Source organism: Pseudanabaena sp. SR411 (genome assembly GCF_002251945.1).
Classification (GTDB): Bacteria; Cyanobacteriota; Cyanobacteriia; order Pseudanabaenales; family Pseudanabaenaceae; genus Pseudanabaena.
On record NZ_NDHW01000108.1, the window covers coordinates 1 to 49,819 of the forward strand.

General features: G+C 43.5%; 46 protein-coding genes and 1 rRNA gene. 23 read left to right on the forward strand and 24 right to left on the reverse strand.

What is annotated here, in order from left to right:
- Positions 1 to 245: 245 nt before the first annotated feature.
- Positions 246 to 1,307, reverse strand: a complete 1,062-nt coding sequence (locus tag B9G53_RS10870; RefSeq protein ID WP_094532059.1) for a FecR domain-containing protein — start codon at positions 1,305 to 1,307, stop codon at positions 246 to 248.
- A gap of 97 nt (positions 1,308 to 1,404) precedes the next feature.
- On the opposite strand from B9G53_RS10870, the gene B9G53_RS10875 reads away from it, so the two are divergent.
- Positions 1,405 to 2,181, forward strand: coding sequence for an ATP-binding cassette domain-containing protein (locus B9G53_RS10875; protein WP_094532061.1), 777 nt, complete (start codon positions 1,405 to 1,407; stop codon positions 2,179 to 2,181).
- 107 nt (positions 2,182 to 2,288) lie between these two features.
- Here B9G53_RS10875 and B9G53_RS10880 read toward each other — a convergent pair whose 3' ends face one another.
- Positions 2,289 to 3,296: a PleD family two-component system response regulator gene (locus B9G53_RS10880; protein ID WP_094532063.1), complete on the reverse strand. Its 1,008-nt coding sequence runs from the start codon at positions 3,294 to 3,296 to the stop codon at positions 2,289 to 2,291.
- A gap of 696 nt (positions 3,297 to 3,992) precedes the next feature.
- On the opposite strand from B9G53_RS10880, the gene B9G53_RS10885 reads away from it, so the two are divergent.
- The 8 genes from B9G53_RS10885 to B9G53_RS10915 all read left to right on the forward strand — a co-directional run bounded on the left by B9G53_RS10885 (position 3,993) and on the right by B9G53_RS10915 (position 12,463).
- On the forward strand, positions 3,993 to 4,739 hold the full coding sequence (locus B9G53_RS10885; protein ID WP_094532065.1) for a carbon dioxide-concentrating mechanism protein: 747 nt from the start codon (positions 3,993 to 3,995) through the stop codon (positions 4,737 to 4,739).
- Positions 4,740 to 5,362: 623 nt separating this feature from the next.
- On the forward strand, positions 5,363 to 5,671 hold the full coding sequence (locus tag B9G53_RS10890; RefSeq protein WP_094532067.1) for a carbon dioxide-concentrating mechanism protein CcmK: 309 nt from the start codon (positions 5,363 to 5,365) through the stop codon (positions 5,669 to 5,671).
- 104 nt (positions 5,672 to 5,775) lie between these two features.
- Entirely contained in the window at positions 5,776 to 6,117 is a 342-nt protein-coding gene (locus tag B9G53_RS10895) for a carbon dioxide-concentrating mechanism protein CcmK (RefSeq protein WP_094532069.1), read from the forward strand.
- Positions 6,118 to 6,231: 114 nt separating this feature from the next.
- Positions 6,232 to 6,540 carry a EutN/CcmL family microcompartment protein gene (locus tag B9G53_RS10900; protein ID WP_094532071.1) on the forward strand — a complete coding sequence of 103 codons (309 nt, stop codon included), beginning with the start codon at positions 6,232 to 6,234 and terminating at the stop codon, positions 6,538 to 6,540.
- A 168-nt stretch (positions 6,541 to 6,708) separates the two neighbouring features.
- Positions 6,709 to 8,754: a ribulose bisphosphate carboxylase small subunit gene (locus B9G53_RS10905; RefSeq protein ID WP_094532073.1), complete on the forward strand. Its 2,046-nt coding sequence runs from the start codon at positions 6,709 to 6,711 to the stop codon at positions 8,752 to 8,754.
- Positions 8,755 to 8,865: 111 nt separating this feature from the next.
- The gene (locus B9G53_RS10910; protein WP_176453176.1) at positions 8,866 to 9,729 is read left to right on the forward strand and encodes a hypothetical protein; all 864 of its coding nucleotides are present in this window, start codon (positions 8,866 to 8,868) and stop codon (positions 9,727 to 9,729) included.
- 326 nt (positions 9,730 to 10,055) lie between these two features.
- Positions 10,056 to 10,232, forward strand: a complete 177-nt coding sequence (locus tag B9G53_RS27330; protein ID WP_176453177.1) for a hypothetical protein — start codon at positions 10,056 to 10,058, stop codon at positions 10,230 to 10,232.
- 149 nt (positions 10,233 to 10,381) lie between these two features.
- Positions 10,382 to 12,463: a ribonuclease catalytic domain-containing protein gene (locus tag B9G53_RS10915; protein ID WP_094532077.1), complete on the forward strand. Its 2,082-nt coding sequence runs from the start codon at positions 10,382 to 10,384 to the stop codon at positions 12,461 to 12,463.
- A gap of 27 nt (positions 12,464 to 12,490) precedes the next feature.
- On the opposite strand, the gene B9G53_RS10920 is transcribed toward B9G53_RS10915, so the two are convergent.
- The 7 genes from B9G53_RS10920 to B9G53_RS28470 all read right to left on the reverse strand — a co-directional run bounded on the left by B9G53_RS10920 (position 12,491) and on the right by B9G53_RS28470 (position 16,100).
- The gene (locus tag B9G53_RS10920; RefSeq protein WP_094532079.1) at positions 12,491 to 12,832 is read right to left on the reverse strand and encodes a DUF5615 family PIN-like protein; all 342 of its coding nucleotides are present in this window, start codon (positions 12,830 to 12,832) and stop codon (positions 12,491 to 12,493) included.
- Positions 12,832 to 13,158 (reverse strand): DUF433 domain-containing protein, encoded by a 327-nt coding sequence (locus B9G53_RS10925; RefSeq protein WP_094532081.1) that lies wholly within the window; start codon positions 13,156 to 13,158, stop codon positions 12,832 to 12,834. The genes B9G53_RS10920 and B9G53_RS10925 overlap by 1 nt, the downstream gene beginning before the upstream one ends.
- 235 nt (positions 13,159 to 13,393) lie before the next feature.
- Positions 13,394 to 13,537, reverse strand: coding sequence for a hypothetical protein (locus tag B9G53_RS27335; RefSeq protein WP_176453178.1), 144 nt, complete (start codon positions 13,535 to 13,537; stop codon positions 13,394 to 13,396).
- 33 nt (positions 13,538 to 13,570) lie between these two features.
- Positions 13,571 to 14,830, reverse strand: coding sequence for a competence/damage-inducible protein A (locus B9G53_RS10930; protein ID WP_094532083.1), 1,260 nt, complete (start codon positions 14,828 to 14,830; stop codon positions 13,571 to 13,573).
- Positions 14,831 to 14,888: 58 nt separating this feature from the next.
- Entirely contained in the window at positions 14,889 to 15,260 is a 372-nt protein-coding gene (locus tag B9G53_RS10935) for a KH domain-containing protein (protein WP_094532085.1), read from the reverse strand.
- A 39-nt stretch (positions 15,261 to 15,299) separates the two neighbouring features.
- Positions 15,300 to 15,548 carry a 30S ribosomal protein S16 gene (rpsP, locus tag B9G53_RS10940; RefSeq protein ID WP_094532087.1) on the reverse strand — a complete coding sequence of 83 codons (249 nt, stop codon included), beginning with the start codon at positions 15,546 to 15,548 and terminating at the stop codon, positions 15,300 to 15,302.
- Positions 15,549 to 15,977: 429 nt separating this feature from the next.
- Positions 15,978 to 16,100, reverse strand: a complete 123-nt coding sequence (locus B9G53_RS28470; protein WP_254923627.1) for a hypothetical protein — start codon at positions 16,098 to 16,100, stop codon at positions 15,978 to 15,980.
- A gap of 28 nt (positions 16,101 to 16,128) precedes the next feature.
- Between B9G53_RS28470 and B9G53_RS10945 the strand changes: the two genes are divergently transcribed.
- From B9G53_RS10945 to B9G53_RS10965, 5 genes are all read left to right on the forward strand, one after another.
- On the forward strand, positions 16,129 to 17,097 hold the full coding sequence (locus B9G53_RS10945) for an aspartate carbamoyltransferase catalytic subunit (RefSeq protein WP_094532089.1): 969 nt from the start codon (positions 16,129 to 16,131) through the stop codon (positions 17,095 to 17,097).
- Between the two features lie 86 nt (positions 17,098 to 17,183).
- On the forward strand, positions 17,184 to 18,194 hold the full coding sequence (locus B9G53_RS10950; protein WP_094532091.1) for a DNA cytosine methyltransferase: 1,011 nt from the start codon (positions 17,184 to 17,186) through the stop codon (positions 18,192 to 18,194).
- 64 nt (positions 18,195 to 18,258) lie between these two features.
- Complete coding sequence (locus B9G53_RS10955) at positions 18,259 to 18,795, forward strand: HNH endonuclease (protein ID WP_094532140.1); 537 nt, start codon at positions 18,259 to 18,261, stop codon at positions 18,793 to 18,795.
- Positions 18,796 to 18,829: 34 nt separating this feature from the next.
- On the forward strand, positions 18,830 to 19,594 hold the full coding sequence (locus tag B9G53_RS10960) for an RNA methyltransferase (RefSeq protein ID WP_094532093.1): 765 nt from the start codon (positions 18,830 to 18,832) through the stop codon (positions 19,592 to 19,594).
- A gap of 69 nt (positions 19,595 to 19,663) precedes the next feature.
- On the forward strand, positions 19,664 to 21,253 hold the full coding sequence (locus B9G53_RS10965) for a serine hydrolase (protein ID WP_094532095.1): 1,590 nt from the start codon (positions 19,664 to 19,666) through the stop codon (positions 21,251 to 21,253).
- 76 nt (positions 21,254 to 21,329) lie between these two features.
- Here B9G53_RS10965 and B9G53_RS10970 read toward each other — a convergent pair whose 3' ends face one another.
- Positions 21,330 to 21,890: a thioredoxin domain-containing protein gene (locus B9G53_RS10970; RefSeq protein ID WP_094532097.1), complete on the reverse strand. Its 561-nt coding sequence runs from the start codon at positions 21,888 to 21,890 to the stop codon at positions 21,330 to 21,332.
- A 139-nt stretch (positions 21,891 to 22,029) separates the two neighbouring features.
- On the opposite strand from B9G53_RS10970, the gene B9G53_RS10975 reads away from it, so the two are divergent.
- Positions 22,030 to 23,505, forward strand: a complete 1,476-nt coding sequence (locus tag B9G53_RS10975) for an MFS transporter (protein ID WP_094532099.1) — start codon at positions 22,030 to 22,032, stop codon at positions 23,503 to 23,505.
- 69 nt (positions 23,506 to 23,574) lie between these two features.
- Here B9G53_RS10975 and infB read toward each other — a convergent pair whose 3' ends face one another.
- On the reverse strand, positions 23,575 to 27,003 hold the full coding sequence (gene infB, locus B9G53_RS10980; protein ID WP_094532101.1) for a translation initiation factor IF-2: 3,429 nt from the start codon (positions 27,001 to 27,003) through the stop codon (positions 23,575 to 23,577).
- Positions 27,004 to 27,535: 532 nt separating this feature from the next.
- Here infB and lepA point away from each other — a divergent pair.
- A complete protein-coding gene (gene lepA / locus B9G53_RS10985; RefSeq protein WP_094532103.1) occupies positions 27,536 to 29,347 on the forward strand; it encodes a translation elongation factor 4 in 1,812 nt (603 codons plus the stop codon).
- A 35-nt stretch (positions 29,348 to 29,382) separates the two neighbouring features.
- Here lepA and purM read toward each other — a convergent pair whose 3' ends face one another.
- The 4 genes from purM to B9G53_RS11005 all read right to left on the reverse strand — a co-directional run bounded on the left by purM (position 29,383) and on the right by B9G53_RS11005 (position 33,379).
- Positions 29,383 to 30,414 carry a phosphoribosylformylglycinamidine cyclo-ligase gene (purM, locus tag B9G53_RS10990; protein WP_094532105.1) on the reverse strand — a complete coding sequence of 344 codons (1,032 nt, stop codon included), beginning with the start codon at positions 30,412 to 30,414 and terminating at the stop codon, positions 29,383 to 29,385.
- Positions 30,415 to 30,480: 66 nt separating this feature from the next.
- Positions 30,481 to 31,278 carry a pyrroline-5-carboxylate reductase gene (gene proC, locus B9G53_RS10995; RefSeq protein ID WP_094532107.1) on the reverse strand — a complete coding sequence of 266 codons (798 nt, stop codon included), beginning with the start codon at positions 31,276 to 31,278 and terminating at the stop codon, positions 30,481 to 30,483.
- 22 nt (positions 31,279 to 31,300) lie between these two features.
- Complete coding sequence (locus tag B9G53_RS11000) at positions 31,301 to 31,885, reverse strand: cell division protein SepF (RefSeq protein ID WP_094532109.1); 585 nt, start codon at positions 31,883 to 31,885, stop codon at positions 31,301 to 31,303.
- Positions 31,886 to 32,698: 813 nt separating this feature from the next.
- Positions 32,699 to 33,379, reverse strand: a complete 681-nt coding sequence (locus B9G53_RS11005) for a YggS family pyridoxal phosphate-dependent enzyme (RefSeq protein WP_094532111.1) — start codon at positions 33,377 to 33,379, stop codon at positions 32,699 to 32,701.
- Between the two features lie 197 nt (positions 33,380 to 33,576).
- On the opposite strand from B9G53_RS11005, the gene B9G53_RS11010 reads away from it, so the two are divergent.
- Positions 33,577 to 36,753, forward strand: a complete 3,177-nt coding sequence (locus B9G53_RS11010) for an adenylate/guanylate cyclase domain-containing protein (protein ID WP_217901558.1) — start codon at positions 33,577 to 33,579, stop codon at positions 36,751 to 36,753.
- Positions 36,754 to 36,784: 31 nt separating this feature from the next.
- Here B9G53_RS11010 and dnaK read toward each other — a convergent pair whose 3' ends face one another.
- The 6 genes from dnaK to psbN all read right to left on the reverse strand — a co-directional run bounded on the left by dnaK (position 36,785) and on the right by psbN (position 41,593).
- The gene (dnaK, locus tag B9G53_RS11015) at positions 36,785 to 38,755 is read right to left on the reverse strand and encodes a molecular chaperone DnaK (protein ID WP_094532115.1); all 1,971 of its coding nucleotides are present in this window, start codon (positions 38,753 to 38,755) and stop codon (positions 36,785 to 36,787) included.
- A gap of 150 nt (positions 38,756 to 38,905) precedes the next feature.
- A complete protein-coding gene (locus tag B9G53_RS11020; RefSeq protein ID WP_254923628.1) occupies positions 38,906 to 39,367 on the reverse strand; it encodes a CAAD domain-containing protein in 462 nt (153 codons plus the stop codon).
- 239 nt (positions 39,368 to 39,606) lie between these two features.
- Positions 39,607 to 39,924 (reverse strand): STAS domain-containing protein, encoded by a 318-nt coding sequence (locus tag B9G53_RS11025; protein WP_094532117.1) that lies wholly within the window; start codon positions 39,922 to 39,924, stop codon positions 39,607 to 39,609.
- 461 nt (positions 39,925 to 40,385) lie between these two features.
- Positions 40,386 to 40,958 carry a DNA-3-methyladenine glycosylase gene (locus B9G53_RS11030; protein WP_094532119.1) on the reverse strand — a complete coding sequence of 191 codons (573 nt, stop codon included), beginning with the start codon at positions 40,956 to 40,958 and terminating at the stop codon, positions 40,386 to 40,388.
- Between the two features lie 39 nt (positions 40,959 to 40,997).
- Positions 40,998 to 41,423, reverse strand: coding sequence for a molybdenum cofactor biosynthesis protein MoaE (locus tag B9G53_RS11035; protein ID WP_094532121.1), 426 nt, complete (start codon positions 41,421 to 41,423; stop codon positions 40,998 to 41,000).
- 38 nt (positions 41,424 to 41,461) lie between these two features.
- The gene (psbN, locus tag B9G53_RS11040) at positions 41,462 to 41,593 is read right to left on the reverse strand and encodes a photosystem II reaction center protein PsbN (protein WP_094532123.1); all 132 of its coding nucleotides are present in this window, start codon (positions 41,591 to 41,593) and stop codon (positions 41,462 to 41,464) included.
- A 77-nt stretch (positions 41,594 to 41,670) separates the two neighbouring features.
- Here psbN and psbH point away from each other — a divergent pair, with 77 nt between their 5' ends.
- From psbH to B9G53_RS11060, 4 genes are all read left to right on the forward strand, one after another.
- The gene (gene psbH, locus B9G53_RS11045; RefSeq protein WP_094532125.1) at positions 41,671 to 41,865 is read left to right on the forward strand and encodes a photosystem II reaction center phosphoprotein PsbH; all 195 of its coding nucleotides are present in this window, start codon (positions 41,671 to 41,673) and stop codon (positions 41,863 to 41,865) included.
- A gap of 94 nt (positions 41,866 to 41,959) precedes the next feature.
- Entirely contained in the window at positions 41,960 to 42,253 is a 294-nt protein-coding gene (locus B9G53_RS11050) for a TatA/E family twin arginine-targeting protein translocase (protein WP_094532127.1), read from the forward strand.
- Positions 42,246 to 42,890 (forward strand): aminoacyl-tRNA hydrolase, encoded by a 645-nt coding sequence (gene pth, locus B9G53_RS11055; protein WP_094532129.1) that lies wholly within the window; start codon positions 42,246 to 42,248, stop codon positions 42,888 to 42,890. Before B9G53_RS11050 ends, pth begins: the two co-directional genes overlap by 8 nt.
- Positions 42,891 to 43,081: 191 nt before the next feature.
- Positions 43,082 to 44,224, forward strand: coding sequence for a sugar phosphate nucleotidyltransferase (locus B9G53_RS11060; protein ID WP_094532131.1), 1,143 nt, complete (start codon positions 43,082 to 43,084; stop codon positions 44,222 to 44,224).
- A 43-nt stretch (positions 44,225 to 44,267) separates the two neighbouring features.
- Here the strand turns inward: B9G53_RS11060 and B9G53_RS11065 are convergent, their stop codons facing one another.
- The 3 genes from B9G53_RS11065 to murI are packed head-to-tail and all read right to left on the reverse strand — an operon-like array spanning position 44,268 to position 48,173.
- Positions 44,268 to 45,833 carry an N-acetylmuramoyl-L-alanine amidase gene (locus B9G53_RS11065; RefSeq protein ID WP_094532133.1) on the reverse strand — a complete coding sequence of 522 codons (1,566 nt, stop codon included), beginning with the start codon at positions 45,831 to 45,833 and terminating at the stop codon, positions 44,268 to 44,270.
- 5 nt (positions 45,834 to 45,838) lie between these two features.
- Positions 45,839 to 47,302, reverse strand: coding sequence for an N-acetylmuramoyl-L-alanine amidase (locus tag B9G53_RS11070; protein WP_141211763.1), 1,464 nt, complete (start codon positions 47,300 to 47,302; stop codon positions 45,839 to 45,841).
- A gap of 40 nt (positions 47,303 to 47,342) precedes the next feature.
- The gene (gene murI, locus B9G53_RS11075; protein ID WP_094532137.1) at positions 47,343 to 48,173 is read right to left on the reverse strand and encodes a glutamate racemase; all 831 of its coding nucleotides are present in this window, start codon (positions 48,171 to 48,173) and stop codon (positions 47,343 to 47,345) included.
- A gap of 401 nt (positions 48,174 to 48,574) precedes the next feature.
- Between murI and B9G53_RS11080 the strand changes: the two genes are divergently transcribed.
- Both B9G53_RS11080 and B9G53_RS11085 read left to right on the forward strand, forming a co-directional pair.
- Entirely contained in the window at positions 48,575 to 49,093 is a 519-nt protein-coding gene (locus B9G53_RS11080; RefSeq protein WP_009627583.1) for an inorganic diphosphatase, read from the forward strand.
- 366 nt (positions 49,094 to 49,459) lie between these two features.
- Positions 49,460 to 49,819 (forward strand): 16S ribosomal RNA (locus tag B9G53_RS11085); the annotation flags it as partial.

Below are 49,819 nucleotides of genomic sequence, written 5' to 3' on the forward strand. Positions count from 1 at the left end.
GATTCGATACTTTCATCTCTGTATTAATATTTACCTCCTCTTTTTTGATTTTCGATGATTTTGATTTTCGGTAATTATTTTACCCTTCCATTACGAGCGGAATGTAGGTTATAGCGGTAGCCAGTTATATTAGGATAAACCCAAAAAGAGAGTTGCGGCGCGAAGCGCCGCAACTCTCTTTTTGGGTTTGGGGCTTAACTTACTAAAACACAAAATGGCTATGCCATTTTGTGTTTTAGTACGAATTAGAACGGAAAGCTAGGGAAGCTAGGAATTGGAATATTTGGTGTTGGTATCCCTGGAATTGAAATTGGGAAGTTTACACCTGGAAATAGACCGTTAAAAACTGATCGAACCTTATCAATCCCAGGAATTTGATTGGTAAATCCCTGAAATAGATTGCCTTGGAGTAGTCCCACAAACTCATTTTCCGTAAGTTGCTGAATTATTCCCAAAGCACCTCCCTGATTAACTTCGACCTTTTCACCAGCTTTTAAGACAACTTCATCTGATTGATTGACAGGCTGTGAGTCATCTTCAATTTTGAGGATTGGTTTGTCATTGGCTGGCTGCCCATTGAGAGGATCTACAGGTCGTCCTTCTTGTTGAGGGTTCGTTCGGGGTAATACTGGTTTTATGGGTGCAGTTGGTGTCGTAAATTGCTTCACCTTGGGTGAAGTAGTTGGAGAACTGAGGTTAGGTTTCTGCGTTGATGGCTTGATTGGTGTTTCTGTATTAGTTGTTGGTTTAGTTGTTGGCTTGTCAGTGGGTTTAACTGTTGATTGCTCATCATCTTCATCAACGATGGGAGTTGCGTTGCGCTTGACCACAACTTCACCCTCTAATACAGTGACCTGTTGATTGCCTGACTCATCCACTTCTAGTAGATAGGTTGTACCGCGTACACCTGTCGTAATCGACGATGAGCAAGCATTAACTGCACCATTAATTAAAATCGTTCCTTTTTTCAGTCGGGCGCATTGCCCAATATTTAGCACTGAATTAGCGGATAACCGAGCGACTGCACCAGTATTAAACAAAAGCGCAGTTCTAGAATTACCAGTGCGGACTTGTTGTTTCTGTCTTGCCACATCATTCAGAGATGCTTGCTTATTTTGAATAAAAACCTGATTACCATCAAGGATTTCCTGCACAGTCGCTTGAGTTGATTGTGCAGATACGGGGGCAATCTGTGGAGCCGCTAGCGCAAAAATGCATAAACCTGTCAAGAAAAAGGCAAGTCGCTTTTGGTGAGGTAGTCTAACAACTCCCTGTATAGAATTTTGCAAAAGGTTCCATAAATACATATGTGATTGTTCTCCCTAATTGAGCTTGAGACAGGGTTTAATGAATTGAAGGCTGCGTCCCAATTTCTCGATCGCTAATCTCAAAGACAGTTACATTATGCAAAAGGTTTCATTCACGCCCCATGTAGCCGCCAATACTGAGGCGATCGCTACAGATCGAATTAGTTACCAAACTAAATTTCGCACACTTTTGATGGATATTTCGGTAGCGATCGCCAAAGGGAGTAAAACTGCGCTAATTGGCGCAACAGGTTCGGGGAAAACGACATTTTTACGGTTGCTCAATCGTTTAACCGATCCATCTGCGGGGACAATTTTCTTAAATGGTAAAAATATTCAGGAAATTCCGATTCAAACTTTGCGGCGAAGGGTAATGCTGGTTCCGCAGGAGCCGAGCTTATTAGGGATGACTGTTACCGAGGCGATCTCCTATCCTCTGAAATTACAAAATTTGACTGAGAGCGAAATTAATGCGCGATCGCAAAAATGGATTGATAAATTGCAGATTGATCGCAAATTATTTAATCGTTCAGAACTAGAGCTATCCCTCGGTCAAAGACAATGGATCGCGATCGCTAGAGCTTTAGTGATGGAGCCAGAAATATTATTACTAGATGAACCGACTTCGGCTTTAGATCGCGGTTTATCACATTTACTGTTAGATACCTTAACTGAGCTAACTCACTTACCTCAGGCTGTCACTGTAGTGATGATTAACCATCAACTTGATTTAGTACAGCCATGGTGCGATCGGCTCATTTGTTTACATAAAGGGCAATTAGTACAGGATTCTGAGGCGAGTCTGGTTAATTGGCAAGAGATTGATGATTTGTTGAGACGCGATTCTAATCCCCAGCAAAGCGATGAATTTTAATACCAAGTTAAGAAATGGCGTAGCCATTTCTTAACTCTGGGTTTATTTAGGACATAAAATCCAAAATACAAGTAGCGGCGCGAAGCACCGCTACTTGTATTTTGGGTTTAGCCAATTTGATAGGTTTGATTTCTACCTAACTCTTTAGCTCGATACAGCGCATAGTCAGCCGCCGTAAGCAACACAGAAGGGTGGGAATCGGTCATAGGAACCAAAGAAGTTACCCCCATACTTAAAGTCACAAGTTCACTAACTGTAGAATCTTCATGGGGTATGGCTAACTCTAGTAGTCCCTGACGAATAACCTCTGCGATCGCCATCGAGCCTTCGATGTCAGTGTTCGGCAGCACCAGCACAAACTCTTCGCCACCATAACGTGCAGCCAAATCCGCAGGACGACGTACCGATTGCTTAATTAACAGAGAAACCTTGCGGAGGCAATCATCACCAGCCACATGCCCATAGGTATCGTTATAGTTTTTAAAGAAATCAATGTCACACATGATCAAAGACAATGGCAAATGCTCTCTGGCGAGTCTCTGCCACTCTTGATCTAAATACTCATCAAAGCATCGGCGATTGGCAAGCTGAGTTAAACCATCTAAATTAACCAATCTCCCTAATTTTTCATTAGCTTCTTGCAGTAAAGTTTCCGCAATAATCCGACTATTAATTTCTTGTTTGAGTCGTTCATTTTGTTCTTGTAGCTGTCTTTGTAATCTCCGTAATGTGAGCTGATTCTCTACTCTTGCTAGTACTTCCGCAATTTGAAATGGCTTAGTGATGTAATCAACACCACCCACAGCAAATGCTTGTACTTTGTCTAAAACTTCGTCACGCGCACTAATAAAAATGACAGGAATATCACGAGTGCAATCAAGTGACTTTAATTGTTCACAGACCTGAAACCCATTTATATTTGGCATATTAATATCTAACAATACCAAGTCAGGCATCTCAGTCTGTACAGTTGATAATGCTGTTAAGCCATCACTTACGCCACTTACCTCATAACCCTTACGTGTCAACATACTTATTAGCAAATGTAAGTTGGGTGGCGTATCGTCTATAACTAGCACGTAATCTTTTTTAGGCAAGGCTTCAGGCAGTTGCATTTTCCTATCTTTAGACCATTTTGAACGCAGTATTAAAATTTATCGCTCTATAATATGGTTTTTGAGATACTAATTACTCCATATCTTAAAAATACATGAAAAACTTATTGCCTATATAGCGAATTGTGAGAATTTGTAGGAAGCCCATCTTTCAGGTGTGTTTCCCCAAACTTTTGAAAATCGCCATAAACCATTTGTTTACTCATGATTGTTATCACAATTAAACTTTAGACTATTTGTAGCTTAAAAATTGTATTGGAAGATCTAGATCTTTTGCTGAAAATTGATCACAAATCGAAAACGCAGGTTATTCAATTTGTGATGACGAGGCGACTAACATCAAAGTGCTATAGCTGTCCTAAGTGATTTGGGAGAGTGGTGAACTTTCCCAAATCATTTTAATCTCTCAGATGAATATTACGGCGCTTTGCGCTCAAACCCAAAATCAGTATACTTTTTGAAAGTGTTACGAAGCAGCAATTTCAAAAAAATATACTGTGCATTTCTCAAATCTGCATTTCTCAAAATTAAAATGCTGTACATAGCTATAACCTAAAGCCCCAATAGAGAGTGTGCCGCTAATCTCTATTGGGGTTTAGGTTTGTATTGATGGCTATAGCTATATCAGTTAAGATACAGGGTAGTGTTGAGTGTTATCCCCTCCACATAAATCCTTTTAATCATTGTGTTTAGCTAATGTCTAGTAGTGCATCTCAAAGAATCGATCTCTCAGGAAGTGCTTTGGGAATGGTCTCAACTATTAGTTTCCCTGCGATCGTTGGAACTGCTGACATGATGCTCAAATCAGCAACGGTGAGACTGGTCGGATATGAAAAAGTGGGTAATGGTTTTTGTACGGCGATCATCCGTGGTTCAATTACCGATGTTCGTATGGCTGTTGAAGCAGGAGCCGAAACTGCTAGAGAATTTGGGCAACTAGTCTCCACAATTGTAATTCCCCGTCCCTATCCCAATTTAGAAGCGATTCTGCCAATTAGTAGTCGCCTTAGTCAGTTAACGGATGGTCAATATAGCCGTCTGAGTAATCAAGCAATTGGACTACTGGAAACTAGAGGTTTTCCCGCGATGGTGGGGGCTGCCGATATGATGCTGAAATCGGCAGATGTAAATCTAGCGGGCTATGAAACTATAGGGGCGGGGTTATGCACCGCAATTATTCGTGGCAATGTCGCTGATGTGGCGATCGCGATCGAAGCAGGAATGTATGAAGCTGAACGCATTGGCGAGTTTCATACCCTGATGATTATTCCTCGTCCTCTTGACGATCTGGAAGAAACTTTGCCAACTTCAGAATATTGGATCGAATCACCAATACCTGTAAGCATCCCCATGATTGCCTTACAAGAACAAGAACGAGAATTAGTACAATTACCTAACTTAGAGATTGCCGAAGTAGAAACTATTTCGATCGGCGATCGCTAGACGATTTACAAAATCAAATTTACAAAATCAAGTCTATAGCACACGAGCATTGTGAGCCATAGACTTGATTTTGTAAATTTGATTACGCTTACCTACTTAGGCAAATAGCACTGCAACAATTCTTGGGTTTATTGCCTACTTTTAAAACTGGGGAGGGCATATATTGTGATGCAAATAAGCCAAGATTATATGCACTATTTAGATTTATCATGGCGGCTTATATTGTCAAATGTACCGCCACTCGTTATCGTAGATATAAAGATAGAGTTGAATATATTAATATTATTCACTCTCCCTGATTATTCAGATTTAGAAAGGCTAAGTCTGTAGTAATAAATACTTATTTACTATTTTTTAATAACTAGGTTAAGTAAATTAATTGCAACAGTAAGTCAAAAATATTTCTGTAAATTAGCTGCGAAAAGCTGTCTACAAAAATGTAGCTGCCGAAGCGTCGAGCGTCATCTCATTTTTATTTTGTATTAAAAATTTGAAATTTGATGTTTAAAGCGAACCGATCGTAGCTAAGATCAGTAGTTGCGCTTGTGCATCTACATCTTTTGATAGATACAACCTCAAGAACTTTAGTTTTTTAGAGAGTCGTAAGGACACTGACTTAAATTATGGCGATCGGTATTGGAATGATCGAGACCAGAGGCTTCCCCGCAGTTGTAGAAGCTGCTGATGCTATGGTCAAGGCTGCTCGCGTTACCCTTGTGGGTTACGAGAAAATCGGTAGTGGACGGGTAACTGTCATCATCAGAGGTGATATCTCTGAGGTGAAAGCTGCCATGGCTGCTGGTGTTGAAGGTGCAAATCGGGTCAATGGGGGCGAAGTTGTTTCGACTCATACCATTGCTCGACCACACGAAAACCTAGAGTATGTTCTACCTATTCGCTATACGCGAGAAGTAGAGCAATTTGCTTTTTAAATCTACTTATTAAAGATTGTCTCAAAAAGACTCTCTCAAAAAAGTATCAAAAGACTAAATTTTCATTAATTTCATTATTTGTTTTTTATAGGAGAACATTAATTATGGCGATCGCAGTTGGAATGATTGAAACCCTTGGTTTCCCTGCCGTTGTAGAAGCAGCAGATGCTATGGTCAAGGCCGCTCGCGTAACCTTAGTTGGCTACGAAAAGATCGGTAGTGGTCGTGTGACCGTTATCGTCCGTGGCGATGTATCCGAAGTACAAGCTTCAGTAGCAGCAGGTACTGAGTCCGTAAAGCGTGTAAACGGCGGACAAGTACTTTCCACACACATCATTGCGCGTCCTCACGAAAACCTTGAATACGTTCTACCTATTCGCTACACCGAAGAAGTCGATCAGTTCCGTGACAATGTGAACTCTATCCGTCCTATGAACCGTCCATAGTAAGGACTTAGCTAGCGCAATCAACCTTTACCCAAAGGTTGTTTTTGTTATTACTCAGACTCTGCCTAGCATCTATCCGTATTTTATCCATTCTGCAAACGTACTTATAACAATATGCAAATCGCTAAAGTTTGCGGTACGGTCGTCAGTACCTACAAAGAGTCCAATTTGTCTGGAACTAAGTTTCTGCTTTTGCAAGTTATTGATTTGCAAGGGCAGTTGCTTCCAGAGTATGAAGTTGCCGCTGATACAGTTGGTGCTGGTGTAGACGAATGGGTGTTATTTACCCGTGGTAGTGGTGCTAGACAAGTGACAAATAGCGAAAATCGTCCGATTGATGCCGCAGTTATTGCGATCATCGACACCGTGAGTCTGAGCGATCGCACTCTCTACAGCAAAAAATACAGTGAGAGAATGCTATAGAGGTATTTATTCGTAAGTATCTCTCGTTCAATTATTGATCAGCGCTAGTAAATACACAGTTCTCCGACGTTGTAGCTTAAGTTGTTATTTGGAGGAGCGCTTTTAAGTTCTTATACTCTCGATTTTGACAATCAGAATATAGGTAAAGCTTAGAAGTGCAGATTCACTATGGTAGTTCGTAGCTTTGCTGCCCCCCCTACACCTTGGTCTAGGAACTTGGCAGAACCCAAAATCGATCCATCCGCCTACGTTCATTCTTTTTCCAATCTAATTGGCGACGTTTATATCGGCGCTAATGTTTTGATTGCCCCTGGAACTTCGATTCGTGCAGATGAGGGCAATCCTTTTCACATTGGCAATAGTACGAACGTCCAAGATGGTGTTGTAATTCATGGTCTGGAAAAAGGTCGCGTGGTTGGCGATGACGGCAAAGAATATTCCGTCTGGATTGGTGATAGTACCTCCATCACGCACATGGCTTTGATCCATGGACCAGCCTATGTTGGGAATAATTGTTTTATTGGGTTCCGCTCGACGGTATTTAATGCGCGGGTCGGAGACGGTTGCATTATTTCCTTACATGCCCTTGTCCAAGATGTAGAAATTCCTGCGGGTAAATATGTTCCTTCTGGTGCAGTGATTACAACGCAGCAACAAGCCGATCTGCTACCGAATGTGCGGGAATCAGACCAAAACTTTGCGAGTCATGTTGTCGGTATCAACGAGTCCTTAAGACAAGGTTATCGCTGTGCTGCTGATATTGCCTGCATTACACCGATTCGCCAACAACAAGAGAACTCGTCACAGCCAATCAGTGATGCTGCTGCCAGTTTTAATACACAGCTTAATAAGCAACATTCTAATCAAATTAATCAAAACCTTACAAATACACCAGCACAGAGGAATGAACCTATGAATGGGGATTTAGCACAGCAAATACGACAACTTTTAGGTCAGGGCTACCATGTTGCGGTCGAGTACGCAGATGTACGCCGTTTCCGCAGTGGCTCTTGGCAATCTCATGCTATTCCACATACATCTGAAGCCACAACAGTAATTAATGCTGTCCAATCAGCTTTAGTTGAAAATGAAGGCGAATATGTTCGCTTAGTTGCGGTTGATCCCAAAGCAAAGCGCCGTGTTTCCGAAACTATTATTCAACGCCCCAGTGATAAGCCTGCGGTAATCAGTAATAATGCAACCGCCAGTAATGGATCTAGCAGTTACAGTGCACCTAAAGCGACCTCCAATGGTGCTGCTGTTACAAACAATGCCGATATTTCTGGTCAAGTTCGTCAACTTCTCGCTCAAGGATATCGCATTAGTACTGAGTATGCTGATGCCCGTCGTTTTCGTTCCGCAGCATGGATGACTGGCCCTGCGATCGATGCCTCGAATGAATCTACAGTGATCGCCGCCTTAAATACTATTCTTGCTGAGCATGAAGGTGAATATGTGCGTTTGGTAGGAGTTGATCCTAAAGCGAAACGTCGTGTAGTAGAAACAATTATTCAACGTGCTGATAGTCAAGCGGTGAGCATTGGTCAGTCTAATGGTAATGGTGCAGCAGCCAGCTATAGCGCACCTCGTGCAACCAATGGCAATGGTGTTGCAAATGACGTATCAACCACAGTGGGGCAACTTTTGGCTCAAGGTCATCGCATTAGTGTTGAACATGCCGATGAGCGTCATTTCCGTACAACTTCTTGGCAGACTCTACCCGCTATTACAGCTAGCAGTCCTGCGGCAGCGATCGCTGCTTTAGAAAATTACATCGCTGAATATAGCGATGAATATGTGCGCCTTGTCGGAGTTGATACTAAGGCAAAACGCCGTGTTGTCGAACTGCTAGTGCATCGCCCAGGGGGACAGCCTGTGGCCGCAACTCGGACTGCGGTTAAGGTGAGCAACTCTAGCAATAGTTCCTATGGTGGCGGTAGTGTTGGTAATCTCAGTGCAGATATGCTGTCACGTATTCGTCAACTGTTGTCTCAGGGATATCGCATTGGCACGGAACATGCTGATGAGCGCCATTTCCGTACTAGTTCTTGGCATAGCTGTTCACCGATCGCCGCCTCAAATGAGTCTGAAGTAATTCGGGCCTTAGAAGCTTGTCTTGCTGAGCATGGTGATGAGTATGTGCGTTTGCTAGGTATTGACCCCAAGGCAAAACGTCGCGTATTTGAAGGTATCATTCAACGTCCTGCAAAGTAACGTTTCTAGAGAACCTCGCAAAGCGAGGTTCTCTATTTAGAAAGTAATTAGCGAGTAATTGTTGTCAAGAACTTAGCGAAGTCCTTGATGAATTTAGAGAATATAAAAATCATGCAATCGAACTACTTACCACCGTTAGAACCGATCGGAGATTTTCGCTCCTACGTTTGTGGGGATGTAGTGATCGATCAAACTGCGGCGATCGCATCGGGCGTATTAATCCAAGCTGATCAGGGTGGACGAATTACGATCGCGGCAGGTGCATGTATTGGGATGGGTGCTGTCCTTCATGCCCAAGATGGACTTTTAGAAATTGGGGCTGGGGCAAATTTGGGGGCTGGAGTTCTGGTTTATGGAACTTGCAAAATTGGAGAAGGAGCTTGCATTGGTGCTTCGAGTTCAATTGTGCGTGCGGTAATTGGCAAAGGCACGATCGTGCCACCTTGTTCTTTGATTAGTGGTTTAGAGCAAAGTGCGGTGGAGAAAGAGGTGAGTCCTGCGATCGCCCAAGAACTAGAAATTAATACCTATATTTCACCCATAAACCACTCGTTTACGCATACCTATTCATCTGCAAAACCTTTAGGTAATCAATTCATGCAGGGATCAGGATTCAGACAAGGTATCATCGCTGAAAATATTCCTGATGCTGTTTCTGAGAATATTGTTGAACGATCAACAACGGAAACCTATGTACATACAGGCGTTACGGCTACGAACGAGAGTGTAGTTGCTAATTCCGTAGAACGCACAGTCACGGAGACACAGGTGGAAATTCCGACTGATGAGATCGCCGAACAGTCCTTAGAAACAATTGATGCTTCTGGCAATAAACAAAACGGGCAAATTGATGCAGCCGTAAACCCAATGGGGCTTGATATTGTGACCCTTACCACTGCTAATTCGGCACAGGCTAAAGCCCATGCTCAATCGCAAATTAATCGATTCATTAAAAGACTTTATCCACAAAACTAAATCACCCACTTAGAGCTTTGCACCTTTTGATAAAGCCCATAAAGTAGTAAGAAATGTTTCGCACTAATTTATGGGCTTTATGGGTTACCTGATAACGGCAATGCCATATGTGACTACAATCACTGCAAACTTGATAGCTAAATTACATTCCTATTTAGTTTTAGCAACTACTATGAATGTAAGAGAAGTGATTTTTTGCGACTAAATTTCCAATTAGTCACTGTGAAATAGGTTGATAGATGCAGCTCAGCTAAAGCACGGGAAACAAAAAGACGCAAATTGAGTCATTGCGCTCGTCGGGAAAAGATTGTTGGAGGAATATGAAGATGAATAGCACTTTTAGCCTTAAATCTAGTATTGCCTTGCTAGTTTTGGGAACTGCTATGCTTGCAGCCCCCAAACAACCTACATCAACATTATTTGCACTCAGCGCTTACCAACCTGCGATCGCCGCCTCTGCGGTTGGTGCGATCGCCAGCACGATGCATTATGAAATTGTCTAACTTCAGTAACTTAAAGGAGTAGCTTTGCTACCCCAAAACTAGAGGCGGTGCTTTGCACCGCCTCTAGTTTTGGGTTTTATATAGCGACCGCTATATAAAACGGTAGAATATTAAAGAAAATTTTTGGCTTTGGTGGACAAGGGGCAATTTTGGAAAAAGGTACGCTAGTCGAAGTGAAATTGCATGGCGATCGCCGCCTTGTCGTAATTGATCGTCCTGAAGGCAAAAAACACTTTCAAGCGATCGATGAAAATGGCAATACCCACACCATCCATCCCCGCGAAATTAACTACACCATCAAAGCTAATGGCGAAAGTGCTAGTTTTACCCATCTGCAAATCCCCTCATTTTTACAAAAAATTGAAAAATTTCTCGATCCTTCTAGCCTAGAAGTCGCATGGGAAATTTTGATCGAAGATAACCAAGCCACAAATCCCAACGATCTTGCTAATCTTCTATTTTCAGAATTATCTGCTGTTACTTCCTACGCATCCTATTGTTTATTAAGTAATGACAAAATTTACTTTAAGCAAAAAGGTGATCTCTATGAGCCACGTTCCAGTTCGCAAGTCGCAGAGTTAAAGCATCAAGCTGATGCTGCGGCTCAACGAGCTAAATTAATCGAAGAATTTCAGCAAAAGCTAACTACTAAGCTTTCAGGTGGTGACGTAGCATGGACAACTAGCGATCGCAGTCGCCTAGATTGTCTAGAGCGTTATGCCCTTCATGGTGATGAAGCTTCAGATAAGGCTGCTGCCCAAGAGCTTTTAAGTTTTGCCAAACGCTCGAAAAATGAACAAGCTGCTTTCCAAATGCTAGTCGATCTCGGTATTTGGAGTGAACATGAAAATCTGAATTTGCTGCGTAGTCAGATTCCGATTCGCTTTGCCAATGAATTGATTGCTGCCGCCCAAGAATGTTTCACTTCCCCAATTCCTGACAACATGGGAGACTTGCGGCGCGATCTCACCCATCTACATGTTTATACGATTGACGATATTAGTACCACGGAAATTGATGATGGTCTGAGTATTGAGACGCTAGCGGATGGACGCAAACGCATTTGGATTCATATTGCTGATCCGACAAGATGGCTCGATCCTGAAAGTCCTCTGGATAAGGATGCTCGTAAGCGGGGTACAAGTGTTTACTTGCCCACAGGCGTGATCCCCATGTTTCCGATTGAGCTAGCGGCTGGCCCCATGAGTTTGATCGAAAATAAAGTTTGTCATGCGATGTCTTTTACCGTCGATCTTGATGAAGTTGGCGCAGTTACCCATTATGAGATCGTGGCAAGTTTAGTGAAGCCCAACTATCGCCTCACCTATGAAGATGTTGAGGAAATGTTGCAACTTGGTGTGGAGGACGATCTTGATCGCCTTGCTGACTTTGCCCGCCTCCGCAAAAAATGGCGCGTTGATCAGGGTGCGATCGAAATTCATTTACCTGATACCAGCGTCAAGGTTGACTCTAAAAATGGCGATCGCCTCACCTTAGAACTGATGGAAGATACCTTCTCGCGTCAACTGGTCGCCGAAATGATGATCCTTGCTGGTGAAGTCGCCGCTAAATTCGCGCAAACAAATAATATTCCCATCCCCTATCGTTACCAAGAACAGCCCGAATTGCCTCCCCTCGATACCTTGATGCAATTGCCATCAGGTCCCGTGCGCGAATTTGCAATTTGTCGCTGTATGACTAAAGGCTCATTAGGGCTATATGCGTCGCGCCATTCAGGTTTAGGACTGGATGCCTATGCACAGGTAACTTCGCCAATTCGTCGTTATAGCGATCTATTAGCTCATTGGCAAATCAAAGCTTTTTTGCGCGAGGAGCCTTTACCCTTTACGGCAGAAATGCTCACAGCCATTTTGCAAGCGATCGATCCTGCGATTTGGGATGCTAATCAGGTCGAGAAGCAGTCGGTACGCTATTGGAGCCTAGAATATCTGCGTCGTAACAAAGATGTGGTGTGGGAAGCGCTGATGCTGGATTGGTTGCGCGAAAATGAAAAACTGGCGCTAGTGCTGATCGAGGACTTAGGATTGAAGTTACCGATGCGAATTAATCGTCAGATTCAAGTGGGCGATAATCTGCGTATTAAAACTGGTGAAGTCGATCCCCGCAAAGATATTATTTATTTCCAAGAGGCTCAGCAATCTACTTCAGTCTTAGAAATGGAAATGGAAAGAGATAGTGATCGCCTCGAATCTGAATTTGCAACGCTTTAAATAAATGTGATGCAAGTTGGTAGTGATTCACTTGGTTGGGCGCACTATACTAATTAACTTGCCTGCAAATGATGATTCTGCCGACATTGCTGCATGAATGCGTTTTGCTAAGCCAAGTCTATCTGAGTCATCCGTACAAATAACAATACCTTCATGTATTGGAGCAATACGATGCAACCGTTTGAAGTCCTTACGATTTAAGGTTAAAACTAGTCGCTCCTTACTGCTAGCAAATGTAAGAACTTGATCATCAGGAATTTTTAAATTAGCATTTCCTGCTTCTTGGACAGTGAGAACATCATGCCCAAAATCACGTAAGTGTTCTACGACCTCTAAGGGAAACTGTTCATCAGCATATAACCGTGCCATTAGTCTTCTTCGTTTTCCTTAATTGCGAGTGCAATTTCTTCAGGATAAGCTGTAGCGTAAACCCAAGCATTAGCTAAATCAGTTGCGGAGAGAGTTGGATAATCTTTTAAAAGTTGAACTTCACTAATACCTAAGTTGCGTGCGTTAACTAATACCCAAACAGGAATGCGAGTTCTGACAATACAAGCATCCCCACCGCAGACATGGGGCGTTTTCTCAATTCCCCGCCAAGGACTGCTTAAACTTTGAACTAATAGTTGGATTGCTTGTGCTTTTTCGTTGGGCGTTAGGGCAAGTAGTTGTGGTTCTAGATTTTGAAGTGTCATAAAACTGCTACCAACTTAAAAGCACTAGGATACTCAATATTATAAAAAACAATCTCTCTCAATATTAGAATTGACTGCAATCACAGTGATTCGCTAAATTATCATCCTAAAAAATAGAGGAAGCACAAAGCTTAACTTCTATTTTTTAGGATTCTGATCTTTCTTAATGAAATGAGCGATCGCCCAACATATCCCCCCAACAAAATATAAGACCCGCTAAGCGAGTCTTATAACCTTAATGGCGATGGTCGCGTCGTGAGTTATTTCTTACTGGTATAGGAATCAACTCAGGCTGTGGCTGATTTTGACCCAAAAGGGCTTCCAGAACGCGATTTAGAATTTCGCCGATCTCTTTCAGTGCTTTCTTGATCGCTTTCACTATGCTTAGCTCCCTATCATCGTCTAGGCTTATTTACCCAATCATAACAAATCTTTTCCTAAACAAATCTAAAGCTGACATTACAGTTGCCTTTCTAATCCAATTTCTTCCTCTAGAGGGACTAAAACGCAACTCGATCGCCTCGACTTTGCCATCGGGGTAGGCGATCCCCACGTAAATCAAGCCAACAGGTTTAGTCTCAGTACCACCCGTTGGTCCCGCGATCCCCGTGATGCTAATGCCCCAGTCAGATTTGAGCTTTGACTTGACCCCGATCGCCATTTGTTCGGCAACGATCGCACTGACCGCACCATGCTGATCGAGGATTTGGCGATCTACATTAAGTAAATCAACTTTGACATCGTTGCTATAACTGATTACGCCGCCGAGAAAATAACTAGAACTACCCGATATTTCTGTGAGTGTTTCGCCTAACCATCCGCCTGTGCAGGATTCAGCAACTGCCAGAGTTTGACCACGTTCCAGTAAAAGCTTACCTGCCACAGTCGCCAAAGTATCTTCATCAGTGCCATAGCAAAACTCACCTGTGAGTTCCCGAATCTCCGCTTCAACTGGGGCGATTAAAGCGATCGCCTCTTCTTGCGTATTTGCCCTTGCCGTAATCCTCAGTCTTGCCTGTCCATAATTGGCATAGGGTGCAACCGTAGGATTTTTGAGATCGAATAAATGATTAACCTTAGTGGCTAGGGCTGACTCGGCAATGCCCCAGTACAGTAAAACCTTAGAGTGAAATGTTCCCTGTCCGTAGTTTCTCGCTTGCAGCAAAGGTGCAGCAGTTTGCTCCCACATTGGGTAAAGCTCACTGGGTACACCAGGGAAAGTGAGAATCAATAAATTTGGCTTAGGCTCCCAGATCATGCCGGGAGCAGTGCCAACGGGATTATGTAATATCTCCGCACCCTTGGGCATTAATGCTTGCTTACGGTTATTAATCGTCAGTGTCCGCCCTGTCTGAGCAAACATCTGCTCAATTCGCTCCCAAATTTCAGAACGTTCTTCGAGGGGCGTATTAAAGAAATTAGCGATCGCCTCAGTGGTGAGATCGTCAGGTGTGGGGCCAAGTCCGCCAGTAGTGATGATCAAGTTAGAACGGCTAGCCGCAATTTCTAAAGCCTGATGAATGCGATCGGGATTATCACCGACAACGGTTTGATAAAAATGTGGGACTCCCAACAGGGCAAGTTGCTGCGCCAAATACTGAGCATTGCTATTAAGAATTTCGCCTAGCAATAGCTCTGTGCCAATACAAAGAATTTCTGTGCCGACATTCATATACTTGATCTCACTTATGAATTACACAAAATAAAGGGGCGCTTAGCGCCCCTTTATTTTAAATTTCTCGTCGCTTCGGCTTTTCAACATTGATCCGAGGACGCTCAACTTGGACTTGTTGTCGTTCTGGCTCAGAACGATCTATATTTCGGTCTTGATAATCGTCAGAATTTGCGTTGGGGGTTGGGTCAAAGACTTCAAATCTAGCACTATGACCAGCTTCTTCGGCTGCGGTCATCACCACTGTCCGAACTGCTTGGATTGTCCGTCCCCCTTTACCAAAAATTCGCCCCCGATCTTCTGGATCGAAAGCAACTCTGATCCAGACGCGATCGCTTTTGCTATTTGATTCAAAATCTACCCGAAGCGCCTCTGGATGAGCTAATAATGGCTTCAGCAAAAAACTAATTAAGGCGTTATAGTCTGGCACAAGTTTAGATGGGCACAAATTAGAAATTAATTCAGAGAATTAGGCAGTAACGAGATCGAATACCTTCGCTTTTTCGAGGATGCGACGTACTGTGTCGGTAGGTTGAGCGCCTTGCTTAATGCGAAGCACGATCGCAGGTACATCAAGTTGGGTTTCTTTGGTGCGTGGGTTGTAGAAACCGAGTTCAGCGAGGGGACGACCATCGCGACGGCTAGTGCTGTTTACGGCAACGATGCGATAGCTGGCTTCAAATTTTTTGCCAAATCGCTTTAATCTCAACTTCATCATGGGTTTATGGCTCTAGTTTCTGGGGGTGATCTAGTTCAATACTATCTGGATATTTTAGCAGGCTTATTAATATAGCATTATTTTGTGGTTTATAGCTTAATAAATTTTTGAAAGCGCGGCTCTGCCGCGCTTTCAAAAATTTATTAAGTAGCTATGCATAATTAATAACAAAGCAAAACCCGTAAAGTTGCGCCCCTCAGGGGCGCAGCTTTACGGGTTTTGCACGGGTACTTATAGCAAAAAAAGAGTTAGCTAGTACAAACCAAAACCCAAGAATTGAGTGGCGGCGCTTCGCGCCGCCACTCAATTCTTGGGTTTTATGTCTTAAGCAAAACTTGCTTTGCTATAGAATGTTAATTTAGCGTAAAGCGCTGTAAATCGTAGATAATATGATTGTTATCTATGATTTAAACCTGTGCCTTTCTTTCGTCAGTACATTGCACCGTTCATCATTTTTGCCATCTTTTTATTTACGTTAGTACTAGTTAGCTCTCGCGCTTTTTTGCCAGACGACATGGTTGCCCCTGCCCCCATCGGCATGATTTCGGGCATCTCTCTTATCTCCTAGCTTTAAAGCACCATGACTGAACTTACTTGGCAGCGAAGACATGTAATCTCGCTGGCTGATTTTACGCCGAATGATTATGAAACGGTCTTGCAGACAGCCGTTAGCTTTTTAGAAGTGCTGTCACGACGCAATAAAAAAGTACCAACCTTGCAGAGCAAAGTTGTTGCTAATTTGTTTTTTGAATCTTCGACCCGTACCCGTAATAGTTTTGAGCTTGCTGCTAAGCGACTTTCGGCGGACACCTTAAATTTTGCCCCCGGCACATCTGCTCTCACCAAGGGTGAAACGATCCTTGATACAGCGCGGACTTTTTTGGCTATGGGGACAGATATCATGGTGATTCGCCATCAGTCGGCAGGTGTACCCTTGGCGATCGCCCGCGATATGGATGCCCTCAGTGGCAAGGTGGCGATCCTCAATGCTGGTGATGGCAAGCACGAACATCCATCCCAAGCTTTATTAGATTTATTGACCCTTTGCATGTATCTCAATCCCAAAGCGCCAACAGCTAAGGATCTAAAAGGTAAAAAAATAGCGATCGTCGGTGATATTTTGCATTCACGGGTTGCGCGATCAAATCTTTGGAGTTTGCTTACTAACGGTGCAGATGTGCATCTAGCGGCTCCGCCAACATTATTACCACCAGAATTTGCCGAATATGGCGCAAAAATCCATTACACCCTTGAGCCAGCCCTTGAGGATGCGGATTTTGTGATGACTTTGCGCTTGCAAATGGAGCGCATGGGACAATTTCTAATTCCCAGTTTGCGGGAATATCATGCAAGGTATGGCATAACTCGCGATCGCCTTGCCAAATGTGCGCCCAATGTCCAAGTTCTGCACCCCGGTCCAGTTAATCGCGGCGTAGAAATTAGCTCTGACCTGATGGATGATCCCCGTTTAAGCTTGATTGATAAACAGGTAACTAACGGCGTAGCGATCAGAATGAGCTTGTTGTATTTACTTGGCACAGCAATTTAAACTCTTGCAACAACTGGCGAAGCTTATTATTTGTAGGATGCGTTAGTGTAACGTAACGCATCAACATCAGAAATATCGAGATAAAAATGAGTTTTGTTTTTGCAGATTTATTTGCTGGGATTGGTGGATTTAGAATTGCCCTAGAAAATCTTAACGGCAAATGTGTGTTTTCTTCTGAGTGGGATAAATATGCACAAATAACTTATGCAGCTAATTTTGGTGAAACACCTCATGGAGATATTACTAAAATTCATCCATCTACAATTCCAGATATTGACATCTTAACGGCTGGATTTCCATGCCAACCATTTAGTTCAATCGGTAAACGTGAAGGCTTTGAACATCCAACGCAAGGAACTTTATTTTATGATGTGGTAAAAATTTTAAAAGAGAAAAAGCCTAAAGCTTTTATGTTAGAAAATGTTGAGGGTTTAGTAACCCATGATGGTGGAAAAACTTTAAGTATTATATTAGAAACTTTATCTGTCTCTGTGAATAGACAATATCTTTTTCTATGTCAACCTGATGTTAGATATCATGTTTTTTGGAGTGTTTTAGATGCAAAAGACTATGGTGTGCCACAAGTTAGAAAAAGAATATTCATAGTAGGAATATCTGAAGATGTTTCTATTGATATTCCTGAATTTAGCTTTCCTATCCCTCATACAAGTAAAGAATTTATTGGTTCTTATGTAGAAGAAAATGTGAGTGGATATTCAATATCTAAGCATTTACAGAATTCATATTTATTTAAATTAGATGATGGTAGACCAGAGCTAATTGATCGAAAATCTAAGATTCAGGTAAAAACTTTATGCTCTACTTATCACAAAATCCAGAGATTGACAGGAACATTTGTTAAAGATGGAGAGACTGGAATTAGATTGCTGAGTGAAAATGAATGTAAAGCAATTATGGGATATCCTCAAAACTTTGTTATCCCTGTTTCGAGAACCCAAATGTATAGGCGATTTGGCAACTCAGTTGCAGTTCCTGTTGTCCGCGAAGTTGCTAAAAACTTAATTAATTGTTTGGTTAAATGCAAAGTCATTAATAAAGATCAGTTTGTCAAAGAAGGTAGATTAATAAGTGTCTGACATTCATCATGAACTTACAGAAAAGAGTACGGTTCAACTTAACATCATTAAAGAATATTTTGAAATGTATCCTGATATTGAGATACACACTAAAGATGTTGTTGATTGGGTAAGTTCAAAATATTTAGAGCGTACTGGAAAAATATTTAGAGATCCAGATAGAGGAATTAGATCTTTATACCAAAAAGGTTTTCTCCAAAAAATAGCGAAAGGAGTTTATAAATACGATCCTAAATATGCCCAAAATAAACGCCAAGCAGATTTTTCAAGCGCTCAGAAAAATGAGATTTTAAAGCGTGATGGTTATAAGTGTGTAATTTGTGGCGCTGGGCGACAGAATGGCGCAGAATTGCACGTTGATCATATTAAACCTAAAGATATGGGAGGTTTAGCCACCATTGAAAATGGTCAAACTTTGTGTAGCCAGCATAATTTTCTCCAGAAAAATCTTAAGCAAACTGAGACAGGGAAAAAGATGTTTATTCGCTTGTATGAGCTTTCTAAGAAAGAGGAAAATCAGGAACTACAAGAGTTTTGTATAGAAATTCTCCAGACTTTTGAGAATTTTAATATTAACGGACATATCGAATGGGAAAAGTAGTGTCATAGGACTAAAATTGCTTTACGATCGCTATATGCCAAATACCACATCAAATATAAGAATTGTGTTAGTCGAGACAGCGGGGGCGCGAAACCTTGGCTCAGTGGCAAGGGTAATGAAAAATTTTGGACTGGCGGAATTGTGGTTGGTCAATCCGCAATGCGATCGCCTTGGCGAAGAAGCTCGACACATGGCAGTTCATGCCCCAGAAATTTTAGAAAATGCAAGGATTGTTGATACTGTGCCAGCCGCCTTAGTTGGCTGCCATCGGGCGATCGCTACCGCAGGTCGCATTGACCAGGGTGAAATGAAAGTGACTGATCCCCAAAAAGGTTTGAGTTGGTTGATGCAGGCTAAAACCAGTGCGATCGTCTTTGGTGCAGAGGATCGAGGCTTGAGCAATACTGAGATTCAACATTGTCAGCAAGTGATGCGTATCCCCGTCAACCCTGAATATCCTTCGCTCAATTTGGCTCAGGCGGTGGGCGTTTGTTGCTATCAATTGCAACTGTTGCAGGAAAATCCCCAATGTCACGAAAATTTGACTAGCCAAATTGCTCAAGATTTGATAGAGTCAGCACCCATAGACCTTGCTACCCGCGCAGACTTAGAAGCTTGCTACCAGCAACTTGAAGCAGTACTGCTCAAGATCGGCTATGTTTATCCACATACCGCCGCTCATCGATTGCGAAAGTTTCGGCATATCTTCGATCGCGCAAATCTGAGTCCATCGGAAGTTGCCATGCTGCGGGGGATTTTGCGCCAAGTTAATTGGGCTACGGCTCATCTTGATTCATAACTACTCGCGTTGTACGCGAGTAGTTAATCGGTTAGTAGAGACATTTTTGTATCGGAGTTATAAATAGCAGTGGAACCAAGAAACTTTTCATCGCCTGACGCTACCGAAAAAAGTCGAGAAGCGCGTTTAAATAAGTTGCGCGAACGTCGCGCCAAGGCTGTGACAAGCAATAGTGACTCTGTTCTCCGCCCGATTAGTTCTGAAGCTCCACCTCGTCTGGGACGATCGCCTGAATCAAATCGATCCCCAGAGCCGATCATAGACAATCGATTTAGTAATCGTTCGGATCGCCGTTCTGAAGGACGGATATTGGAGAATAAAGTTAAGCCATTACCCAACCGCCAAGGTTTTGTGGAAGCTCGTACTGAGCAACGCTCTGATAATAAATCTCCTGAGCTAAGACCACGCAAAAAAGTCAATGGGATCAATCGGACAATTCCCATCAAGTCACCTATTAAGTCTTTGGGGTGGCATGTACTACGTTTAGCGATCGCAGGTATTGGGCTGAGTGTGATTGCTGGGACTGCCATCTCTTTCTGGCAAAATCAGCAATCTATTGCTGCAAAAACTAATGCGACAGAATTGGTTGCGAAGGAAGAGGCTAATAAATCTCCAGATATTGCTCCCCTTGAACTCAAAACTGAAGCAGCTCCTTTGCTAAGCAAGGTCAAGGAATTGACGGCTAAAGAAAAAGATCTCGCCATGCAAATGATGGTGGTTGATCTTGACTCTGGGGCTTATGTCCAAGTTGGGGCAAATCAGCCGATCGCTGCGGCTAGTACGATTAAAACGCCGATTTTAGTTGCCTTTTTTCAGGATGTGGATGCAGGCAAAATTAAGCTTGACGAACAGCTAGAGATGACCGCCGATGTTAAGGTGGGTGAAGCGGGTGATTTTCAGTTCTTACCAACGGGTACAAAAATCACGGCTCTAGAAACCGCAACCCAAATGATTGTGATTAGTGATAACACGGCCACTAATATGATCATTAAGCGTCTCGGTGGTTTTACAGCACTGAATCAGCGCTTTAAATCTTGGGGGCTAAATAATATAGTCATCAAGAATCAACTGCCTGATCTTGAAGGTACAAATACAATTAGTACTCAAGATATGGTGACGTTATTAGCCATGCTCGATAAAGGCAAATTGATTGAGCCACGTAGTCGCGATCGCTTTATGGATATCATGCGCCGCCCCGTGACTAACACACTCTTGCCCAAGGGGCTTGGTGAAGAGGCAAGAATTATTCATAAAACAGGAGATATTGGTTCGGCAGTTGGTGATGCGGGGATTGTGGATATGCCCAATGGTAAACGCTATGCGATCGCGGTAATGGTCAAGCGTCCTGATAATGATCAACGCGCCAATGAGTTAATCCGCCAAATCTCGCGAACGACTTACGAATATTTTCTCAATGGTGGTAGTTTACCTGCTAGCAATAACAATTCTAGCCCCACCAATTCAAGCTCCCCAGATTCTCAAGAGTCCAATGATTCGATAAATTCCACAACTCCCAACAATGGTGGTAACGGGACTAGCATTATTGAAAACATTACTTTGCCCTTGCCAAATGCGACTCCGAATGTGTCTCCATCAACAAGCCCAAACTCATCACCTAGTTTCATCAATCCACCCGAAGTAACTCGCCAAACCCCATAAACAAAAAAGCCATGCTTTGCGTGGCTTTTTTGTTTATGGGGGTTTGTTTCAAGCTCGCAAAGCGCCCTCATAAAAATTACGAGTGATCCCTTGGTTGGGAGATGTCGGCGGCTTTTGGCTCAGAGATCGGTGATGTGCGATCGCTACTAATGCTGTTATGGGGTAAAGGCTGGTCAGTGATCGCCGCCTCGATATTTGTCGCCATAATTTCGCGAGGGATCACACCTGTAGCATCACCGATCGCCTGATTAGTACGATCTAAAAAAATAAACCGAGGAATCCCATCAACCCGATATTTAGTTACCTCTGGCAACCACTTAGTATTGTCTACATTTAGCATCACAAAATTCATGCGATCGCTATATTCCTTTTCCAGTGATAAATTATCCGCCGCCATCGACTGACAACTAGTACACCAATCCGCATAAAACTCAATCGTAGTTGGTTTCCCATTAGCTAAAGCTTCATCAATGGGCAGCGCCGCTGCCGCGACTGCATCCAGCGATGTGCTGCTTTGTTGTGTCTGAAATCCGAAAAATAAGGCTGTTGTCAAGAGGATGGCAGCGATCGCCACTAATAAATTTCGCAACTGATTAGATGCAGCAGGTGTAGGACTAGTTGGATTTTCTGAATTCATGACAATAACTTACGAAAATAACTATTCCCATTATGCCGAGCAAGGTTTGCCCTATGCTAAAGAAATTCTAAATGAGTTATGAGAGGCTTATCTACGGGTAAGCCTCTCATAATTTAAAACTGAAATTACGCAATCAACCATGAGTAATTCCGAAAGTTCCTTTGATGCATCCCAATATGACCTCACCCAAGCTAAATTAACTTTTAGTGAAAAATTAGCCTATGGGGCAGGCGATCTTGGCACTTCGATCACCACAAATTTGCTCTCATTTTTTCTATTATTCTTTTTTACTAATGTCGCAGGACTCGAACCTGCCCTTGCAGGGGTGGTTTTATTAATTGGCAAAATCTTTGATGCCATCAATGACCCGATTGTCGGTGTACTTAGCGATCGCACCAAATCCAAAATGGGAAGGCGACTACCTTGGATGATCTATGCGGCGATTCCTTTTGGACTGTCATTTTTCGCGCAATGGCTAGTACCTAGCACCGATAAGATGATTCTTTTCTGGTATTACGTGATTGTGGGCATAGTGTTTAATCTCTTTTTCACAGCCGTTAATCTTCCCTATACTGCGCTCACGCCTGAAATTACTCAAGATTATAACGAACGTACTAGCCTTAACACCTTCCGTTTTACCTTCTCCATCGGTGGCAGTATCCTCTCGTTATTTATCGCCCAATTAATTTTTGCCTTCTTTAAAGATCCTGCGCGACAGACTGATAGCTGTAATACAGGTGGGATGCAATATATTGTGCTGGGTGCAGTCTGTGCCATTATTTCTAGCATCTCGATTTATTGGTGTGTCTGGGGAATTAAAAGAAGAGCGATCGCCAGCGATCGGCATCGACTTCATAATGAATCCATTGATGCGACTACAGAGGAGATGAGCTTTTTTGAGCAGTTAAAAGTTGTCTTTAGCAATCGTCCATTTCTGTTCGTGATTGGCATCTATTTCTGCTCATGGCTAGCCTTACAAATCACTGCCTCGATCATTCCCTATTTTGTGGTGAATTGGATGAAGATGCAGGAAAGTGATTTTATTCTTGTGACGATCGCTGTTCAAGGTACGGCGCTAGTCATGCTATCGGTATGGAGTGAGATCAGTAAAAGATTTGGTAAAAAAGCAGCTTACTTCATGGGTTCAGGTATTTGGATTATTGCCCAAGCAGGATTATTTTTCTTGCAAGAAGGACAAGTGGTGCTGCTCTATATACTAGCGATTATGGCAGGTGCTGGTGTTTCCACCGCTTATCTGATTCCTTGGTCAATGATTCCTGATGTCACGGATCTTGATGAGCTAGAGACAGGACAACGCCGTGAAGGAATTTTCTATGCCTTCATGGTGCTATTACAAAAGTTTGGGCTAGCGGCTGGTTTGTTTTTACTTGGTCTAGGTTTGTCATGGGCTAAATTTCAAGAGAGTGTGCCTTGCAAGCCCTTACCAACTCAACCTGATTCAGCCCTATTTGCAATTCGCTTAGCGATCGGTCCTTTGCCGACGATCGCCCTTGTGATTGGTTTAGGTTTGGCATATTTTTATCCGATTACTCGTGAGGTGCATACAGAGATTTTGATGCGCCTATCGGAAAGAAGAAGAGAACAAAGCGAATAATACAAAAAATGGCTTAGCCATTTTTTTGTATTATTCGCTTAAAAAAGCGTCCCTAGGGACGCTTTTTTATTAAGAAGTAGCTAGCGTGCGACGCTTGGTGACCATGCGGAAGGCTTCGATGGTGTCGCCCTCTTTCCATGTCGAGAACTTCGCAAGAGAAATACCGCACTCAAATCCAGAGGCGACCTCCTTCGCATCATCCTTAACCCGTCGCAGCGAGTCAAGTACGGCTGAATGCACAACCTCATTGCCACGTTTGACACGGACATTACAGTTTCGGATCAGCTTGCCATTCTGGACATAGCAACCAGCCACAGCCCCCTTACCAATCGTAAAGATGGCGCGGACTTCAGCTTGACCGAGGTATTCTTCAACCATTTCAGGATCGAGTAAACCTTCCATCGCATCTTGGATATCTTCCAAGAGCTTGTAAATGACGTTGTAATCGCGGAAGTCAACACCCATTTCATCAGCAGCCTGTCTTGCGCCAGGAGCCATTGTGGTATTGAAACCAAGTACAACCGCCGAACTAGCAGCCGCTAAACTGATATCGTTTTCGGTGATTTCACCAGGAGCCGAGAGGAGGATGCGGAGTTGGACTTCGCGTTGAGGTAGTTGAGCCAAGGAACCAAGAATTGCTTCGAGGGAGCCTTGTACGTCGGCCTTGAGAATAATATTGAGTTCCTTGAGGTCGCCTTCTTTGACTTTTTCTGACAAAGTACCAAGGGTGACACGACGTGAAGCCATGGCTTGTACCAAGCGGGCTTGACGTTGATCCATGGTGCGTTGATCGGCGATCGCACGGGCTTGTTTTTCATCAAGGTAGACTTCAAACTCATCACCCGCCGCAGGGACATCGCCTAAACCAAGGACTTCCACCGCGAAGGATGGCGAAGCCTTATCGACACGTACACCGCGATCGTCCACCATCGCCCGTACCTTACCGAAAGCTGCACCCGCCACGAAGATATCACCAACGCGCAATGTACCGTTTTGAACTAGCAATGTTGCTACGGGTCCCTTCGCCTTATCGAGGTGAGCTTCGATGACCGTACCCTTAGCCGTACGGTTAGGGTTAGCCTGTAAATCTTCAACTTCAGCAACCAGTAAGATCATTTCTAGCAAGGTATCAAGGTTCTCGCGACGGATTGCACTTACAGGAACCATGATTGTGTCGCCACCCCATTCTTCAGCAACGAGAGCATATTCGGTTAACTCTTGGCGAATGCGATCGGGCTGAGCTTCAACCTTGTCTACCTTGTTAATGGCAACCACGATTGGTACTTTAGCTGCACGGGCATGGCTAATTGCTTCAATGGTTTGAGGTTGTACACCATCATCGGCGGCAACAACTAATACAGCAATGTCAGTGACCTTCGTACCACGGGCACGCATGGCAGTAAAGGCTTCGTGACCAGGAGTGTCGAGGAAGACGATCTGCTGCTTCTGACCGTTATGCTCAACATCGACGTGATATGCACCGATATGTTGAGTAATACCACCTGCTTCTCCTTGGGCGACTTTACTCTTACGAATTGCATCGAGCAAAGTCGTTTTACCGTGGTCAACGTGTCCCATGATCGTAACTACAGGAGGACGACGTTGGAGTTTATCAAGGTCGCCGACATCGATCATTTCGGTCTTGAGCGCTAACTCGACGACTTCAGGATCGTGAACTTCATAGCCCAATTCCGCCGCCACCATTTTGGCAGTACCGACATCAAGGGTTTGGTTGATATTCGCCATGATCCCCTTCATAAACAGGGTGCGAATCACTTCTGTCTCGGAAAGTACTAAGCGCTTGGCTAGTACGGCGACGGTCATACCCTCCTCAATTTCTACTGAGGTAGGCTTTTCAGGAATAACTTCGACTTGTTGGTGACGGCGATCGCGACTTGGTGCAGATCTTTTACCCTTTTGCGTTGGTTTAATGTCAGCCGCCATAGTTGGCTTCGATGGCACTGCTACAGCCTTAGGACGAGCCGCAGGACGAGCTAGTGACAAACTGATCTGGGCTAGCTCAGCCGCAGCTTCAAGATCGGCGGCATCATCGTCATCATCCGCAAAATCACGCAGATAGCGCTTGGGCTTATTCAGGCGATTCTTTTCTTTAAGCTCTAATAAATCCTTTTCTTCTTCTTCCTTAGATTTACCCTTACGCTTGTTAGCCTTATTTGGTAAGGTTGGTTTTTCCAAAAGCTCAGGCAATGCAGGGTTAAATCCACCCGCAGCTTCAGGTTTTTTGCCAGTCTTGTCAGCAATTACGGGCTTCTCAGGCGCACGCATTAAGGTGGGCATCGGAGGACGCAAGTTGTGTGGTGGCTCTGTCGGAGCAGTGATCCCCCGTTCAATAAGTACCGAGTCCTTGACCAATTTTGGCCCACGACCTTGAGGTCTACCGTTAGCAGGAGCCACAGGTTGCTCAGCAGGTTTGTTCAGTTTTGGCTTTTCAGGCTTGTTTACCTTAACTGTTTCTGAATTGGTTTCTTGGGTGAACTGCTCGGATCGGTCTTGCTCAGACTTACTCTGATTAGCTTTTGCCGAAATCCTTGACTCATCTGAAGGTCTGGCGGCTGGAGGTTTAGGGGCAATAACTGCTTTAGGTGCAACAGATGCAGGAGGCTTGGGACGTTCTGGTGCTACAGGCTTATTCAATTTGACTTGAGGTGGTGACACACTTACTAAAGCTTGTTTTGCTCCAACAGGGCGCTCAGCTTTTTCTGCTTGTGGTCGCTCAGCCTTTGGATTTTCTTTACGGGGTTGTTCTTTGGGTGCTTGTTTGGATGGACTGACTCTTGCTGCGATCGCTGGCTCCTCAACTGAGATTTTGGCAGGAATCGATGCAGCAGGCTTTTCTGGTGATTTGGGGGCAGTTGGCGGCGCAATTAATTCTGTCTTTGATTCTGATGGCGATGCTGGCTGAGAGTCTTTGATCGCTTGGGGATTTACTGGTGAGGTCAATTCAGTTTCTGAGGTCAATTCAATTTTGGGCGCAGGTGTAGTTTCGGACTGTTCGCCTTCTGAGACAGAAGGACGACTAGGAGGCTTAACTAATGAAGAAGCAGAGGGCATGGGCAAGGGAGGGTTAATAACAGCAGTTTTAGCAGGAGATTCTGAGCTAGGCTCAGCGATCGCATTAGATGAGTTGAGAGGCGGATGCAAAGGAGGTGTAGCTCCTACATTACCAGAGGCAGGCGGAGTATTGAGCCGAATTGTGGGCTTGGTAACAGCAAGAATTTGTTGCTTGGCAATACGAGCATCGGATTCTTTGGTCTTTGCCACAGCAATTGCTTTCTTTTCAGAAGTTTTGGGATCGTTCGTTTTGGGATAATGTTGAGGGGCTTTGATGCGTACCAATTCCGCCTCTGATTCTGTAATTGTACTACTATGACTTTTGACAACTATATTTAATTTCTCACACACCGCGATGACATCTTTGGTGTCGAGATCTAACTCTCGAGAGAGTTCATATAGTCGAACTCGATTGCTTATACTCATTGCTTACTCTGCCCTGCGTAACTGTTGTACACGATGAAATTGAATTTACATAGAAGTTGCTTCCTGTCTTTTGCTAGGTTGAATTACATTGGCTGAATTACATTGACCATAGTTAATCTTAGAAGCGCCTAGCTATTCCTGCTGAACAGGCTAGCGAGTATGTTTCAATTTTTAGATGAAACTACTATAGCTATTATTACTCATACAATCTAGTAATATGAGAAGTCGGCTAATTTGGCTCACAAACCTTGGCAAAATCTCACTCAGTTTACTAGCTCTTGTACATTACCCCTAAACACAATTTTTGAGAAGAGATTTTTTGTGTATATGGTGCTTTGGGTGAATATATAGGCGCAGGTTTGGGGAAAACCCTGTTTTGTGTAGCTTTGCCTAAAATATCAAAGGACTAAGTAAGTTTGTAACCCCTTAAACTAATGAACTTAACTGCATGAGAGTGCATTAGCATTGTTACAGTTATTTACACTACTTTAATTTAAAGTAGGATCGGACAGTCTCGCCGCATTGTGATTTTATGACCAACGTACCCGTCTCTCGTATTCGCAACTTTTCAATCATTGCCCATATTGATCATGGTAAGTCAACGCTTGCCGATCGCTTGCTGCAATTTACAGGCACGGTGGCGGATCGGGATATGAAGGCGCAATTTCTCGACAATATGGATCTAGAACGAGAGCGGGGGATCACCATTAAGCTGCAAGCAGCGCGGATGAATTATCAGGCTCTTAATGGTGATGAGTATACGATTAACTTGATCGATACCCCTGGACATGTGGACTTTTCCTATGAGGTATCGCGCAGTTTGGCAGCTTGTGAAGGAGCTTTGCTAGTAGTTGATGCGTCGCAGGGTGTGGAGGCTCAGACTCTGGCTAATGTTTATTTGGCTTTAGCTAACGATTTAGAAATTGTGCCTGTATTAAATAAGATCGATTTACCAGGAGCCGATCCCGATCGCATTGCCCATGAAATTGAGGAATTAATTGGCTTAGACTGCGCGGACGCAATTCATGCCTCGGCAAAGCAGGGGATTGGGATTCGCGAGATCCTTGAGGCGATCGTTTTAAGAGTACCGCCACCGAAGGATACGGTCGATCAGCCTTTACGTGCTTTGATTTTTGATAGTTATTACGATGCCTATCGGGGGGTAATTGTTTACTTTCGGGTGATGGATGGCACGGTCAAAAAAGGCGATCGTGTCAAATTTATGGCTTCAGGTCAGGAATATGTGATTGACGAGCTTGGTGTACTCGCTCCAGGGCAAATTCAAGTTGAGGAATTACATGCAGGGGAAGTGGGCTATCTGGCGGCGGCGATCAAGATGGTTGCCCATGCACGGGTGGGTGACACGATTACTTCGGCGATCGACTCAGCACCAGAACCTTTCCCAGGATACGAAGAAGCCAAGCCGATGGTTTTCTGTGGCATGTTTCCCACTGATGCCGATCAGTTTGAGGAATTGCGTGAAGCTTTAACGAAACTCAAGCTCAACGATGCATCTTTAAACTATGAGCCAGAGACCTCGAACGCGATGGGCTTCGGTTTTCGATGCGGATTTTTGGGGATGCTGCATATGGAAATTGTGCAGGAGCGTCTGGAACGTGAATACAATCTCGATTTGATCGTGACTGCGCCATCGGTAATTTATCGGGTGACGACTAATAACGATGAGATCTTAATGATTGATAATCCGAGTGAGTTACCGCCACCCAATTCAAGGAAACAGATCGAGGAGCCATATGTGAAGTTGGAGATCATGACTCCGCAAATTTACATTGGTACATTGATGGAGTTGTGCGTAGCCAGACGCGGTGTATTTGTCGATACGAAGTACATCACTACGGAACGGGCTACTTTAATTTACGAACTACCATTAGCCGAAATGGTGACCGATTTCTTCGACCAGATGAAGTCACGCACTAAGGGATACGCCAGTATGGAATATCAAATTATTGGTTATCGTCCTAACGATCTGGTGCTAGTGGATATTCTCGTCAACGAAGAACCAGTCGATGCTTTGGCTTGCATTGTTCACCGCGACAAGTCCTATAACGTTGGTCGGGCGCTAGTATCCAAGCTCAGAGAACTAATTCCTAAGCAACAGTTCCAGATTCCGATTCAAGCGGCGATCGGTTCTAAAATTCTTGCCCGTGAGAATATTTCGGCTTTGCGTAAGAATGTGCTGAGTAAGTGCTACGGCGGTGACATTTCTCGGAAGAAGAAACTTTTGGAGAAGCAGAAAAAGGGTAAAAAGCGGATGAAGTCGATTGGTACGGTGGAAGTGCCGCAAGCCGCATTTATGGCGATCTTGCAATTGAACGGTGATTAATAAAAAAGGAGCGCATTGCGCTCCTTTTTTATCTTTTAAGTGAAGATTAGCGATCGCTCGGCAGCGATGACTTCCCCGATGCGATTGGTGACAAAGCCTTGGGATTGGAAATAGGCGATCGCCTCATCGGCTTTAGTTGGATCAACGACCACCGCCATACCAATACCCATATTAAAAGTATTAAACATATCTAGTTCTGGCACTTCTCCTTCAGCTTGTAACCACTGAAATAGAGCAGGAATCTGCCAACTATCACGGAAAATCTGTACAGCTTGACCTTCACCGAGGCAGCGTGGCAAATTTTCGGGTAAGCCGCCGCCTGTGATATGTGCGAGTCCGTGAATACCAAAATTTGCTTTGAGTGCTGCCAAAACTGGCTTGACGTAAATCTGGGTGGGCGTGAGAAATACTTCAGCCAAGGTCAAATCCTGAGTATCGATGGAAATTTCTAACTTATCGTCCCAGTTATAGCCTTTAGTTTCGATGATTTTGCGAACAAGGCTATAGCCATTGCTGTGGATGCCTGAACTCGCCAAACCAATGACCACATCACCAATATTGACCTGCGTTCCATTGAGCATTTCTGACTTTTCGGCGATCGCTACACAAAAACCCGCCGCATCATATTCGCCTACACCATAAAACCCTGGCATTTCCGCCGTTTCGCCACCGAGCAAGGCACAACCTGCCATCTGACAACCATCGGCAATGCCCTTAACTACTTCAGCAAGTTGATCGGGTTCTAGCTTGCCTGTAGCTAAATAATCTAAGAAAAATAAAGGCTCTGCACCAGAGGTCAACACATCATTTACGCACATTGCTACTAAGTCAATGCCGATGGTGTCATGTTTATTGGCTGCTTGAGCAATTTTTAGCTTTGTGCCAACGCCGTCTGTACCTGAAACGAGAACGGGTTGTCGATAACCTGTGGGCAGTTCAAAACATCCACCAAAACCACCTAGATCTCCCAATACACCTAGACGATGGGTTCTCGCAACAGAATCGCGAATTTTTTCCACGAAAGTGCGACCTGCTTCGATGTCTACACCCGCTTGACGATAATCCAAAACCTCTAACTCCCAATCTGCTCAATTAAACTTTTAGTTTCCTGCTTTGCAGGAAGCTAAAAAAACTTATTGCTTGCCTAATTGGTCAGCCCGATGGGTTGCCGCAAGCACGGCTTCTATCATAGCGGAACGCAAGCCCGCTTTTTCTAACTGAGCGATCGCCGCAATGGTTGTGCCCGCAGGACTGGTGACTTGATCTTTCAATTGAGCAGGATGTAACTTCGTTTCAGTTAATAATTGTGCGGTTCCTAAAACCGTTTGCGTGGCTAATTGCATGGCGATCGCTCTTGGCAAGCCTGCTGCTACGCCCCCATCCGCCATTGCCTCAACCATGAGCGCAACGTAAGCGGGTCCAGAACCAGATAAACCTGTGACCGCATTCATCAGTGATTCGGCAACTTCGACAACAGTACCAACTGCCCCAAAAATTTTTCGCACAGCATCTAACTGTGCTGCGGTTACTAAGGCATTTGCCGCGATCGCAGTTACACCTGCACCCACTTGCGCTGGTGTATTGGGCATGGCTCGGATAATTGGTTTAGAGGGAAACATCGCCTCTAGTTTCGCCAAAGTTACACCAGCTAAAATTGACACAATGCAATTAGCAGGCGCATTTGCTAAACCGATCGCAGCCGCATTTAGTGATTGTGGCTTAACGGCAAGAAGCATGATCTCCGCTTCCGCGGCTACCAAATTATTGGGCGTAACTTGCACCCCGTATTTTTTTTCTAACAGAGCGCGACGCTCTGGCATCGGATCGCTGACGCAGACATCGGATGGCAGGTAAAGGTTACTAGCGATCAGGCGAGACAAAATTGCCTCACCCATTACACCGCCACCGATAATACTGAGTTGAGCTTTCAAGGATTCACCAATAACCTAGATATTATTGAGCGAAACGGCTAACGGGTGCTTCGGTTGCCCATGCTGGAGCAGGTGCGGCGGTAGGACGTACCACGCGAGGCTGAGGCATGGGTGCTTCGTTCAATACTGAAGACTGTGATGTGACTTGAACACAGGAAGGTGCAAACAGGAAGATGCTGTCGCCAATACGTTCTTGATGACCATCAAGGGCATAAGTACCACCAGCAACAAAGTCAACTGCGCGCTGAGCTTGATCGGGGTCCATCATCGTCAAGTTAAGCACAACTGATTTGCGTTCACGTAAAGCTTGGATGGCTTGAGGCATTTCTTCAAAAGTGCGAGGTTCCATCACCATGACTTGGGACAGACCATTTGCAGCACCAGGCATACCAATTACATTGCTCATGTTTTCAGAAGTTGCTCTTAAAGCGGTGGGACGTTCACGGGTGCGGCGAGCTTGTGGCTCTTCAGGTTCTGGGGCGATCGCGCCATTATCTTCTTGATAAATGTCTTGGTATTCACGGCTTGAGGCTTCATCGTACTCATATTCGTACTCTTGTGCTTCAGTCAAACCAACAAAATCCTTGAGCTTTGTAAAAATTCCCATCGTAATTAACTCCTATTGTGTGCTCCTCAGTTTTGGCTTAAAACCGCAACATCATACTTCTAGACTAGATGAGGAGTGCGATCTAATAAAGCAGCCTTAAAAATAAGGCAAAGAGTTGCTTTGTCTAGTTGTGTTAAATTGCCTTTACTGTCCAAAACAGTATTGACAAAATATTTACTCGCAGACTGTAACCGATAACAGGCAAAAAAGCTAGATACAGTTATTAACTTTTTTTAATACGACAAAACACGACTTTTATTTGACAAAGCCTTGTAGTACATAGGACTTAACTACTTAAGTAAACTAGTTACCTATGAAGAGAGCTTTTTGATATTTAACAAGTTTTTAATAATTAGGTAAACTTGCTTCCTATCAAGGACTTTGCAAAACAAATTTATTTTAGCTAAGAGCGTCTATGTGAGTCTAAATGATGATAATTGGACAATGTGATATCACCATAAAAACTTAGTTATACATAGTCTTTCTTAAAGCTTTTCGTATTAGTCATCATAAAAGAGAAAAGCCATAACATCAAAATAGCTAGCAATACTCATGGTTAATTTCTGATTTTGGAATATCAGTATTATTATTTGAAATTAAAGTGTTCTAGAATACAAAAATCGCAACAATTTATTGTATTGCCACAAGCAATTTCAAACTGTCGCCATCAGGATTAGCCAAATTCTCAACTTTTACTGAGAAAAACTATTTGGCTTAGAACGCTAAACTTATAACAGGTTTGTGCATGTCTGGCAAGCAGAAAATAAAATTCCATGTCAGTGAGACGATGCAAAGCTCTGTCTCACTGATAAATTACAGAGCAAAAATCTGGCTGCCAATCCGAATGATCGAAGCACCTGCTTTGACGGCGATCGCATAGTCGGCGGACATGCCCATAGATAGTTCTTGGATATTTGCCCAACCGAGCGATCGCATTTTTGCGGCTAATTCAGTAGCACGGCTAAAAACTGCATAGGCTTGAGATTCGTCTAGACCAAGGGGCAGAATTGTCATTAGCCCAACGATATTGAGATTTTGTAATTTTGCTAATGTGGGTAAATCTGCTAATAGTTCTGATTCTGACCAGCCTGACTTGTGAGGGTCTTCGGCTAGCTTGACCTGTAATAACAGCTTCGGTGATTTCCCCAGATCAGATATGAGACGATCGCATTGTTCGGCGAGACTAAGGCGATCAATAGAATGAATCCAATCAAATTGGTTGATTGCTTGTTTGGCTTTGTTACTTTGCAGAGATCCGATCATGTGCCATGTGATATCAGTTAAATCTGCTAGCTCTGTTTGCTTGATTTTTGCTTCTTGTACACGCGATTCGGCAAAGTCACGCACACCAGCATGGTAAGCCGCGCGGATTGCCTCTGTCGTCGTGTATTTGCTGACAGCAACTAGTTTTACCTGTGGCGGAATATTGACCCGAATTTGATTTAGGCGATCGGTGATCTTTTGGGCGATCGCTTCAGAATTAACTTCAGACATAACTTTGATGGTAATAAAAATCCAGATCTAAAACCTCTAGCCTACGCGCAGTGTGGGCTAGAGGTTTTAGGCTTTGTCTACTTACTCATTAGAGCAAACCTCAGGCAATAAATGAGCAAATACGCGCAGACTCGTACTTTTCTATGAGGATCACTTTATTATGGGGATTGTCTAGCACTTTATACGCAGCTTTTTGTATGACTGCTCCTGCCAGTACAGATGCCAAATCTCAACGCGATCGCCAGCTTTCTCTCAAGATATTGCTGATAGTTCCCTTTGTGACTCAAGTGATTGCGGCTGTGGGAATTACGGGATGGTTATCGGTACAGAATGGACGGGAAGCAACTCAAGAACTAGCTCCTCAAATTGGACAGGAAGTAACCAATACGATTGAAGCTCATGTGCGAGGCTACTTTGACGCTCCTTTAGAAATTTTGCAAGCTCACGGGGCTATGGCAAAAGCGGGCTATTTGAATTTTGAGAATTTGAATAGCTTAGATAAATTATTTTGGCAACAGATGCGCCAAGCTCAAAGTTTATATTTTTTCTATGCCGCAAATCCTCAAGGGCAATTTCTCGGCGTGGAGAGGAGAGAAGGTAATGCTTTGGTGTTGCATCGATCTTCTTCGCCGAATTTAGCTGCACCACTGCAAAAAGTAATCTATCGCTTAGATAATGCTGGTAAAGCTCTTAACCAAATTGAAGTAAATATTTACGATCCCCGCGATCGCCCTTGGTATAAAGGAGCAGTTAAGGCTCGTCAAACAGTCTGGAGTCCTATTTATCCATTTGTAGCACGTCCGATTTTAGGAATTACGGCTTCTTTGCCGATTTATAGCGAATCTGGTAACTTGCGCGGAGTCATTGCGATCGACTTAACGCTTTCTCAAATTGGTGACTTTCTGCGCCAATTAAAAATTGCTAAAACAGGACAAGCCTTTATTCTGGAACCATCAGGGGAAATAGTTGCCACATCAACTTCGGAAGCACCCTATATTTCCATAGGTCAAAAACAACAACGTATTCACGCACTTAAAAGCCAAAATCCCCTACTACGCCTAGTCTTTCAAAATCTTCAACAAAAATATTCCAATTCTGCTGATATTCCCAAGCATCAGCAAGTCCAAATGGAATGGGAAGGCGCAACTCAATATATTCAGATTACGAGATTACGCAATGCTCAGGGACTAGACTGGCTAATGATTGTGGCAGTATCTGAAGAAGACTTTCGTGATCGCATTAATATTAATACGCGCAATACGATTGTGCTATGTGCTTTAGCTCTAATCTTTGCGAGCCTGACAGGTTTTTATACATCAAAATGGATTGCCAAACCCGTGGAGAAGCTCATTGATGCTTCACATTTGCTAGCGACACTTTCTGCTTCAGCAGATTTGGCTACTGGTCAGCCCTACCATCCGATTGAAACTGCTAATGTGCGAGAGCTATCGATTCTGGCTGACTCCTTTAATCAAATGGCGCAACAGTTACAGATTTCATTTATGGCGCTTGCTCAAAGTAAAGAGGAATTAGAAATTCGGGTAGAACAGCGTACTGCTGAATTAAAAACTAGCGAAATCAAATATCGCACACTCGTTGAAGCTGCCAATTGCATCATTTTACGCATCAATACTGTCGGCACAATTAAATTCATCAATGAATATGGTTTAACTTTCTTCGGATTTCGGAAAGAAGATGAGATGGTGGGCAGAAATATTAGTGGCACGATTGTCAAAGATAGTGATGATACTACTGTTTCGGACTTAATTAATTGGATGGATAATCGTAATAAGTCTCCTCAGATATCAATGTTTCAAGAAAGTCAAAATATCCGTAATGATGGAGAGCAGGTATGGATATCTTGGGCAAATCGTCCAATTTTAGACGATTCAGGAAAATTGGTGGAAATTCTCTCGATTGGGGTTGATATTACGGAAAGGAAGAGAATTGAGTCTACGCTAGAAGAGTTTGTGAGTTTGCAAAGAGCTACCTTTGAATCGATCGCGGATGGTGTGGTAGCCGTGGATCGAGTTGGGCATATCAATAGCTACAATCAACGCTTTGTGGATATGTTTGGGTTATCGCCAGAGGTTTTATCGATCCCCGATTATGACCTGAGATTAGAGTTTTTATCGGAAAAGATGCTCGATCCTCAAGACTTTATGCAGCGATCGCAGGAGTTTTATCGCCATCCTGAGCGTGAAAGTTATGATTTGTTAGAACTAGTTGATGGCCGAGTTTTGGAACGCTATTCCCGTCCCCAAAGGGTTGGCGATCAGATTATCGGTCGGGTATGGAGTTTTCAGGATATTACGGCTCGTGTGAGAGCCGAGCAAGCTCTCGAAGAACAAAAAACCTATTTGCGATTAATCATTGATAGCATTCCTCAACAAATTTTCTGGAAAGATACAAATCTGGTGTTTAGGGGATGTAATAAAAATTGGGCGATGTATGCTCAACTGGAGACTCCAGAAAGTGTGGTCGGTAAGACTGATTACGATCTAATTGGTAATCCTGAATTGGCAAATATATTTCGGACTCACGATCAGCAAATTATGGAATCGAATATTCCTGAAATGCATGTGATTCAGCGCAAACTCAATCCTGATAAGTCGGGAAAATCCATATGGCTAGACATTAGCAAGTTGCCAATTATTGATGCTGAAGGTAAGACTATTGGGGTTTTGGGGGTGCTTGATGACATTACGGAACGGAAACTTGCTGAAGAAGCACTTCATGCTGAGCAAGAGAAATCAGAAAGACTGCTATTAAACATTCTGCCGAAAGCGATCGCCGATCGCCTCAAGCAAGTTCATGGGGTCATTGCGGATAGTTTTGAGTCTGTCACGGTTCTCTTTGCTGATCTAGTTAGTTTTACGAGAATGTCCTCGGAACTCGCTCCTCAAGATTTGGTCGATCTGCTAAATCTGATTTTTTCTAATTTTGATACGCTCTGCGAAACCTATGGCTTAGAGAAAATTAAAACCATAGGTGATGCCTATATGGTGGCAGGTGGTATTCCTATTCCCACCGAAAAACATGCAGAGGCGATCGCCTGTATGGCTTTAGACATGGTTGATAAAGTGGCGGAACTTCGTGATTTGACTGGTAGACCATTACAAATCCGCGTTGGTATTCATACGGGTGCGGTAATTGCAGGGGTGATCGGTACGCAAAAGTTTATTTACGATCTCTGGGGTGACACGGTGAATGTGGCGAGTCGGATGGAGTCTCACAGCGAAGTTGGCAAAATTCAAGTGACTGCTGCTACCTATGAACTGCTCAAGCATAAGTTTGATTTAGTCGAGCGTGGTGCGATCGAGGTCAAGGGGAAAGGACTCATGCAAACCTATTGGCTTACCTCCAAAAAATAAAAAAGGCGGCGCTTTGCGCCGCCTTTTTTATCTACATCCAATCATCATCGTCATCGTAGGACACTCGCGTATTGGGGCGGCGACGCTCATCTTCGTCCTTGCCACGTTTGTTACGACTGGCAAAACTACCGATACTTTCGAGGATGCCACCGAAGAGATCGTCATCCTCATCATCATAATATTCATCATCTTCGGCATAGAGTTCCGTCGATAGCGCATAGAGAGCTTCCTGTAACTCAGACTGAGCGCGATCAATTAAGGCATCATCTTCCTTGGCGATCGCATCTCTCAGTTTTTTAATTGATCCCTCAATTTGTTTGCGGCGTTCGTAACTGAGTTTATAGCCATAGTTCAGCGCTAATTCCTTCAGTTGACGCTCGGCTCCCACCGCCAAGTTATCGGCACGATTAAGTTTTTCGATACGTTCCCGTTTGGCGCGATCGCGATCGGCAAATTGCTCAGCCTCAGTGACCATGCGCTGTACTTCTTTCTCGTCTAAAGTCGAAGCACCCTTAATCGTGACGCGACGTTCGACACCCGTGCGGCGATCGCTAGCGGTTACTGCTAAAATCCCATCGGTATTCAGGTCAAAAGTGACATCCACCTGAGCCATACCACGCGGCTGAGGATCGAGTCCGCTTAGTTTAAAGCGCCCCAGTGACTTGTTATATTCAGCAAGATCTCGTTCGCCTTGGATCACATGGATTTCTACAGAGGTTTGATTATCTTCGGCAGTCGTAAATAATTCCATTTTGCGACAGGGGATCGTCGTATTTCGGGGAATCAAACGTTTGACTACACCGCCCGAAGTTTCCACACCCAAAGATAAAGGTGTGACATCCAGCAGTAACACATCCTTAATTTCGCCCGACAAAATCGCGGCTTGGATCACTGCGCCGATCGCCACCACTTCATCAGGATTTACACTTTGACTGGGTGGCTTGCCGATCGCTCTTTCCACCATTTCCTGTACCGCAGGAATTCGCGTCGAGCCACCAACTAAAACCACTTCATCGATTTGGCGCGGACTAATTTGGGCATCCTTTAACACGCGATCGAGGGGAATTTGTAAGCGTTCTAATAAATCGGCGCTGAGTCGCTCAAACTGAGATCGCTTTAAACTGGTTTCTAAATGTAAAGGTCCTTCAGTTGTCGCCGTGATAAACGGTAAATTAATTTCGGTTACGCCCACTGTCGAAAGCTCGATTTTGGCTTTTTCGGCGGCTTCGGTCAGACGTTGTAAAGCTTGGCGCTCTTTCCGCAGATCGACACCATCGGATTTTAAAAATTCTTCAGCGAGATAATTGACAATTTGGCGATCGAAATCATCGCCGCCTAACTGCGTATCGCCCGTCGTTGCCTTAACTTCAAATAAACCGTCGCTCACCTCTAGCACCGACACATCAAACGTGCCACCACCAAGGTCAAATACTAAAATTTTCTTGTTGGATTTTTTATCTAATCCATAGGCTAACGAGGCAGCCGTCGGTTCATTTAAAATTCGCTTAACTTCGATCCCCGCAATTCGTCCAGCGTCCTTTGTGGCCTGTCTTTGCGAATCATTAAAATAGGCAGGTACTGTAATTACTGCCCCAGTTACAGGTTCGCCTAGATACCGACTCGCTTCATCCACGAGTTTGCGAATTACCATTGCCGAAATTTCTTCAGGCGCAAAATCTTTCTCAAGTCTAGAACTGCGTAACTTAATATTTCCCTGCTCATCACGACGCACTGTATAGGGAACGCGCTTAGTTTCCGCCGAGAGTTCACTATGCTTACGGCCGATAAAACGCTTGACAGAATAAAAGGTATTGTCAGGATTTAGCACTGCTTGCCGACGTGCCATTTGCCCGACAAGACGTTCGCCATCTTTAGTAAAGCTAACAACGGAGGGAGTGGTGCGGCTACCTTCTGAGTTTGCAATCACTATGGGTTTGCCACCTTCCATAACGGCTACCACAGAGTTTGTCGTACCCAAGTCAATACCTACAATTTTGCCCATGCTTGACGTATATACCTCTTCACTTCCCAAGACTGTTTATTAAACAGCTTAACAATTTTTGATGTTGCTTTACTTTGCTAATATCCTATCTCTAAACACCACGCTTATAGACAAAGGGCTTCTTAAGCCCCTTGTCTTTAGATTAGTTATTTAGCCAAAAACTTTGTTTTTCCAAGCTGTGATCCCATCAATTAGCTCTTTGCGAGTATTGGCAAGTAATAGGTATCGATAAATAAACCATACCGAATAAACAAAGCCAACTAATTCAAAGACGCTAGGCAATACGGGTAATTTATTTAAAAAGCCTAAAAGTTCTGATGTGGCAATCAATACAGGAATAGTAGCAATTATGGCGATCGCTAGAGTGCGATTGGCTTTTTTACCTTCACCAAAGTACTCCTCCCAAAGTTCCTTGACTTGTTTCAAAAGATCAAAGCTCCCTTGGAGTGCATCATCTATGGGTGGGGTAGCATCTGTTATTGCTTCAGATGTAGATGTTACTGGCGTTGTTGCTGTGGGAGATTCGGTAGTTTCTTCTGCGGCGCTAGTAACTTCTGAAGTTTCGGCTAGAGCTTCTGCCATCTCTTCGACAGTGTTTTCTTTAGGTTCCATAATTTGTTTGATCTTATTGATCAGTCAGTAGGATGGGGAAATTTTAACAATATTTGCAACGCTTTGTTAGAGCGATCGCTGTAACGAATTGGCTGCTGTCCTCAAAAAAGAGATGGGGCAAAGAGCATTATCTCTTTTTTGATTTTAAGTTTTAACAAAAATAGCGATCGCCAATATAAAAAACTAAAAGAGACATGGTGCTTAGCAACATGTCTCTTTTAGAAAATTTCAAAGTAGCCTTAAACTTTCTTCAAAGAATGTTCAAACTGGCTGCGATTTTCAAATACATCAAATAAAGTCTTCATTGAGGTTGCTTCTAGCAAAAAGTCGATGTACTCGCTGATTGAGCAGAGTGCAAATCTACAACCGATCGCCTTAGCGCTCCTCAAAGCAAAAATTAAAGCCCCCAAGCCTGAACTATCCATCTGTTTGAGATGTTTTAGGTCAATAAGTAATACATCAGGTTTCCGATCTAACACATGACTAGCTTGCTGACGAAAATAGTTAGTACTAGTGGCGTTAAGATGTCCCGTTGGTTGCATTACTTCAATACGCATTGCTTTTTTCTCCTTTCCCCAGTTTAGAGGCACTAAAAATGTCTAAATTGATTTAATAAATTATTGATTCAAATGTCTGGATAACTCTCTGTCTGGATAATTCGTAGAAAACATTAATTTGGAAAGCTGCTTTTTCTATCTAAACAATTTGTTCATTTAGCCGTTAATTTAGATCAAGCTTTTTAGCTGTGCAACTGTAATTTTTTATCTCGTGCGAACATCCTACTTCCTAAACCCAATATTTATTTACCCAAAAGTTATGAAAAGGTTATTCCTAAAGTTATCAATATACAGATATAGCGCTTTTACAGGGTTGTGAGAGTGCGCCCCTTCGGGGCACACTCTCACAACCCATTTAGGACTGCTATAGATAGAGTCAGCGATCGCCGCCTAAAGCTCTGTCGATAGTTCCACCCAAGAATTAGTGTTGCGGCGCTTTGCGCCGCAACACTAATTCTTATTTAGTTAGCTTTTCGAGATATTGAGGTGCGATCACGTAAATACCAGCGCCAAGGAATATCTACTCCTTGGGTAATTCCGATTCTAGTAGTTTGAAAAATTGGCTCGTTAAAATCTGGTGATCGCGCTTCTAGCCATAGATCTGAATCAGGATGCAGCTTTACCCCATCAAGTTGCCGATCAATTTTCAATAGGCGGCAAAGTTTGCCCGGTCCAGCCCCTGCTCGATGCGCTTTTTCTTTGGGGTTATGCCAACTTGGTAAGCGATCGCATTCGATCGCCCGAATTAATACCGCACTACAAAAATCTTCGCGATCGGTCACAATATTGAAGCAATGATAAATTCCATAAATTAAATAGACATAGGCAGTACAGGGTGCGCCAAAAATAGCAGCATTGCGCTGAGTTTTGCGTCGATAGCCATGACAAGCAGGATCGGTAGCATCATAGGCTTCAGTTTCGACAATAATTCCCCGATATTCAATCTTGTCAATCCTTCTAACTAAAGTACATCCCAATAAATCTGGTGCAACTTCATGGGCAGGACGCTCAAAAAAAGATTTTTCTAGCAGCATCAAAAACTCCAAATAAAAGGACGCAAAGCGTCCTTTTACCTATATGGGACAATTTACCCAACTGCTGACCCCATCTAGCCAAAATTCTTTTTTCCAAATTGGGGCATCTATTTTTAAGGTGTCGATCGCATAGCGACAAGCCTCGAATGCCTCCGCCCGATGTGGCGACCCAACCGCAACTAAAACGCTAATTTCGCCAATTTTGAGTTTGCCAAGTCGATGATGAATGACAACTTCGGTAATATCTGGAAATTTGGCATGGCAGCGATCGCTAATTTCCTGAAAAACTTGTAAAGCCATCGATTCGTAAGCTTGATAGTCCAAATAATCGACTGCTCGCTCCCCAGTCTGATTGCGTACCATCCCGCTCATCATTACCACTGCCCCATTACGCGCATTGTCGGCGATCGCATAGACTGCCGCTACATCCAATACCGCATGAGTTAGTCGAAAGTTTTTACTCATATCTTTGCCTAAACCGCGCAAAGCACGGTTTAGTTAAATTAATCTTCGTGTTCTTCAAACTGATCGACTAATTCTTTATTAGGTGGTCCAAACGCCACATATATCGCATAAGCCGTTAAAACGATCACACATACGGCGATAGTCACCGCGATCGAAGTTGCGTTTTCCATGAATTGAACCAATGATTTGAGTTATTCTTAATTACAATTATACTATTTTGTAACAATCCTTTTAAGAAGACAAAGTTATGTCACAACGTACCCGCCTTGGCGATATCCTCAGACCCCTAAATGCAGAATACGGTAAGGTCTCTCGTGGATGGGGAACTACCCCTCTCATGGCTGTATTCATGGCGTTATTTCTTGTATTTCTGGTAATTATCCTCCAGTTGTACAACTCCTCCTTGCTACTTGATGGTGTTAACCTCAACTGGGGCGGCTAAATTTTAGCTATCCTAAGCAAATATTAAAGGCACGCTCTGCGTGCCTTTAATGTATCAATAGTTTTCGTTGTATATAAATTTAAGGTCACTCTCCATGAATATTTTCGGTATTGGCTTGCCTGAAATGATTCTGATCATGCTTGTAGCTCTATTGATTTTTGGCCCCAAAAAACTGCCAGAAATCGGTCGTAGCATGGGCAAAGCGATTAAAGGTTTTCAAGATGCCTCCCGTGAATTTGAATCAGAGTTTAAGCGCGAAGCTGATCGCGAAACTGCTCGTCTAGAAGAAATAACCCCTACGGCGGCTCCAGAGCCAGTCCAATCTACCACTGAACCCATAGTTGTCCCATCAGAAGTTAAGGAAGTTGTAACCACTGCGGATGTCTGAGACTCAATCTATTTCTCTAATCGTGGGACTTGGCAATCCTGGTGCAGAATATGAACGCACCCGCCACAATATTGGTTTTATGGCGATCGATCGCTTAGCCACATCTTGGAGTATCTCCCTCGGCAAAGAAAAGCGATTTTACGGCATTTTTGGTGAAGGTAGATTGTCGAGTCGATTAGCCAGTAGCGGTAAAATCCGTTTGCTCAAGCCCACTACCTATATGAATGTGTCAGGTCAATCGGTGCGAGCTTGTGCCGATTGGTTTAAAGGAAATCCTGCAAATATTTTGGTCATCTATGACGATATGGATCTACCCCTTGGTAAATTGCGATTGCGTCCTTCAGGCTCAGCAGGTGGACACAATGGGATGAAGTCGATAATTTCGCATCTTGGCACGCAGAATTTTCCTCGGCTTCGTCTTGGGATTGGGCGTGGTGGTAAATTACATGGTGACGAGGCGATCGCCTCCAAAGCTAATCAAAACGTCACGAACCATGTTTTAGGAGGATTTTCGTCCACAGAAACTAAAATCTTGTCCGAAATTCTTGATCTGGCTGAGTCTACAGTGACCAGCATTTTATTGGATGGGCTAGAAAAAGCGATGAGTCTATACAACAGTCGTAGTATCGATGTTTAGAAAGTCGGATCGTCAAGACAAAGCAGGGTCTATATACGCTAGAGGCTTGCTCGCTTGTTTTCCCTAAATTTTTTAGGACTGCTTACAGGGTATGATAAGACGGATTTTTAGGGAGCTTGAACATAGCATAGTAACCAAATTACTGAGATATGCAAGGGCCATTTAATCGTAGTCAGAGGAGAACGTAATTTATGAAAGCCATGATCTTGGCTGCGGGTAAAGGTACTAGAATCCGCCCGATCACGAATATCATGCCTAAGCCCATGATCCCGATCATGCAAAAGCCTGTAATGGAGTTCTTAGTTGAGTTACTAAGACAGCACGGCTTTGATCGGATCATGGTTAACGTTAGCCACTTGTCAGAAGAGATCGAAAACTATTTTCGAGACGGGCAAAAATTTGGCGTGCAGATGGCCTATTCCTTTGAAGGAACTATTATTGATGGCAAACTCCAAGGTAGTGCGCTTGGTTCGGCTGGTGGGCTCAAAAAAATCCAAGATTTCTCTCCATTTTTTGACGATACCTTTGTGGTTCTTTGTGGTGATGCTCTGATCGATCTCGATCTCACCTATGCCGTTAACTGGCATCGTCAAAAAAAGTCTCTAGCTACGATTATTACTAAGACTGTTCCTAGAGATCAGGTGTCGAGCTATGGAGTTGTAGTTACAGACTCCGATGGTCGAATTAAGCAGTTTCAGGAAAAACCAAGTATTGAGTCTGCGCTTAGCAACACGATCAATACAGGTATCTATATCTTCGAGCCAGAAATTCTCGATTATGTGCCTTCAGGTGTGGAATTTGACCTTGGCAGTGATTTGTTTCCTAAGTTGGTATCAGCTAATCTTCCTTTCCATGCCATTTCCATGGACTTTCAATGGGTAGATATTGGTAAAGTTCCTGATTATTGGCAAGCAATCCAAGATGTCCTTTCAGACAAAATTAAAAACGTGAATATTCCTGGACATGAAGTTAGACCAGGCGTTTATACAGGTTTAAATGTTTCGGTGAATTGGGATAAGGTGGATATCCGTGGACCTGTCTATATTGGTGGCATGACTCAAATAGAGGATGGTGCGACTATCATTGGTCCAACAATGATTGGCCCTAACTGTCATGTTTGCAGTGGTGCTGTGGTTGAGCGCAGTGTGATTTTTGAGTATTCGCGCTTATCAGATGTGCGGTTAGTTGATAAGTTGGTGTTTGGGCGTTATTGTGTTGACAAAACGGGCGCAACTATTGACTTGCAAGCAGCAGCCTTAGATTGGTTAATTACCGATGCTAGACATCAACAGCAATCTCAATCTCCTTTAGAATTTTCTAGAGTTGCTTCTTAAAAGAAGGGTGGCGCATTGCGCCACCCTTCTTTTTATCTGACTTTTATCTGCCACGAACACGCATGAACTGATCAATACCTCTTGCGATCGCATCAGCCATCTGTTTTTGATAGTTAGGATTGCTGAGGTTTCTCGCCTCAGTTGGATTAGTCACAAAGCCAGTCTCGACTAAAATTGCAGGCATCGAAGTTTTAGCAATTACATAAAAACCTGCACCTCTAACGGATCGATCTCTTGCACCTGTAGCCGAGATGATCTGTGAATGCACATAGCTAGCTAGTTCTTTGCCAACTGTTGAGTTGCGTGAATGGTAGGTTTCGATCCCACTGATGCCGCTATTACCTGGAGCAAGCGCATTGGCATGAACACTTACAAACACATCAGCTCTAATGCGTTCTGCAAGGGCAACTCGTGGCTCTAAATCAATTTCTACATCATTAGTACGAGTGTAATAAACTGTATAGCCCATTGCCTGTAAAGCTTGTCCTAAATTTAGGCTGATCGGCAAGACTACATTTTTTTCATATATGCCATTAGCTACTGCCCCTGGATCTCGACCTCCGTGTCCTGCATCAACTACGATTACTCCTCGGCGACGATCGCCTGTATTTGGGACAGTTTGGTTAACAGGATTATTATTAGGTAAGGGTGTTTGGTTATTCGGAACAACGCTATTTAATGAAACTTGTAATTGAATTTGTTGATTATTGAGACGTTGAGTTTCGCGCACTTGCCAACCAGCGATCGTTTTGATCCCAATTTCCACAGAGTTTCCTACTTGTGTCAACCGAATTCTTTCGATGGGACTGTTGGCTGCAAGACTGGGGCGCTGCAAATTGGGCGAGATTCTAGCATTGGCAACCGTTAAGTTATAAGTGCCTGATGTGGGATCAACATTAGCTCGATAGCTCACTGGTTGGTTGGCTGAGACTATTAGTTGCCCAGTACTGCTAAAACTCAATCTTTCGATCGCTGCAGGTGCAGAAGATATGGGACTGCTGGGGGTATTGATTGGTCTAGGGAGACTCAAATTGGGATTGACGGAGGGATTAATGGGTATCGCTTGAGCCGTTTGATTTGATGGAGTGAGTAGTAGTGTGCTAGTGGCGGCGATATACTGACCTTGCCATGCAACTTTGCTATTAGGATCACTGCTATCGAGATCAAAAACTAGTCTGGCGATCGCAGGATTATTCTGAAACTGGGCAACTCTGACTTGTTTAATGCCGAGTCGGTTCATAGGCAGAGTTGATTGATGTAACTGTTGCGCCAAATTCGTATTTTGGAGATCGACAATTAAGCGATCAGGATTATCCTCCCTTTGGATGCGAATTTGAGGATTAGCATTAACTGTTAGCATTAAGCCATTGTTAGTTGCTCGAATGCTATTTAGTTGAACTTTACTAGATAAGTTAGATATATTGTTGATCGACTGTGCTTGTAACGCCCCTACGACAGGGCTGATATAGCCAGTAGCTACAGTCATCAAAATTCCAACTGCTAGTTGTCGATATCGCAAAGTAGTTCTCCCGTGGGCATAAAGATCTAAAAGTTGAGAAGATCGAACAGCTAGATTCTTGATAGATTTTTGATCTAGGGCGTTCCCCATATTATCTATCTTCGGTAAGATTTCAAGAATTGATCGATTCCTTGAGCGATCGCTGCGGCCATTCGCCCTTGATAGTTACTGTCGACTAACCTTGATGCTTCTGATGGATTAGTAATAAATCCAGTTTCCACCAAAATTGCAGGCATTGAAGTTTTCGTAACTACATAAAATCTAGCTGACCTCACACCACGGTCATTTGCACCTGTACTAGCAATAATCTGCTGATGTACCAATTCTGCAAGATTCTTACCTAAGGACGCATTAGGCGCATGATAAGTTTCAACTCCATTTACTTGTGATGAACTTGCATCAAGGGAATTAACATGAACACTGACAAATGCACTCGCTCTAGCATTCTCCGCCATCTGCACTCTTGGTTCTAGATCGAGATCAATATCCTCAGTGCGTGTATACATCACAGAATATCCCATTTGCTGCAATATCCTGCCGAGCTGTTTACTCATTGCTAGCACAATATCTTTTTCGTAAATTCCATTTCTAGTAGCGCCTACATCTGGACCACCATGCCCTGGATCAATTACAACTAGTTGACGACCAGACGTTACATTCCCATAGTTGGGTTGAACTTGCGATCGCGTATTTGGGGGAATACTTGCTGTAACTTGTCCAACACTTGTCAACTGTAAAGCGATCGCTTGGGGATTAGTTCGACCAGCATCACTAATTTGCCAACCTGAGACCATTTTTACGCTAACGACTACCGCATCACCCGCCTGCGTGAGGCGAATTTGCTCAATGGGGCTATTTGCTCCTAAGACTGGGCGGCGTAACTGCGATGAAATACGAGTCGCAGGAATAGTCAAACTATAAGTATTATTTGCTAAATCTAGGCTGCTCCGATAAGCGATCGCTCGACTAGCCTGAATTACCAGTTGACCGTAACCATTAAACGATAAACCGTCAATAGTCGTCGGTAAGCTATTATTAGCTACAGGCAAGGCTTTAAGGGGCAAACTATTGGTTGTATTTACAGCTACTGCCAGATCTATGGGGCGAAGTACTAATAAACCTCGTGCTTGATCAAAAGAACTTTGCCAATTGATAGGACTAGTAGTATCTAGGTCAAAAACTAATCGAGCGATCGCAGGGGACTTTTGAAACTGGGCTACTCTAACTTGCCGTACCCCGTAGCGATTTATAGACACTACGGAGTTATGGATATAAGGCGAAACTTCAGTTGCTTGTAAATCTAAAATAATGCGATCGGGGTTAGCTACTCTCGATGTCCGCATCTGAGGAATGCCATTAATTTGTAAGGCAAATCCATCAGCATTAACTTGGACATTGCGTAACTGTAGCTGCTGGCTTGATGATGGTAGTTGTGCTTGGAGGTTATTATCCTGCACTGGCGACCCAAGTGGCACTTCAGCATTAATTGCTTGTGTACCTAAACATGCCCCAGCCATTAACAGTATTAGCCATAGCGATTGTCTGTAATATGGGTTCAAAAAATTACTCCCACTTGACTAGAGCTTACCAATCAAAACTTTAAGACAGCAATTCTACAGGAGATAGGTAAACTTTTTCCACCAACGGAGTCTTTCCTAACCAGCGTCGTGATACTTGAGCAAAACGATCTGGATCGCCGCTTACAAAAAACCGTGTTTCAGCGCGATCGCTACGATTATCTAAGCATCTTAGCCCCATCAAATCTAACTCTTGGCTCGCAGCCCTCACCACATAAGAAGCAGGATTCACTAGCGCTACATGAGACGGCAAAATTTGGCGTAAAACCCCCGACAAATGTGGGTAATGTGTACAACCCAAAACTAAGGTGTCAATGTTTGCCTCAATCAGTGGTTGTAAATATTCCTTGGCTACTTGCATTGTGTATGGATCGTTGATCCGATCCGATTCAATCAAAGGTACAAATTCAGGACAATCTACCTGAAACACCTGTGCTTGGGGATCGCTTTCACAAATAGCCCTTACATAAGCTTCACTTTTGACAGTCGCGGTCGTGGCAATTACCCCAATCCGCTTGCCTTTACCCACCGCTGCTCTCGCCCCTGGCAAAATCAACCCCAAAATCGGCAAATCAAAATCCTTTCGCACTATATCTAATGCTAAAGCCGAACTGGTATTACAAGCCATGATTGCCATTTTGACCTGCTCAGACTGCATCCAGTGCAAAATCTCATACACATACTCAATGATCTCAGCAGGCGATCGCTTCCCGTAGGGCAATCTTGCTGTATCACCGAAATAAACCACAGACTCATTAGGCAATTGGCGATGAACTTCTTGTAAAACCGTAAGTCCCCCAACCCCACTATCAAAAACACCAATAGGGAACCGAGCTTCTTGCTGCAAAAACATGCACATCCTCACACTTCACATGCATCACAGTAAAGCATACTTTTCTTAACGTGAATATCAGCGTAACTAATTAACCTCAAATACAATTTCCGCAGACACTCATGCCAAAGCAAAAAACGGCGTAGTCGTTTTTTGCTTTAAAAAAACTTACTGGGGTTACTTTTCAATTCACTTAATTCACACAAGAGCCGTCAAGCTTTTATGAATTGGTACTATCAACATAAAAACCAGAAAGATATAGCAACGCCTAGCGTTGCTATATCTTTCTGGTTTTTATGTCTTAACGGTACTTGCGATCGCTATACTTTTTCTAGACAGCCTGCGATCTCCTAAGCGACTAGCATCTGTCATATGTAGAAAAATAAAAACTCAAAAACTAAAACTAAATCAAGGAGTACTCAATGGACTTATCGCGCATTCCCCCCCAACCCAAAGCAGGTATCCTCAACGTCCTGATCGAAATTCCCGCAGGCAGCAAAAATAAATACGAATTCGACAAAGACCTCAATGCCTTCGCTCTTGATCGCGTCCTTTATTCCTCGGTCCAATATCCCTATGACTATGGTTTTGTCCCCAACACCCTTGCTGATGATGGCGACCCCCTTGATGGCATGGTGATCATGGATCAACCCACATTCCCTGGTTGCGTTATTCCCGCACGTCCCATCGGTATGCTGATCATGATTGATGGCGGCGATCGCGACGAAAAGATCCTTTGTGTTCCTGCCAAAGATCCCCGCTACGCTGATGTCAAAACCTTAGCCGACATTGCCCCTCATCGCCTTGAAGAAATTGCTGAATTTTTCCGTTCCTATAAAAACCTAGAAAAGAAAGTCACGGAAATCAGAGGATGGGAAGGTGTAGAAGCAGTTCAAGCTCTTGTAACTAAATCAATTGAAGCAGCATTGCCTAAATCCTAATTTTTTTTGGAGCCTAGAATCCTTCTACCATAAGGAATAGACGAGCCAAAGCAAACTATTCTCAAAACTTTCTTTAAGAAAACGCTTGACAAAGCATTGTAACCTTGCTAACTTAATAAAGCGCTGAAGGGAGAGGCGAGCGAAAGCGAAGCGAACCCGACACAAGAAAAGCGCTAAGAACCTAGACAACCAAATAGTTTGAAAGCTTTAAGAAACCAATAAACCTCGTCAAGAAATAAAAAAGACTAGATTATTGAAAGATAACTAGCTATCCGACAGGATAAGCGAAAAGCTTAAAAAAGTCAAACCCATCCGAAAGGAAAAAAGCTTTAGAAAAGTAGGAAGCAATTCTGAAAGTATAAAGACACCATGGAGAGTTTGATCCTGGCTCAGGATGAACGCTGGCGGTATGCTTAACACATGCAAGTCGAACGAAGTCTTCGGACTTAGTGGCGGACGGGTGAGTAACGCGTAAGAATCTACCTATAGGTTCGGGACAACAGTTAGAAATGACTGCTAATACCGGATATGCCTTCGGGTGAAAGTTTTAATGCCTGTAGATGAGCTTGCGTTCGATTAGCTAGATGGTGGGGTAATGGCCTACCATGGCGACGATCGATAACTGGTCTGAGAGGATGACCAGTCACACTGGGACTGAGACACGGCCCAGACTCCTACGGGAGGCAGCAGTGGGGAATTTTCCGCAATGGGCGAAAGCCTGACGGA

Coding starts and splice junctions, on each gene's coding strand:
- B9G53_RS10920 (WP_094532079.1), bottom strand. CDS start 12,832: ATGGCACGGTTATATGCTGATGAACAGTTTCCCTTAGAGGTCGTAGAA.
- B9G53_RS11020 (WP_254923628.1), bottom strand. CDS start 39,367: ATGGAACCTAAAGAAAACACTGTCGAAGAGATGGCAGAAGCTCTAGCC.
- psbH (WP_094532125.1), top strand. CDS start 41,671: ATGTCACAACGTACCCGCCTTGGCGATATCCTCAGACCCCTAAATGCA.
- B9G53_RS11080 (WP_009627583.1), top strand. CDS start 48,575: ATGGACTTATCGCGCATTCCCCCCCAACCCAAAGCAGGTATCCTCAAC.
- B9G53_RS27330 (WP_176453177.1), top strand. CDS start 10,056: ATGAATAGCACTTTTAGCCTTAAATCTAGTATTGCCTTGCTAGTTTTG.
- B9G53_RS10870 (WP_094532059.1), bottom strand. CDS start 1,307: ATGTATTTATGGAACCTTTTGCAAAATTCTATACAGGGAGTTGTTAGA.
- B9G53_RS10960 (WP_094532093.1), top strand. CDS start 18,830: ATGCCAAATACCACATCAAATATAAGAATTGTGTTAGTCGAGACAGCG.
- B9G53_RS10910 (WP_176453176.1), top strand. CDS start 8,866: ATGCAATCGAACTACTTACCACCGTTAGAACCGATCGGAGATTTTCGC.
- B9G53_RS11000 (WP_094532109.1), bottom strand. CDS start 31,885: ATGGGAATTTTTACAAAGCTCAAGGATTTTGTTGGTTTGACTGAAGCA.
- B9G53_RS11030 (WP_094532119.1), bottom strand. CDS start 40,958: ATGCTGCTAGAAAAATCTTTTTTTGAGCGTCCTGCCCATGAAGTTGCA.
- rpsP (WP_094532087.1), bottom strand. CDS start 15,548: ATGATGAAGTTGAGATTAAAGCGATTTGGCAAAAAATTTGAAGCCAGC.
- B9G53_RS11025 (WP_094532117.1), bottom strand. CDS start 39,924: ATGCGTATTGAAGTAATGCAACCAACGGGACATCTTAACGCCACTAGT.
- B9G53_RS10950 (WP_094532091.1), top strand. CDS start 17,184: ATGAGTTTTGTTTTTGCAGATTTATTTGCTGGGATTGGTGGATTTAGA.
- B9G53_RS10880 (WP_094532063.1), bottom strand. CDS start 3,296: ATGCAACTGCCTGAAGCCTTGCCTAAAAAAGATTACGTGCTAGTTATA.
- lepA (WP_094532103.1), top strand. CDS start 27,536: ATGACCAACGTACCCGTCTCTCGTATTCGCAACTTTTCAATCATTGCC.
- B9G53_RS10975 (WP_094532099.1), top strand. CDS start 22,030: ATGAGTAATTCCGAAAGTTCCTTTGATGCATCCCAATATGACCTCACC.
- B9G53_RS10930 (WP_094532083.1), bottom strand. CDS start 14,830: ATGAATGTCGGCACAGAAATTCTTTGTATTGGCACAGAGCTATTGCTA.
- B9G53_RS11010 (WP_217901558.1), top strand. CDS start 33,577: ATGACTGCTCCTGCCAGTACAGATGCCAAATCTCAACGCGATCGCCAG.
- B9G53_RS11065 (WP_094532133.1), bottom strand. CDS start 45,833: ATGGGGAACGCCCTAGATCAAAAATCTATCAAGAATCTAGCTGTTCGA.
- psbN (WP_094532123.1), bottom strand. CDS start 41,593: ATGGAAAACGCAACTTCGATCGCGGTGACTATCGCCGTATGTGTGATC.
- B9G53_RS10900 (WP_094532071.1), top strand. CDS start 6,232: ATGCAAATCGCTAAAGTTTGCGGTACGGTCGTCAGTACCTACAAAGAG.
- B9G53_RS10945 (WP_094532089.1), top strand. CDS start 16,129: ATGACTGAACTTACTTGGCAGCGAAGACATGTAATCTCGCTGGCTGAT.
- B9G53_RS11005 (WP_094532111.1), bottom strand. CDS start 33,379: ATGTCTGAAGTTAATTCTGAAGCGATCGCCCAAAAGATCACCGATCGC.
- B9G53_RS10875 (WP_094532061.1), top strand. CDS start 1,405: ATGCAAAAGGTTTCATTCACGCCCCATGTAGCCGCCAATACTGAGGCG.
- B9G53_RS11050 (WP_094532127.1), top strand. CDS start 41,960: ATGAATATTTTCGGTATTGGCTTGCCTGAAATGATTCTGATCATGCTT.
- B9G53_RS10970 (WP_094532097.1), bottom strand. CDS start 21,890: ATGAATTCAGAAAATCCAACTAGTCCTACACCTGCTGCATCTAATCAG.
- B9G53_RS10885 (WP_094532065.1), top strand. CDS start 3,993: ATGTCTAGTAGTGCATCTCAAAGAATCGATCTCTCAGGAAGTGCTTTG.
- murI (WP_094532137.1), bottom strand. CDS start 48,173: ATGTTTTTGCAGCAAGAAGCTCGGTTCCCTATTGGTGTTTTTGATAGT.
- pth (WP_094532129.1), top strand. CDS start 42,246: ATGTCTGAGACTCAATCTATTTCTCTAATCGTGGGACTTGGCAATCCT.
- B9G53_RS10905 (WP_094532073.1), top strand. CDS start 6,709: ATGGTAGTTCGTAGCTTTGCTGCCCCCCCTACACCTTGGTCTAGGAAC.
- B9G53_RS10955 (WP_094532140.1), top strand. CDS start 18,259: ATGTATCCTGATATTGAGATACACACTAAAGATGTTGTTGATTGGGTA.
- B9G53_RS10890 (WP_094532067.1), top strand. CDS start 5,363: ATGGCGATCGGTATTGGAATGATCGAGACCAGAGGCTTCCCCGCAGTT.
- dnaK (WP_094532115.1), bottom strand. CDS start 38,755: ATGGGCAAAATTGTAGGTATTGACTTGGGTACGACAAACTCTGTGGTA.
- B9G53_RS28470 (WP_254923627.1), bottom strand. CDS start 16,100: ATGCCCGAAATCATGCCGATGGGGGCAGGGGCAACCATGTCGTCTGGC.
- infB (WP_094532101.1), bottom strand. CDS start 27,003: ATGAGTATAAGCAATCGAGTTCGACTATATGAACTCTCTCGAGAGTTA.
- B9G53_RS11035 (WP_094532121.1), bottom strand. CDS start 41,423: ATGAGTAAAAACTTTCGACTAACTCATGCGGTATTGGATGTAGCGGCA.
- B9G53_RS10895 (WP_094532069.1), top strand. CDS start 5,776: ATGGCGATCGCAGTTGGAATGATTGAAACCCTTGGTTTCCCTGCCGTT.
- B9G53_RS10925 (WP_094532081.1), bottom strand. CDS start 13,158: ATGACACTTCAAAATCTAGAACCACAACTACTTGCCCTAACGCCCAAC.
- B9G53_RS11060 (WP_094532131.1), top strand. CDS start 43,082: ATGAAAGCCATGATCTTGGCTGCGGGTAAAGGTACTAGAATCCGCCCG.